At 51.0% G+C, this 46,283-nt stretch carries 67 protein-coding genes (1 of these 67 only partly in view); 10 read left to right on the top strand and 57 right to left on the bottom strand.

Features of this window, described 5'->3' with window-relative positions; translation table 11 throughout:
* Window positions 1-369: 369 nt before the first annotated feature.
* Window positions 370-924: a gamma carbonic anhydrase family protein gene (locus F3J38_RS24660; RefSeq protein WP_167143255.1), complete on the top strand. Its 555-nt coding sequence runs from the start codon at window positions 370-372 to the stop codon at window positions 922-924.
* Here F3J38_RS24660 and F3J38_RS24655 read toward each other — a convergent pair.
* From F3J38_RS24655 to dprA, 6 genes are read right to left on the bottom strand one after another with little or no spacing between them, the layout of a single operon-like run.
* The gene (locus tag F3J38_RS24655) at window positions 900-1,148 is read right to left on the bottom strand and encodes a DUF1488 family protein (RefSeq protein ID WP_167143253.1); all 249 of its coding nucleotides are present in this window, start codon (window positions 1,146-1,148) and stop codon (window positions 900-902) included. The genes F3J38_RS24660 and F3J38_RS24655 overlap by 25 nt on opposite strands.
* On the bottom strand, window positions 1,145-1,963 hold the full coding sequence (gene aroE / locus F3J38_RS24650) for a shikimate dehydrogenase (protein ID WP_167143250.1): 819 nt from the start codon (window positions 1,961-1,963) through the stop codon (window positions 1,145-1,147). The genes F3J38_RS24655 and aroE overlap by 4 nt, the downstream gene beginning before the upstream one ends.
* A 5-nt stretch (window positions 1,964-1,968) precedes the next feature.
* Window positions 1,969-2,544: an L-threonylcarbamoyladenylate synthase type 1 TsaC gene (gene tsaC / locus F3J38_RS24645; RefSeq protein ID WP_167143247.1), complete on the bottom strand. Its 576-nt coding sequence runs from the start codon at window positions 2,542-2,544 to the stop codon at window positions 1,969-1,971.
* A gap of 5 nt (window positions 2,545-2,549) precedes the next feature.
* Window positions 2,550-3,095, bottom strand: coding sequence for a DNA topoisomerase family protein (locus F3J38_RS24640; RefSeq protein ID WP_167143245.1), 546 nt, complete (start codon window positions 3,093-3,095; stop codon window positions 2,550-2,552).
* A 24-nt stretch (window positions 3,096-3,119) separates the two neighbouring features.
* Window positions 3,120-3,593 carry a DUF494 family protein Smg gene (smg, locus tag F3J38_RS24635; RefSeq protein WP_039330869.1) on the bottom strand — a complete coding sequence of 158 codons (474 nt, stop codon included), beginning with the start codon at window positions 3,591-3,593 and terminating at the stop codon, window positions 3,120-3,122.
* The gene (gene dprA / locus F3J38_RS24630) at window positions 3,565-4,689 is read right to left on the bottom strand and encodes a DNA-protecting protein DprA (protein WP_167143241.1); all 1,125 of its coding nucleotides are present in this window, start codon (window positions 4,687-4,689) and stop codon (window positions 3,565-3,567) included. The genes smg and dprA overlap by 29 nt, the downstream gene beginning before the upstream one ends.
* Window positions 4,690-4,803: 114 nt before the next feature.
* Between dprA and def the strand changes: the two genes are divergently transcribed.
* From def to mscL, 5 genes are all read left to right on the top strand, one after another.
* Complete coding sequence (gene def / locus F3J38_RS24625) at window positions 4,804-5,316, top strand: peptide deformylase (RefSeq protein WP_167143238.1); 513 nt, start codon at window positions 4,804-4,806, stop codon at window positions 5,314-5,316.
* A 21-nt stretch (window positions 5,317-5,337) separates the two neighbouring features.
* Window positions 5,338-6,282, top strand: coding sequence for a methionyl-tRNA formyltransferase (gene fmt / locus F3J38_RS24620; RefSeq protein ID WP_167143235.1), 945 nt, complete (start codon window positions 5,338-5,340; stop codon window positions 6,280-6,282).
* Window positions 6,283-6,325: 43 nt separating this feature from the next.
* Window positions 6,326-7,612 (top strand): 16S rRNA (cytosine(967)-C(5))-methyltransferase RsmB, encoded by a 1,287-nt coding sequence (gene rsmB / locus F3J38_RS24615; RefSeq protein ID WP_167143232.1) that lies wholly within the window; start codon window positions 6,326-6,328, stop codon window positions 7,610-7,612.
* 31 nt (window positions 7,613-7,643) lie between these two features.
* On the top strand, window positions 7,644-9,020 hold the full coding sequence (gene trkA / locus F3J38_RS24610; protein WP_167143229.1) for a Trk system potassium transporter TrkA: 1,377 nt from the start codon (window positions 7,644-7,646) through the stop codon (window positions 9,018-9,020).
* 111 nt (window positions 9,021-9,131) lie between these two features.
* Window positions 9,132-9,545 (top strand): large-conductance mechanosensitive channel protein MscL, encoded by a 414-nt coding sequence (gene mscL / locus F3J38_RS24605; protein ID WP_034830732.1) that lies wholly within the window; start codon window positions 9,132-9,134, stop codon window positions 9,543-9,545.
* Window positions 9,546-9,562: 17 nt separating this feature from the next.
* Here the strand turns inward: mscL and F3J38_RS24600 are convergent, their stop codons facing one another.
* The 42 genes from F3J38_RS24600 to fkpA form a co-directional block, all read right to left on the bottom strand.
* A complete protein-coding gene (locus F3J38_RS24600; protein ID WP_167143270.1) occupies window positions 9,563-9,781 on the bottom strand; it encodes an alternative ribosome-rescue factor A in 219 nt (72 codons plus the stop codon).
* A gap of 50 nt (window positions 9,782-9,831) precedes the next feature.
* Window positions 9,832-10,269 (bottom strand): Zn(2+)-responsive transcriptional regulator, encoded by a 438-nt coding sequence (zntR, locus tag F3J38_RS24595; protein ID WP_167143226.1) that lies wholly within the window; start codon window positions 10,267-10,269, stop codon window positions 9,832-9,834.
* A 1-nt stretch (window position 10,270) separates the two neighbouring features.
* Window positions 10,271-10,642, bottom strand: a complete 372-nt coding sequence (locus tag F3J38_RS24590; RefSeq protein WP_167143224.1) for a DnaJ family domain-containing protein — start codon at window positions 10,640-10,642, stop codon at window positions 10,271-10,273.
* A gap of 112 nt (window positions 10,643-10,754) precedes the next feature.
* Window positions 10,755-11,141, bottom strand: a complete 387-nt coding sequence (rplQ, locus tag F3J38_RS24585; protein WP_003850180.1) for a 50S ribosomal protein L17 — start codon at window positions 11,139-11,141, stop codon at window positions 10,755-10,757.
* 40 nt (window positions 11,142-11,181) lie between these two features.
* Window positions 11,182-12,171 (bottom strand): DNA-directed RNA polymerase subunit alpha, encoded by a 990-nt coding sequence (locus tag F3J38_RS24580; protein WP_007891688.1) that lies wholly within the window; start codon window positions 12,169-12,171, stop codon window positions 11,182-11,184.
* Between the two features lie 25 nt (window positions 12,172-12,196).
* Window positions 12,197-12,817 (bottom strand): 30S ribosomal protein S4, encoded by a 621-nt coding sequence (gene rpsD, locus F3J38_RS24575; RefSeq protein ID WP_167143220.1) that lies wholly within the window; start codon window positions 12,815-12,817, stop codon window positions 12,197-12,199.
* Window positions 12,818-12,848: 31 nt separating this feature from the next.
* Window positions 12,849-13,238 carry a 30S ribosomal protein S11 gene (gene rpsK, locus F3J38_RS24570; RefSeq protein ID WP_004160563.1) on the bottom strand — a complete coding sequence of 130 codons (390 nt, stop codon included), beginning with the start codon at window positions 13,236-13,238 and terminating at the stop codon, window positions 12,849-12,851.
* Between the two features lie 16 nt (window positions 13,239-13,254).
* Window positions 13,255-13,611, bottom strand: coding sequence for a 30S ribosomal protein S13 (rpsM, locus tag F3J38_RS24565; protein ID WP_039330880.1), 357 nt, complete (start codon window positions 13,609-13,611; stop codon window positions 13,255-13,257).
* A 146-nt stretch (window positions 13,612-13,757) separates the two neighbouring features.
* The gene (gene rpmJ, locus F3J38_RS24560; RefSeq protein WP_004160566.1) at window positions 13,758-13,874 is read right to left on the bottom strand and encodes a 50S ribosomal protein L36; all 117 of its coding nucleotides are present in this window, start codon (window positions 13,872-13,874) and stop codon (window positions 13,758-13,760) included.
* A gap of 32 nt (window positions 13,875-13,906) precedes the next feature.
* Window positions 13,907-15,238 (bottom strand): preprotein translocase subunit SecY, encoded by a 1,332-nt coding sequence (secY, locus tag F3J38_RS24555; RefSeq protein ID WP_167143217.1) that lies wholly within the window; start codon window positions 15,236-15,238, stop codon window positions 13,907-13,909.
* Between the two features lie 7 nt (window positions 15,239-15,245).
* A complete protein-coding gene (rplO, locus tag F3J38_RS24550; RefSeq protein WP_167143214.1) occupies window positions 15,246-15,680 on the bottom strand; it encodes a 50S ribosomal protein L15 in 435 nt (144 codons plus the stop codon).
* Window positions 15,681-15,683: 3 nt separating this feature from the next.
* Window positions 15,684-15,863 (bottom strand): 50S ribosomal protein L30, encoded by a 180-nt coding sequence (gene rpmD / locus F3J38_RS24545; protein ID WP_021186404.1) that lies wholly within the window; start codon window positions 15,861-15,863, stop codon window positions 15,684-15,686.
* A 5-nt stretch (window positions 15,864-15,868) separates the two neighbouring features.
* Window positions 15,869-16,369, bottom strand: a complete 501-nt coding sequence (rpsE, locus tag F3J38_RS24540) for a 30S ribosomal protein S5 (protein WP_007891679.1) — start codon at window positions 16,367-16,369, stop codon at window positions 15,869-15,871.
* Window positions 16,370-16,383: 14 nt separating this feature from the next.
* A complete protein-coding gene (gene rplR / locus F3J38_RS24535) occupies window positions 16,384-16,737 on the bottom strand; it encodes a 50S ribosomal protein L18 (RefSeq protein ID WP_008104733.1) in 354 nt (117 codons plus the stop codon).
* A gap of 9 nt (window positions 16,738-16,746) precedes the next feature.
* On the bottom strand, window positions 16,747-17,280 hold the full coding sequence (rplF, locus tag F3J38_RS24530) for a 50S ribosomal protein L6 (RefSeq protein ID WP_038644335.1): 534 nt from the start codon (window positions 17,278-17,280) through the stop codon (window positions 16,747-16,749).
* Window positions 17,281-17,292: 12 nt separating this feature from the next.
* A complete protein-coding gene (gene rpsH / locus F3J38_RS24525; protein WP_007891668.1) occupies window positions 17,293-17,685 on the bottom strand; it encodes a 30S ribosomal protein S8 in 393 nt (130 codons plus the stop codon).
* A gap of 32 nt (window positions 17,686-17,717) precedes the next feature.
* Complete coding sequence (gene rpsN, locus F3J38_RS24520) at window positions 17,718-18,023, bottom strand: 30S ribosomal protein S14 (RefSeq protein ID WP_006120592.1); 306 nt, start codon at window positions 18,021-18,023, stop codon at window positions 17,718-17,720.
* 14 nt (window positions 18,024-18,037) lie between these two features.
* Entirely contained in the window at window positions 18,038-18,577 is a 540-nt protein-coding gene (gene rplE / locus F3J38_RS24515) for a 50S ribosomal protein L5 (protein WP_013510763.1), read from the bottom strand.
* Window positions 18,578-18,591: 14 nt separating this feature from the next.
* The gene (gene rplX, locus F3J38_RS24510) at window positions 18,592-18,906 is read right to left on the bottom strand and encodes a 50S ribosomal protein L24 (protein ID WP_034830741.1); all 315 of its coding nucleotides are present in this window, start codon (window positions 18,904-18,906) and stop codon (window positions 18,592-18,594) included.
* Window positions 18,907-18,916: 10 nt separating this feature from the next.
* Window positions 18,917-19,288 (bottom strand): 50S ribosomal protein L14, encoded by a 372-nt coding sequence (gene rplN / locus F3J38_RS24505; protein WP_006120590.1) that lies wholly within the window; start codon window positions 19,286-19,288, stop codon window positions 18,917-18,919.
* Between the two features lie 169 nt (window positions 19,289-19,457).
* On the bottom strand, window positions 19,458-19,712 hold the full coding sequence (gene rpsQ / locus F3J38_RS24500; RefSeq protein WP_167143211.1) for a 30S ribosomal protein S17: 255 nt from the start codon (window positions 19,710-19,712) through the stop codon (window positions 19,458-19,460).
* Entirely contained in the window at window positions 19,712-19,900 is a 189-nt protein-coding gene (gene rpmC / locus F3J38_RS24495) for a 50S ribosomal protein L29 (RefSeq protein ID WP_167143208.1), read from the bottom strand. Before rpmC ends, rpsQ begins: the two co-directional genes overlap by 1 nt.
* Entirely contained in the window at window positions 19,900-20,310 is a 411-nt protein-coding gene (gene rplP, locus F3J38_RS24490) for a 50S ribosomal protein L16 (RefSeq protein ID WP_015962145.1), read from the bottom strand. The genes rpmC and rplP overlap by 1 nt, the downstream gene beginning before the upstream one ends.
* 12 nt (window positions 20,311-20,322) lie before the next feature.
* Window positions 20,323-21,021, bottom strand: a complete 699-nt coding sequence (rpsC, locus tag F3J38_RS24485) for a 30S ribosomal protein S3 (protein WP_034830744.1) — start codon at window positions 21,019-21,021, stop codon at window positions 20,323-20,325.
* 17 nt (window positions 21,022-21,038) lie between these two features.
* Window positions 21,039-21,371, bottom strand: coding sequence for a 50S ribosomal protein L22 (gene rplV, locus F3J38_RS24480; RefSeq protein WP_007891659.1), 333 nt, complete (start codon window positions 21,369-21,371; stop codon window positions 21,039-21,041).
* A 13-nt stretch (window positions 21,372-21,384) separates the two neighbouring features.
* Complete coding sequence (gene rpsS, locus F3J38_RS24475) at window positions 21,385-21,663, bottom strand: 30S ribosomal protein S19 (protein WP_001138115.1); 279 nt, start codon at window positions 21,661-21,663, stop codon at window positions 21,385-21,387.
* 16 nt (window positions 21,664-21,679) lie between these two features.
* On the bottom strand, window positions 21,680-22,501 hold the full coding sequence (gene rplB, locus F3J38_RS24470; protein ID WP_034830746.1) for a 50S ribosomal protein L2: 822 nt from the start codon (window positions 22,499-22,501) through the stop codon (window positions 21,680-21,682).
* A gap of 17 nt (window positions 22,502-22,518) precedes the next feature.
* Complete coding sequence (gene rplW / locus F3J38_RS24465) at window positions 22,519-22,821, bottom strand: 50S ribosomal protein L23 (protein WP_007891652.1); 303 nt, start codon at window positions 22,819-22,821, stop codon at window positions 22,519-22,521.
* The gene (gene rplD / locus F3J38_RS24460; RefSeq protein WP_034830751.1) at window positions 22,818-23,423 is read right to left on the bottom strand and encodes a 50S ribosomal protein L4; all 606 of its coding nucleotides are present in this window, start codon (window positions 23,421-23,423) and stop codon (window positions 22,818-22,820) included. The genes rplW and rplD overlap by 4 nt, the downstream gene beginning before the upstream one ends.
* A 10-nt stretch (window positions 23,424-23,433) precedes the next feature.
* On the bottom strand, window positions 23,434-24,060 hold the full coding sequence (gene rplC / locus F3J38_RS24455) for a 50S ribosomal protein L3 (protein ID WP_167143204.1): 627 nt from the start codon (window positions 24,058-24,060) through the stop codon (window positions 23,434-23,436).
* 32 nt (window positions 24,061-24,092) lie between these two features.
* A complete protein-coding gene (gene rpsJ / locus F3J38_RS24450; RefSeq protein WP_006120582.1) occupies window positions 24,093-24,404 on the bottom strand; it encodes a 30S ribosomal protein S10 in 312 nt (103 codons plus the stop codon).
* A gap of 323 nt (window positions 24,405-24,727) precedes the next feature.
* Window positions 24,728-25,210, bottom strand: a complete 483-nt coding sequence (bfr, locus tag F3J38_RS24445; RefSeq protein WP_034830757.1) for a bacterioferritin — start codon at window positions 25,208-25,210, stop codon at window positions 24,728-24,730.
* A 104-nt stretch (window positions 25,211-25,314) separates the two neighbouring features.
* Entirely contained in the window at window positions 25,315-25,509 is a 195-nt protein-coding gene (gene bfd / locus F3J38_RS24440; protein WP_039330903.1) for a bacterioferritin-associated ferredoxin, read from the bottom strand.
* 177 nt (window positions 25,510-25,686) lie between these two features.
* A complete protein-coding gene (tuf, locus tag F3J38_RS24435; RefSeq protein WP_034830763.1) occupies window positions 25,687-26,871 on the bottom strand; it encodes an elongation factor Tu in 1,185 nt (394 codons plus the stop codon).
* Between the two features lie 69 nt (window positions 26,872-26,940).
* Window positions 26,941-29,055: an elongation factor G gene (gene fusA / locus F3J38_RS24430; protein WP_167143200.1), complete on the bottom strand. Its 2,115-nt coding sequence runs from the start codon at window positions 29,053-29,055 to the stop codon at window positions 26,941-26,943.
* 93 nt (window positions 29,056-29,148) lie between these two features.
* Window positions 29,149-29,619, bottom strand: a complete 471-nt coding sequence (gene rpsG / locus F3J38_RS24425; protein WP_007886246.1) for a 30S ribosomal protein S7 — start codon at window positions 29,617-29,619, stop codon at window positions 29,149-29,151.
* Window positions 29,620-29,715: 96 nt separating this feature from the next.
* Entirely contained in the window at window positions 29,716-30,090 is a 375-nt protein-coding gene (gene rpsL / locus F3J38_RS24420) for a 30S ribosomal protein S12 (RefSeq protein WP_006120575.1), read from the bottom strand.
* Window positions 30,091-30,216: 126 nt separating this feature from the next.
* Window positions 30,217-30,504: a sulfurtransferase complex subunit TusB gene (gene tusB, locus F3J38_RS24415; protein ID WP_167143197.1), complete on the bottom strand. Its 288-nt coding sequence runs from the start codon at window positions 30,502-30,504 to the stop codon at window positions 30,217-30,219.
* 9 nt (window positions 30,505-30,513) lie between these two features.
* Window positions 30,514-30,873 (bottom strand): sulfurtransferase complex subunit TusC, encoded by a 360-nt coding sequence (tusC, locus tag F3J38_RS24410; RefSeq protein WP_167143194.1) that lies wholly within the window; start codon window positions 30,871-30,873, stop codon window positions 30,514-30,516.
* On the bottom strand, window positions 30,873-31,259 hold the full coding sequence (gene tusD, locus F3J38_RS24405) for a sulfurtransferase complex subunit TusD (RefSeq protein ID WP_167143191.1): 387 nt from the start codon (window positions 31,257-31,259) through the stop codon (window positions 30,873-30,875). The genes tusC and tusD overlap by 1 nt, the downstream gene beginning before the upstream one ends.
* A complete protein-coding gene (locus F3J38_RS24400; RefSeq protein WP_167143188.1) occupies window positions 31,259-31,981 on the bottom strand; it encodes a helix-turn-helix transcriptional regulator in 723 nt (240 codons plus the stop codon). Before F3J38_RS24400 ends, tusD begins: the two co-directional genes overlap by 1 nt.
* A gap of 172 nt (window positions 31,982-32,153) precedes the next feature.
* Window positions 32,154-32,984: an FKBP-type peptidyl-prolyl cis-trans isomerase gene (fkpA, locus tag F3J38_RS24395; RefSeq protein ID WP_167143185.1), complete on the bottom strand. Its 831-nt coding sequence runs from the start codon at window positions 32,982-32,984 to the stop codon at window positions 32,154-32,156.
* 279 nt (window positions 32,985-33,263) lie between these two features.
* Here fkpA and F3J38_RS24390 point away from each other — a divergent pair, with 279 nt between their 5' ends.
* Entirely contained in the window at window positions 33,264-33,482 is a 219-nt protein-coding gene (locus F3J38_RS24390; protein WP_167143267.1) for a SlyX family protein, read from the top strand.
* Between the two features lie 47 nt (window positions 33,483-33,529).
* Here the strand turns inward: F3J38_RS24390 and slyD are convergent, their stop codons facing one another.
* The 4 genes from slyD to kefG all read right to left on the bottom strand — a co-directional run bounded on the left by slyD (window position 33,530) and on the right by kefG (window position 36,872).
* Window positions 33,530-34,084 carry a peptidylprolyl isomerase gene (gene slyD, locus F3J38_RS24385; protein ID WP_034830781.1) on the bottom strand — a complete coding sequence of 185 codons (555 nt, stop codon included), beginning with the start codon at window positions 34,082-34,084 and terminating at the stop codon, window positions 33,530-33,532.
* Window positions 34,085-34,277: 193 nt separating this feature from the next.
* The gene (locus F3J38_RS24380) at window positions 34,278-34,472 is read right to left on the bottom strand and encodes a YheV family putative zinc ribbon protein (protein WP_084935957.1); all 195 of its coding nucleotides are present in this window, start codon (window positions 34,470-34,472) and stop codon (window positions 34,278-34,280) included.
* A 46-nt stretch (window positions 34,473-34,518) separates the two neighbouring features.
* Window positions 34,519-36,321, bottom strand: a complete 1,803-nt coding sequence (gene kefB / locus F3J38_RS24375) for a glutathione-regulated potassium-efflux system protein KefB (RefSeq protein ID WP_167143182.1) — start codon at window positions 36,319-36,321, stop codon at window positions 34,519-34,521.
* Window positions 36,321-36,872 (bottom strand): glutathione-regulated potassium-efflux system ancillary protein KefG, encoded by a 552-nt coding sequence (gene kefG, locus F3J38_RS24370; RefSeq protein WP_167143179.1) that lies wholly within the window; start codon window positions 36,870-36,872, stop codon window positions 36,321-36,323. Before kefG ends, kefB begins: the two co-directional genes overlap by 1 nt.
* Before the next feature lie 115 nt (window positions 36,873-36,987).
* On the opposite strand from kefG, the gene F3J38_RS24365 reads away from it, so the two are divergent.
* Entirely contained in the window at window positions 36,988-38,892 is a 1,905-nt protein-coding gene (locus tag F3J38_RS24365; RefSeq protein WP_167143176.1) for an ABC transporter ATP-binding protein, read from the top strand.
* Window positions 38,893-38,978: 86 nt separating this feature from the next.
* Here F3J38_RS24365 and tauD read toward each other — a convergent pair whose 3' ends face one another.
* Genes tauD through tauA form a run of 4 tightly spaced genes read right to left on the bottom strand, consistent with a single transcriptional unit; the run spans window position 38,979 to window position 42,397 of the window.
* The gene (gene tauD / locus F3J38_RS24360) at window positions 38,979-39,818 is read right to left on the bottom strand and encodes a taurine dioxygenase (RefSeq protein WP_167143173.1); all 840 of its coding nucleotides are present in this window, start codon (window positions 39,816-39,818) and stop codon (window positions 38,979-38,981) included.
* Complete coding sequence (gene tauC / locus F3J38_RS24355) at window positions 39,815-40,642, bottom strand: taurine ABC transporter permease TauC (RefSeq protein ID WP_167143170.1); 828 nt, start codon at window positions 40,640-40,642, stop codon at window positions 39,815-39,817. The genes tauD and tauC overlap by 4 nt, the downstream gene beginning before the upstream one ends.
* The gene (tauB, locus tag F3J38_RS24350) at window positions 40,639-41,406 is read right to left on the bottom strand and encodes a taurine ABC transporter ATP-binding subunit (RefSeq protein WP_167143167.1); all 768 of its coding nucleotides are present in this window, start codon (window positions 41,404-41,406) and stop codon (window positions 40,639-40,641) included. Before tauB ends, tauC begins: the two co-directional genes overlap by 4 nt.
* 10 nt (window positions 41,407-41,416) lie before the next feature.
* The gene (gene tauA, locus F3J38_RS24345) at window positions 41,417-42,397 is read right to left on the bottom strand and encodes a taurine ABC transporter substrate-binding protein (RefSeq protein WP_167143164.1); all 981 of its coding nucleotides are present in this window, start codon (window positions 42,395-42,397) and stop codon (window positions 41,417-41,419) included.
* Window positions 42,398-42,630: 233 nt separating this feature from the next.
* Between tauA and F3J38_RS24340 the strand changes: the two genes are divergently transcribed.
* On the top strand, window positions 42,631-43,611 hold the full coding sequence (locus F3J38_RS24340) for a LacI family DNA-binding transcriptional regulator (RefSeq protein WP_167143161.1): 981 nt from the start codon (window positions 42,631-42,633) through the stop codon (window positions 43,609-43,611).
* A 389-nt stretch (window positions 43,612-44,000) separates the two neighbouring features.
* On the opposite strand, the gene F3J38_RS24335 is transcribed toward F3J38_RS24340, so the two are convergent.
* The gene (locus F3J38_RS24335) at window positions 44,001-45,071 is read right to left on the bottom strand and encodes a glycosyltransferase family 9 protein (RefSeq protein ID WP_167143158.1); all 1,071 of its coding nucleotides are present in this window, start codon (window positions 45,069-45,071) and stop codon (window positions 44,001-44,003) included.
* 299 nt (window positions 45,072-45,370) lie between these two features.
* Here F3J38_RS24335 and msbA point away from each other — a divergent pair, with 299 nt between their 5' ends.
* Window positions 45,371-46,283, top strand: partial view of a lipid A ABC transporter ATP-binding protein/permease MsbA gene (msbA, locus tag F3J38_RS24330; RefSeq protein WP_167143155.1) — the 5' portion only. It continues 845 nt past the right edge of the window; the window shows 913 of its 1,758 coding nt (coding positions 1-913); it begins with the start codon at window positions 45,371-45,373; the stop codon falls past the right edge of the window.

Here is a 46,283-nt window from a genome sequence, read left to right as displayed (position 1 = left end):
CGAGTGCCCACACAGATTGTCTGATAAATTGTTAAAGAGCGGTGCAATCAGCGCCTTAAGCTGCTGTTGCGAGGTGGCGTATATTACGCTTTCCTCCTTCAGAGTCAAACACTTTTTTCAGCGTTTTTCTCCGGCGGGATGAATCACTTCACTCCCTGCTGAGCCGTCTGCGTTGCCGCTTTGCCGTCTCAGTGGATGCGCATTATAGGGATCCGGATTTTTTGCACAACCCCTTTTTTCGATCTTTTTAATCGACTGATGAGTTTTCAATCTTTTCGCTGAGATCGCGAGCGATCCGCTCAAAAATCATCTTGTTTGCCAGCCTTATAAGCCGCAGGCTAGGGGTAAAAGCGCAAAAGGAGAAAGATCATGTCTATAGCCCTACGACCCTATAAGAACCATTTTCCACAAATCGGCGATCGCGTAATGATCGATAGCAGTAGCGTAGTGGTGGGTGAAGTGCAGCTCGCCGACGATGTCAGCATCTGGCCACTGGTTGCTATCCGCGGTGATGTGAACAAAGTCGTGATAGGTAAAAGAAGCAATATTCAAGATGGCAGCGTATTGCATGTTACGCACAAATCCACCAGCAACCCAGAAGGCTATCCGTTGATCATTGGTGAAGACGTGACGGTGGGTCATAAAGCTATGCTGCATGGTTGCAGCATTGGCGATCGCGTATTGGTGGGAATGGGATCGATTTTGCTGGATGGCGTCATCGTAGAAGAAGATGTCATGATTGGTGCTGGCAGCCTGGTGCCACCCGGTAAACGACTGGAAAGCGGCTACCTCTATTTAGGCAGTCCAGTTAAGCAGGTCCGCCCGCTGAGCGAAGCCGAAATAGCAGGCCTGCTTTATTCTTCAAACAACTATGTTGGTTGGAAGAATGAATATCTCGCTCAGGAGAGCCAGAGCCAGCCTTGATCGTCGATCATATCTTTTCGGATCAACTGCTCTGCTTCCTCTTCTATATCCCAGCGATGGGCGCAAAATAGCGCCATCGCTTCTCCCGGTCCAAATCGGTCATTCAACGCTTCCGACTTGATGGCACAGGTTAATCCCATTCCCTGTATCACGACCGGAAAGACGATCGCTTGCCTGGCATCATCCCAGCTTTCACGATCGGGAAAGTGGATCGCCTGATTCACTGCTGCATCGACTGCTTTAACTTAGCAATAACCGGCGTGATCTCTGGCATGACACCATGCCACAGCTGAAATGCATGCGCCGCTTGTCCCACCAGCATACCTAAACCATCCGCCAACTGATGTGCACCGTACTGCTGGCACCATAGAAGGAAAGGCGTTAATCCCTGCTGATAAAACATGTCATAGCAACGGGTCTGTGGAGTGATCAACGTTTCAGGCAGCGGCGGTACTTTACCATCGACGCCACTAGAGGTGGCATTAATGATCAAATCAAATGCCTGGCCGGACAAATCAGCAAAACTGGCAGCCTGAATACCCCCGCTATGCTGAAATATCTCAGCAAGCTGCTCTGCGCGTTCCACGGTACGATTGACGACGACGATGGAACACCCTAAAGAAAGCAGCGGTAAAATCACACCGCGCGCTGCGCCACCCGCCCCTACTAATAAAATCCGATCGCCAGGACGGATCATTTTGAGTCGTTCCAGATCGCTCAATAGACCAATACCATCGGTGTTATCACCCACCACGGAACCATCGGCTCTTTTCTTTAAGGTATTTACCGCACCGGATAGTGCAGCACGCTCACTCAGTTCATCCGCAAACTCCCACGCCTGTTGCTTAAATGGCAACGTCACGTTCGCACCTTTTCCACCCGCAGCAAAAAATTCACTGAGTGACTGCGGGAACCCCTCTAAAGGAGCACAAATACGTCCATAGGTGTGATCGATGCCCGTCTGCTCTGCAAAAAGAGCATGGATAAACGGAGATTTACTGTGTGCAATCGGGTGACCAAAAACGGCGAAGTTTTCCATATCTATTATCCCTGACGAATAAGTTCGCCGCTGATAACGTCGCGAATCTCAGAAGGATTGATCCGCCCACCGGTTGCAGCATGCAAAACGGGGAATTGAGAACCGAACTGGTGTGCCACTTCTTCAGCATTGCGGCATGGCGGCTCACCCGACAGATTCGCGCTCGTCGATACCAAAGGTTTACCAAAGCCGCGGCACAGTGCTTGCACTTGCGGATGGTCGCTAACGCGAATCGCCAGCGAATCAAAACGCCCTGTCAACCAGCGAGGCGTGTGCGGTGTTGCCGGAACCACATAGGTTACCGGCCCAGGCCAGCTGGCAAACATACGCTCACGCTGCACCACCGTGAGTTCACGATCGGCAATATAAGGTTCCAGCTGCGCATAATCTGCGGCAATCAGGATCAGGCCTTTCTCGACCGGGCGTTGTTTCAGCGTCAGCAATGCCATCACCGCGCTTTCGCTGTCCGGATCGCATCCCAAACCAAAGACGGCTTCTGTTGGATAGGCGATAACCGCCTGCTGCTGAAGTTGCTCGATGCAATAATCGAGACTTCCTGGTAAATATTGATTCTGCTTCATAGTGGTTATTCGTCCTGGGCGATGGGCTTGCCACAGCGTTTGCTGGCGCAAAAGCGCTTCATGCCCTGTGCGGTTTTCTTTTCGATTAACAAAGGGAACTGGCAATGCGGACAGATACCTTCGATCGGGGTTGCATTAATCGCAAACTGGCAATCTGGATAGCGATCGCATGAATGAAAGGTTTTGCCGTAGCGAGAACGTCGCTGTACCAATTTACCGCTCTGACATTGCGGGCAGGCAATTGCGGTCTCATCGGGTTTGTCGATGGTTTCGGTATAATCACACTCTGGGTAATGACTGCATCCGATAAACATACCAAACCGTCCCTGACGCAACACTTTGTCGGCGCCGCACTCTGGACAAGCATGTCCTTCCAGTACTTTAACGACATGGCCATCAGCCTGGCTTTTCAGCGGGCGAATATAGTCACAGGTTGGATAATTGACACAGCCAAGGAAAGGGCCATGTTTGCCGGAACGAATCACTAATTCTGCCCCGCAAGCGGGGCAGGGATCGTGTTTACGCACGGTAAATAGTGCTGATTTACTCATATTTCAGAATGCATTAATCGCAAATTAATGCAGCATACCTTCATTGACGTCGAATAACAGTTCTTCCATCTGTTGGTACGCGTTTTCACATCCGGGGATGTTAAACAGCACCATCAGTACCACCCACTTGAGGTCTTCCAGATCGAACTCCAGGGTATCAAGGGCCATAACCCGTTCAATGACCATCTCGCGCGTTTCCATATTCAGCACCTGAACTTGCTCCAGGAACAGAATAAAACCGCGACATTCAGCATCTAAACGCTGGTTTTCCTCTTCCGTATAAATTCGCATGGAGAGAGGATCGGTAGCCAGTAACACTGGCGGAACCAGACCATCCTGATAATCCGCTAACCGTTCAAGCCAATTCAACGCATTGTAGATATCTTCACGATGGAAACCGGCATCGGTTAAATCATCGGTCAATTTATCCTGGTCAACGCGCATTTCGGCTTCGTTGTGGATATAGGTCTCAAACAAGTACATAAGTACGTCGAACATGGCATGCCCTCCTCAATCGGACATAGCCGCCGGGTACAGCTGCGATCCATCCTGCTAACTCCAGCTCGAGCAACTGAGCTGCGATAACTGGCACAGGTTGGCCGGCACGTTCAGCGACGACGTCAACAGGTGTAACCTCATTACCTACGTTAGCCAACACGCTAGCAAATGGCAATGGAACATCGTCACTGTCTTGTGAATATATTGTTTCTGCTGTGGTTAGCGGCAGCCAGTGCAGCGTGGAGTGCAAATCTTCAAGGATATTGTTGGGATGGGCGACCAGCAGCGCGCCTTGCTGAATCAACCAATGCGTTCCTTCACTGCCTTGATTTCCGAGCGCGCCCGGTAGCGCGTAGATATTACGGTTTTGTTCCAGAGCACAACGGGCTGTGACCAACGAACCACTTTTGAGTGAGGCTTCAACAACCAGCACCCCCTGGCTTAAGCCGCTGATAATACGATTTCTACGCGGGAAATTGACGGGGTGCGGAACCGTATCAAGAGGAAATTCGGACACCAAGGCGCCGCCGTAATCGATGATTTCTTGGGCCAATTTCTTGTGGCTTTTAGGGTAGATATGCTGCAAACCACTGCCTAATACCGCCACGGTTTTTCCCTGTGCTTCCAAAGCGGCACGATGCGCAATGCCATCGATACCCCGTGCCAGCCCACTGGTTATGGTCAACCCACTGAGCGAAAGCTGTTGTGCAAACCAGTGCCCCCAATCTTTACCGTAGTGTGAACAATGCCGACTGCCGACCACAGCCAGTTGCGGGGTGTGCAAAATGTCTACATTGCCTGCGACATAAAGCAGCACTGGACGTCGGCTAATTTCCATCAATTGAGCGGGATAATGCGAATCAATACAGGCTACTAAATAATGATGAGGATGACACAGCCACTGCTGTGTACGTTCCAGTTGCTGTGGAGAGAGCACGTTGAATTGCTGGCGCTGGATGTCGTTCAAACCATGCTGGTGCAGCAATTCATCATTTACTGGCATGTCGGTTTGCAAACTTTGCGCTAAATTCATCACGCGATTGGCACGCAGCCCTTTGACATTTGCCAGCCTGAGTATCCCTTCAACTCTCTCCATGCTGCACTCCTTTTCAGCCCGCTATCATGCGGTGCAATGCTGTCAATCAGGCATCAAAAAGTCTACAATATGAGGCAGTAATCTTTTCTTTAACGCATACAGATCTGGATATTTATGTCAGTTTTGCAGGTATTACATTTCCCTGATGATCGCCTTCGTAAAATCGCGGCACCCGTCGCGACGGTGAACGCCGACATCCAACGTATTGTCGACGACATGTTTGAAACCATGTACGCCGAAGAAGGCATTGGCCTGGCGGCCACTCAGGTCGATATTCATCAACGCATCATCGTTATTGATGTGTCCGAAAATCGTGACGAGCGTTTGGTGTTGATCAACCCAGAACTGCTGGATAAAGGCGGTGAGACCGGTATTGAAGAGGGATGCCTCTCCATTCCTGAACAGCGAGCTTTTGTGCCACGCGCTGAATGGGTCAAAGTTCGTGCGCAGGATCGTGACGGCAATACCTTTGAGCTGGAAAGCGATGGTTTACTGGCAATTTGTATCCAGCATGAAATCGATCACCTTGATGGCAAGCTGTTCATCGATTATCTGTCACCGCTGAAACGTCAGCGTATCAAACAGAAACTGGAAAAGCTGGCCCGCATGAATGCACGCGAAGCCTAAGCCCTAACAGAAGGTTAAACTGTGTCTGCACCGCTAAAAATCATCTTTGCCGGTACACCTGACTTCGCAGCGCGTCATCTTGACGCGCTGCTTGCTTCTGAGCATCAGGTCGTTGGCGTATTTACTCAGCCTGACCGCCCTGCGGGACGTGGCAATAAGCTCACCCCAAGCCCGGTAAAAGTTTTGGCACAGGCACATGATATTCCTGTGTTCCAGCCAAAATCATTGAAGCCGGAAGAAAACCAGCATCTGGTTGCCGATCTTCAGGCCGATATTATGGTGGTCGTGGCCTATGGTTTGATTCTTCCTAAATCGGTTCTTGATATGCCGCGTTTGGGTTGTATCAACGTACATGGGTCACTGTTGCCGCGCTGGCGTGGCGCTGCACCGATTCAACGCTCACTTTGGGCTGGAGACAGTGAAACAGGTGTGACCATCATGCAGATGGATGTGGGTTTGGATACCGGAGACATGCTGCATAAGCTTGCTTGCCCGATTACCGACGAAGATACCAGTGCCTCACTGTATGACAAACTGGCGCAACTCGGGCCACAGGGCATGCTGGTGACGCTGGATCTCCTTGCCAATGGCAAGGCACAACCCGAAGTCCAGAACGAAGAGCAGGTTTCTTACGCTGAGAAGCTTAGCAAGGAAGAGGGTCGTCTTGACTGGTCTCTTTCTGCCGCACAGCTGGAGCGCTGCATTCGCGCCTTTAATCCTTGGCCGATGAGCTATTTCCTGGTGGACGATCAGCCAGTTAAAGTGTGGCAAGCCAGTGTCTTACCACATCAGAACAAGCAACCAGGCGAAATTATCCAAGCGGATAAGCATGGCATTCAGGTTGCTACCGCTGATGGCGTATTGAATCTACTCTCGTTACAACCGGCTGGCAAAAAAGCCATGCCGGCACAAGATCTGCTCAATTCGCGTCGTGAATGGTTCACTTCGGGTACCATTCTGGCCTGATCCCCAGCTCGGTTTTCACCGGGCTTTTGTTTGATGAATGAATATGAAAAAAGCAACTAACCTGCGTAGCCTGGCCGCGCAACTGATTGAACGCGTGGTAGATAAAGGGGAATCGCTCAGCGCTATTCTTCCCGGTGCACAAAAAACACTGGCGGATAAAGACGGTGCCTTACTGCAAGAACTTTGCTTTGGTGTGATGCGCACGTTGCCTCAACTTGAAGCCTTAATCGGCAAGTTGATGGAGCGCCCGTTAACCGGTAAGCAGCGAGTTTTACACTACCTGATCATGGTTGGTTTATATCAGGTGCTGTACACCCGAGTTCCCGCTCACGCGGCGTTAGCTGAAACCGTTGCCGGTGCAGAAGTGCTAAAGCGCGCCAATCTAAAAGGTTTGATTAACGGCGTGCTACGTCAATTCCAACGCCAGCAAGAAACGTTAATTGCCGAAGTTGATCAAGGTTCTCAGCGTTATTGGCACCCAGGTTGGTTACTGAAACGTCTGCAAGCGGCATGGCCAGAACAATGGCAACAGATTGTAGAAGCGAATAATCAGCGCCCACCAATGTGGCTGCGTGTCAACCGACAGCACCATAGCCGTGAAGCATGGCTGGCGCTGCTGCAAGCTGAAGAAAAAGCCGCTTTCACCGGAGACGCGCCTGATGCACTCCGCCTGGAATCACCTGCACTGGTCAGCCAGCTACCTGGATTCGATCACGGCTGGGTAACCGTTCAGGATCTTTCAGCACAGCGCTGCGCCCTGCTGCTTGAACCGCAGGACAATGAAAGCATCCTCGATCTCTGTGCTGCGCCGGGTGGGAAAACCACACATATTCTGGAAATCGCGCCCAAGGCAAATGTGTTGGCGGTGGATATCGATGAACAACGACTTTCTCGTGTCCATGAAAACCTGCAGCGTTTAGGTATGCAGGCAGAAGTGCGCCAGGGTGATGGCCGCAAACCGGAAGAATGGTGCGGTGAGCAGCAGTTTGATCGTATTTTGCTGGATGCTCCCTGTTCTGCAACCGGCGTCATCCGTCGCCATCCTGATATTAAATGGCTGCGCCGCGATCGTGATATCGCTGAATTAGCCAGCCTACAGCGTGAAATTCTACAAGCCGTTTGGCCACGTCTGAAATCAGGCGGTACGATGATCTACGCAACCTGCTCGATTCTACCGGAAGAAAACCATCAACAGATTGCGGCCTTCCTGGCAGAGCACGATGATGCCATTGCTGAGAAACTCCCGCAGGGTGAAATCAACGGCTGGCAGGTTTTCCCGAGCGTTGATGACGGTGATGGCTTCTTTTACGCTAAGTTAATGAAAAAATAGTGCGACGCATTCTGACAAGAGCAACTCAACGATGAAAATTATTATCCTCGGTGCTGGGCAAGTTGGCGGCACTCTCGCAGAAAACCTGGTGGGTGAAAATAACGACATCACTGTTGTCGATACGGATGCAACACGCTTGCGGGCACTGCAGGATAAATTCGATCTGCGCGTGGTACATGGTCATGGTTCTCATCCGCGTGTGCTGCGTGAAGCGGGCGCCGAAGATGCCGATATGCTGGTCGCTGTCACCAACTCTGACGAAACCAACATGATTGCCTGTCAGATTGCTTACTCGCTATTTAATACGCCAAACCGTATCGCACGCATTCGCGCTGCTGAATATCTACGTGATGCGGAAAAATTGTTTGTTCCTGAAGCCGTGCCCATTGACCATTTAATTTCACCCGAACAGTTGGTTATCGACAATATTTACCGCCTGATTCAGTACCCAGGTGCTTTACAGGTGGTGAACTTTGCCGAAGGAAAAGTCAGCCTTGCAGTGGTGAAGGCTTATTACGGCGGGCCACTTGTCGGCAATCCACTATCCATTCTGCGCGAACATATGCCGCATATTGATACGCGAGTTGCGGCTATTTTTCGTCAAGACCGCCCTATTCGCCCACAAGGTTCGACAATTGTGGAAGCAGGCGACGAGGTCTTCTTTATCGCGGCGAGTCAGCACATTCGCGCGGTAATGAGCGAAATGCAGCGTCTGGAAAAGCCTTATAAGCGCATCATGTTGGTAGGCGGCGGTAACATTGGTTTTGGATTGGCACAACGTTTGGAAAAACAGTACAGCGTGAAGCTGATTGAGCGCAATCAACAGCGTGCAGCGGAACTGGCTGAACGTCTGCACGATACCATCGTGTTTTATGGCGATGCCTCTGATCAGGAGTTGCTGGCTGAAGAGCACGTGGATCAAGTCGATCTTTTCATTGCCGTCACCAACGACGATGAAGCCAATATTATGTCCGCGATGCTTGCCAAGAAAATGGGCGCCAAAAAAGTCATGGTATTGATCCAACGCCGTGCTTATGTCGATCTGGTACAGGGTAGCGTGATCGACATAGCGATCTCTCCGCAACAAGCCACAATATCCGCCCTGCTTAGCCACGTGCGTAAAGCCGATATAGTCGGTGTATCATCATTACGCCGCGGTATTGCCGAGGCCATTGAAGCTATTGCACACGGTGAAGAAACCACTTCGCGCGTGGTAGGACGTTTGATTGAAGATATAAAACTGCCGCCAGGAACGATTATTGGCGCGGTGGTGCGCGGTGATGATGTCATTATCGCTAACGATAATGTGCGTATCGAACAGGGCGATCATGTGATTATGTTCCTGACAGATAAGAAATTTGTTCCAGACGTTGAGCGCCTGTTCCAGCCGAGTCCTTTCTTCCTCTAAATCATCGCGGGCCATTGCCCGCCGTGATAATTCTGCATAATCCGCTGTGTTAATGGCAATTGCACAAAGGTTTGTTAGACTTTAGCCATTGGCCAAGGTAAGGAGATAACAATGAGTTTATTCAAAGAGTTTCGTGATTTTGCAATGCGCGGGAACGTGGTTGATCTGGCGGTCGGTGTCATTATTGGTGCCGCTTTCGGTAAGATTGTTTCATCACTGGTTGCTAATATCATCATGCCACCGCTGGGTTTGCTGATTGGCGGCGTCGATTTTAAACAATTCAAATGGGTCCTAAAGCCAGCTGAAGGTGATGTACCTGCCGTCGTCATGGAATACGGTAACTTTATTCAGACTATTTTTGATTTCGTCATCGTAGCCTTCGCGATTTTCATGGCGATTAAATTGATGAACAAACTGTATCAGAAGAAAGAAGTAGAAAAACCCGCGCCAAAACCTACCAATGAAGAAGTGCTGCTCACTGAAATTCGTGATCTGCTAAAACAACAGAACAGCGATAAATTGTGATAAAAAAGCCGCCATGCTCAGGCGGCTTTTTTGTCTGTAATGCAGAAGGCCAGTGATAAACTTTTCTGCTTATCACTGGCCTCCCAGTTTCCACCCTTCGCATGTTTGTCTTTACGTCGGTAGCTGCCTTTCCCTTTCTGATTCTGTTCAACGCGCTGACGAAACAGCGGGTCATGCAACAGTGCCTCAAGGGCGTTATTGTTAATCTTTCCTTTACAGTGTTGATAGCGGCTCATCATGTCCTCCGGTTAATAATGGCGAAACTATAGGCTTTTCAGTGCGAAATTCAATCCTTGCTACAACAAATTTCCGCATGTGGCTCTTCACCCTTTTCCAGTGCTTCAAGAATTGAGCAACAGGCGCTACTGTGCAGATCGCCACAGCAGGTCTCGGCTAATCGCTGCAAGGAACGCTGAATGGTTTGTAGTTCAGCGATCATGCCATTCACTTCATCCAGGCGCTTAGCCACAATGGCCTTGGATTCCTGGCAAGTATGATGTTCAGGATCGATACGGATCGAGAGAAGCCCACGGATCGATTCCAAGCTGAAACCGAGTTGCCGCCCATAGCGAATAAAGCGTAGGCGCTGCAGATCTTCATCACCATAAAGACGAAAACCCCCTTGGGTACGAATATCATGATCCATCATCTGCTGTTTTTCATAAAAGCGGATGGTGTCAGGTGTGACGTCGGCGAGTTTAGCCAGCTGGCCGATTTTATACATGTTACTTCTCCTGCTGCAGATGCTGGCCAATGGAATCAGCATATTCACCGTGCAAAAAGTCAGTGCTCATACCAGCCTGTCGCAATTTCATCTCCAGCAATGCCAGCTTTTTATTTAATTCACTAGCATGCCGTTCGGCCGGGTCTAACTGACGAAGAAGGTCATTGAGTTCCAGTGCTTCGCGTCGCAGTTCCAATTCAGGTGGCAAAAAACCGGAATTCTTCAATAAACGATAAGCCGTTCGCAGCTCAGGCGGTATACCGCTGTCATCGTCCAGCTTTAAAGGCGCACCTTCACCAGGCAGATTGCTTAGCTCGCCTTTCTCCTGAGCGGCACGAATGTGCTGTTCTACTAATTGATCGATCAGCCACATGATGAACTCCTGCTATGAATCACAGCGTTCAGAATAGCGAATGGGGGAGAAATGGGAAGAAATGACAGGTAATAAAAAACCCGCCGAAGCGGGTTTTCTACGTTGCAACAGATTACTCTGCAGCAGCTTCTGCTTGAGCTTCTGGACGATCAACCAGCTCGATGTAAGCCATCGGAGCGTTGTCACCAGCACGGAAGCCACACTTCAAAATGCGAGTGTAACCACCGGCACGGCTCGCGAAACGCGGGCCCAGCTCGTTAAACAGTTTTGCCACGATCTCGTTATCACGAGTGCGGGCGAATGCCAGACGACGATTAGCTACGCTGTCGGTCTTGGCAAGAGTAATCAGCGGCTCAACTACGCGACGCAGTTCTTTGGCTTTCGGCAGAGTCGTTTTGATGATCTCGTGACGAACCAGAGAACCGGCCATGTTGCGGAACATAGCCTGACGATGGCTGCTGTTGCGGTTCAGTTGACGACCACTCTTACGATGGCGCATGACCTTATCCTTCTCAGTGAAACCTTAACCTGTGATCTGATTATTCATCAGCAATGCTTGCTGGTGGCCAGTTTTCCAGGCGCATGCCCAGAGACAAACCACGTGAAGCGAGCACATCTTTAATCTCAGTAAGAGATTTTTTACCAAGGTTAGGCGTTTTAAGCAGCTCAACCTCGGTACGCTGTACCAGATCACCGATGTAGTGGATAGCTTCTGCCTTAAGGCAGTTAGCAGAGCGGACAGTCAATTCCAGATCGTCAACAGGGCGCAGCAGGATCGGATCGAATTCTGGTTTCTCTTCTTTCACTTCCGGCTGACGTACATCACGTAAGTCAACGAAAGCTTCCAGTTGTTCTGCCAGGATGGTTGCCGCACGACGAATCGCCTCTTCAGGATCGATTGTACCGTTGGTTTCCATTTCGATGACCAGCTTGTCCAGGTCGGTGCGCTGTTCTACACGCGCTGCTTCAACATTGTAGGCGATACGGTCTACAGGGCTGTAGCAAGCGTCAACCAACAGACGGCCGATTGGGCGCTCATCTTCTTCCGAATGAATTCGGGCAGAAGCCGGCACATAACCACGACCACGCTGAACTTTGATACGCATACTAATAGATGCATTCTCATCGGTCAGATGGCAGATCACATGCTGCGGCTTGACGATTTCGACATCACCGTCGTGGGTGATATCGGCTGCAGTCACAGGGCCAATGCCAGATTTATTCAAGGTGAGGATGACTTCATCTTTACCCTGAACTCTTACCGCCAGCCCTTTCAGATTGAGCAGGATTTCCAGGATATCTTCCTGTACGCCCTCTTTGGTGGAGTACTCGTGGAGCACGCCATCGATCTCAACCTCGGTCACCGCGCAACCCGGCATGGAAGAAAGCAGAATACGGCGCAGTGCGTTGCCAAGAGTATGGCCAAAGCCACGCTCTAATGGCTCAAGGGTCACCTTGGCGTGCGTCGAACTCACTTGCTCGATATCTACCAGGCGCGGTTTTAGAAACTCTGTCACAGAACCCTGCATTGTGTCCTCTCTTTGGTACTAAGCTTTACTTAGAGTAAAGCTCGACGATCAGGTGTTCGTTAATGTCCGCAGACAGATCAGTACGTTCAGGAATACGCTTGAACACACCTTCCATCTTGGTCGCATCAACTTCCAGCCAGGTTGGCTTTTCACGCTGCTCAGCCAGCTCCAGAGCGGCCTTCACGCGAGATTGCTGTTTGGCTTTCTTACGGATGCTAACGACATCATTCGGAGATACCTGATAAGAAGCGATGTTAACAACGCGACCGTTTACCAGGATAGATTTATGGCTAACCAGCTGACGTGCTTCTGCACGAGTGGCGCCAAAGCCCATACGGTAAACAACGTTATCCAGACGACCTTCCAGCAGAGCCAACAGGTTTTCACCGGTGTTGCCTTTCAGACGTGCTGCTTCTTTATAATAGTTACGGAACTGACGCTCCAGCACGCCGTACATACGACGAACTTTCTGCTTCTCACGTAACTGGCCGCCGTAGTCAGACAGACGCGGTTTACGCGCACCGTGCTGGCCAGGTGGTTGTTCAATTTTGCACTTGGTATCGATCGCGCGAACGCCAGACTTAAGGAATAAGTCGGTGCCCTCACGACGGCTCAGCTTGAGCTTAGGACCCAAATATCTTGCCATTTTCTTTCTCCAACTAACCTAAAAACGGGCGTTAAACGCGACGTTTTTTCGGCGGACGACAACCGTTGTGAGGGATTGGAGTCACATCAGTAATATTAGTGATGCGGAAACCAGCAGCGTTCAGAGCACGAATTGTTGATTCGCGGCCTGGACCTGGACCCTTAACCATAACTTCCAGATTCTTAATACCGTAATCTTTCACTGCTTCTGCACAGCGCTCTGCAGCTACCTGAGCAGCAAACGGAGTAGATTTACGTGAACCGCGGAAACCGGAACCACCGGCGGTTGCCCAACCCAGTGCGTTACCCTGACGATCAGTAATGGTAACGATGGTGTTGTTAAAAGATGCATGGACATGAGCCACGCCATCTGAGACTTGCTTTCTTACACGCTTGCGTGCACGAACTGGTGCCTTTGCCATTATTTACTCACCCCGATTATTTCTTGATCGGTTTACGCGGACCCTTACGGGTACGTGCATTGGTCTTAGTACGCTGACCGCGAACTGGCAGACCACGACGATGGCGTAAACCACGATAGCAACCAAGGTCCATAAGACGCTTGATGCTCAGGGTGATTTCACGGCGCAGATCACCTTCAACAACGAATTTACCAACTGCTTCACGCAGCTGTTCAATTTGTTCTTCAGACAGCTCTCTGATCTTAACATCTTCGGCGATACCCGTTGAAGCGCAGATGGCTTTAGAACGAGTTTTGCCGATTCCGAAAATCGAAGTTAATGCGATTACGGTATGTTTCTGATCAGGAATGTTAATGCCTGCTATACGGGCCACTATGCACTCCTATAATTAAATAAATGCGTCCCATGCTGAAAAGCCCGTTTTCAGGATACTCAAATGGTAACGCATCGACATACAAAAGATTGGCTGGCTAATCTAGCCAGCTCAACCCGACTTTGCAAGAAAAATATGTGACAATATCAGCCTTGGCGCTGTTTATGCTTTGGCTCGGCGCTGCAAATCACACGTACGACACCGTCGCGGCGGATGATTTTGCAGTTACGACATAATTTCTTGACGGAAGCACGAACTTTCATTTTTACTCTCCGTAACTTCTCAAGCGCCTGAATTAACGACCGTAGCCTTTCAGGTTAGCTTTCTTCAATGCAGACTCATACTGACTCGACATCATCAGAGTTTGCACTTGAGCCATAAAGTCCATGATGACAACCACTACGATAAGCAGCGATGTGCCGCCAAAGTAGAAGGGAACCTTCATGGCATCACGCATGAACTCCGGGATCAGGCAGATAAAGGTAATATACAGTGCGCCGATTAAGGTCAGACGTGTCATTACTTTATCGATGTACTTCGCCGTTTGCTCTCCCGGACGAATTCCCGGTACGAATGCACCAGACTTCTTCAGGTTATCTGCTGTTTCACGTGGGTTGAAAACCAACGCCGTGTAGAAGAAACAGAAGAAGATGATTGCAGTCGCATAGAGTAGCACATAAAGCGGCTGTCCTGGTTGCAAATACAGCGAAATTGTTGTCAGCCAGTTCCAACCGGTACCGCCCCCGAACCATGACGCGATGGTCGCTGGGAACAGAATAATGCTGGAAGCAAAAATAGCTGGGATTACGCCCGCCATGTTCACTTTCAACGGTAAATGTGTGCTCTGTGCAGCATATACACGACGACCTTGCTGACGTTTAGCGTAGTTGACCACAATGCGGCGCTGGCCACGCTCAACGAAAATAACAAAGAACGTCACTGCAAATACAAGAACTGCAACCAACAGCAACAGAAGGAAGTGCAGGTCACCTTGCCGCGCTTGCTCGATGGTATGGCCAATGGCCGGCGGGAGACCCGCAACAATACCTGCGAAGATAATGATCGAGATACCGTTACCGATACCTCGTTCAGTAATCTGTTCGCCCAGCCACATCAGGAACATGGTTCCAGTGACCAGACTTACAACAGCGGTAAAGTAGAATGCGAAACCTGGATTTAACACCAAGCCTTGCATTCCAGGCATATTCGGCAAACCGGTAGCAATACCGATCGACTGGAATACAGCCAGAACCAGGGTGCCATAGCGAGTGTACTGGCTAATCTTACGACGACCAGCTTCACCCTCTTTCTTAATCTCGGCCAACGCTGGATGAACCACCGTCAGCAGCTGGATAATAATAGAGGCCGAAATATACGGCATAATACCCAGTGCGAAGATTGAGGCACGACTGAGAGCACCACCAGAGAACATGTTAAACATTTCAATGATGGTGCCACGCTGTTGCTCAAGCAGTTTGGCAAGTACAGTGGCATCGATACCGGGGATTGGAATAAAAGAGCCAATACGGAAGACAATCAGTGCACCGATTACAAACAACAGTCTGCGCTTCAGTTCACCAAAGCCACCTTTGGCACTTTGAAAATCTAATCCCGGTTGCTTTGCCATCTGCTACTTATTCCTCGATTTTACCGCCAGCAGCTTCGATTGCAGCACGAGCACCTTTGGTGACACGCAGACCGCGAACCGTTACCGGTGCAGAAACTTCACCAGACAGAATCACTTTCGCGAATTCAATCTGAACACCGATGATGTTGGCTGCTTTCAGAGTATTCAGGTCAACAATACCGCCTTCAACTTTCGCCAGGTCAGACAGACGAACTTCTGTAGTGACCATTGCTTTGCGAGAGGTGAAACCGAATTTCGGCAGACGACGGTACAGAGGCATCTGACCACCCTCGAAACCGCGACGTACGCCACCGCCAGAACGAGAGTTCTGACCTTTGTGACCACGACCACCGGTTTTACCGAGGCCAGAACCGATACCACGACCCAGACGCTTAGAAGCGTGTTTAGACCCTTCGGCCGGAGACAGAGTGTTTAAGCGCATCTCTTACTCCTCCACTTTCAGCATGTAGGAAATCGCGTTAACCATACCGCGTACAGCAGGCGTGTCTTCACGCTCAACGGTATGACCAATACGACGCAGACCCAAGCCAACCAGAGTGGCTTTGTGCTTAGGCAGGCGGCCGATTGAACTGCGGGTTTGTGTAATTTTAATAGTCTTAGCCATCGTGATTACCCCAGAATTTCTTCAACGGATTTACCACGCTTGGCAGCGACCATTTCTGGAGAATTCATATTGCCCAGGCCATCGATAGTTGCACGAACCACGTTAATCGGGTTAGTAGAACCATACGCTTTAGCCAGAACGTTATGTACTCCAGCGACTTCTAAGACGGCGCGCATTGCACCACCGGCGATGATACCGGTACCTTCAGAAGCCGGCTGCATGAACACACGAGAACCCGTGTGAGCACCTTTAACAGGGTGCTGCAGGGTGCCGTGAGTCAGCGCGACGTTAATCATGTTGCGACGGGCTTTTTCCATCGCTTTCTGGATCGCTGCTGGAACTTCACGCGCTTTACCGTAACCAAAACCAACGCGGCCGTTACCATCACCCACTACAGTCAGTGCGGTGAAGGAGAAAATACGACCACCTTTTACAGTTTTAGATACACGGTTTACCGCGATCAGTTTTTCCTGCAGTTCGCCAGCTTGTTTCTCGATGTTTGACATCTTAGACCTCTACCTTAGAACTGAAGGCCAGCTTCACGGGCAGCATCTGCCAGTGCCTGGACACGACCATGATATTGGAACCCGGAACGGTCGAAAGAAACATTAGTAATGCCTTTCTCGACAGCGCGCTCAGCCAGAGCTTTACCTACGGCTGCAGCAGCGTCTTTGTTACCGGTGTACTTCAGTTGTTCGGCAATAGCTTTTTCTACAGTAGAAGCAGCAACCAGAACTTCGGAACCGTTCGGGGCGATCACCTGTGCGTAAATATGACGCGGGGTACGATGTACCACCAGGCGAGTAGCACCCAGCTCTTTAAGCTTGCGACGTGCACGGGTCGCACGACGGATACGAGCAGATTTCTTATCCATAGTGTTACCTTACTTCTTCTTAGCCTCTTTGGTACGCACGACTTCGTCGGCGTAACGAACACCCTTGCCTTTGTAAGGCTCAGGACGACGGTAGGCGCGCAGATCCGCTGCAACCTGACCAATCAGCTGTTTATCAGCGCCTTTCAGCACGATCTCAGTCTGAGTTGGACATTCAGCAGTGATGCCGGCCGGCAGTGCATGGTCAACAGGGTGAGAGAAGCCCAGGGCCAGACTCACAGAGTTGCCTTTAACAGCTGCACGATAACCAACACCAACCAGTTGCAGCTTCTTGGTGAAGCCTTCGGTAACACCGATAACCATGCCGTTCAGCAGCGCACGAGCAGTACCTGCCTGTGCCCAAGCGTCCGAGAAGCCTTCGCGTGGAGCGAAAGTCAGGGCGTTGTCTGCATGCTTAACTTCTACAGCACTGTTGATAGTACGAGTCAGCTCGCCGTTTTTGCCTTTGATCGAAATTTCCTGACCGTTGAGTTTTACCTCTACGCCCGCAGGAACAACGACAGGTGCTTTTGCAACACGAGACATTTTATCCTCCGATTACGCTACGTAGCAGATAATTTCGCCACCAAGACCAGCTTGGCGCGCTGCACGATCAGTCATGACACCTTTAGAGGTAGAAATTACAGCGATGCCCAGACCAGCCATTACTTTTGGCAGCTCATCTTTTTTCTTATAGATGCGCAGACCTGGACGGCTAACACGCTGAATGCTTTCTACAACAGCCTTGCCCTGGAAATACTTTAAAGTAACTTCCAGCTCAGACTTGATGTCGCCTTCGATTTTAAAATCTTCAATGTAGCCTTCTTCCTTCAGCACGTTGGCAATTGCCACTTTCAGCTTGGAGGAAGGCATAGAGACCGCAACTTTGTTCGCGGCCTGACCGTTACGGATACGGGTCAGCATATCCGCGATCGGATCTTGCATGCTCATCTGTGTTACTCCCGTGATTCAAATGGTGACAATTACCAGCTAGCCTTTTTCAGACCCGGGATTTCACCGCGCATTGCGGCTTCACGGACCTTGATACGGCTCAACCCAAACTTCCGCAGGAAACCGTGCGGACGACCTGTCTGACGGCAGCGGTTACGCTGACGGGAAGGGCTGGAATCACGCGGCAGACTCTGCAGCTTGAGAACGGCATCCCAACGATCTTCGTCGGATGCGTTCACATCAGAAATGATCGCTTTCAGTTCTGCGCGCTTAGCGAAGAACTTGTCTGCTAATTTCACACGCTTTACTTCGCGTGCTTTCATCGATTGCTTAGCCATTAAGTAACCCTACCTTACTTGCGGAACGGGAAGTCAAAGGCAGCCAGCAGAGCACGGCCTTCATCATCAGATTTCGCAGTAGTGGTAATGGTAATATCCAAACCACGAACGCGATCGACTTTGTCATAATCGATTTCTGGGAAGATGATCTGCTCACGAACGCCCATGCTGTAGTTACCACGACCATCGAAAGACTTAGCAGACAAGCCGCGGAAGTCACGAATACGTGGAACAGCAATAGTGATCAGGCGCTCAAAGAACTCCCACATGCGCTCGCCGCGCAGAGTTACTTTACAGCCGATCGGATAGCCCTGACGGATTTTGAAGCCTGCAACTGATTTGCGTGCTTTGGTGATCAACGGTTTTTGACCGGAGATTGCTGCCAGGTCAGCTGCTGCGTTATCCAGCAGTTTCTTGTCAGCGATCGCTTCACCAACACCCATGTTCAGGGTGATCTTCTCGACCCGAGGGACTTGCATGACAGAATTGTAGCCGAACTCAGTCATGAGTTTCTGGACTACTTCGTCTTTGTAGTAATCATGCAGTTTCGCCATCGTACTACTCCAAATTACTTGATAGTTTCGCTATTAGACTTGAAGAAACGGACTTTTTTGCCTTCTTCGAATCTAAAGCCTACACGGTCAGCCTTGCCGGTTGCCGCATTGAAGATTGCAACGTTAGAAACCTGAATAGCAGCTTCTTTTTCAACGATGCCGCCTGGTTGGTTCAGAGCCGGAACAGGCTTCTGATGTTTCTTAACCAGGTTGATACCTTCAACGATGACCTTACCAGAAGTCAGGACATTCTTTACTTTACCGCGCTTACCTTTATCTTTACCGGTAATCACGATAACTTCGTCGTTACGACGGATTTTCGCTGCCATTGCTCGCTCCTTAGAGTACTTCTGGTGCCAGAGAGATAATTTTCATGAACTTTTCAGTACGAAGTTCACGAGTTACCGGCCCAAAAATACGCGTACCGATAGGCTGCTCGCTGTTATTGTTTAAAATAACGCATGCATTACCATCGAAGCGAATGACAGAACCGTCCGGGCGACGAACACCCTTCCTGGTGCGCACCACTACCGCCTTCAGGACATCACCTTTCTTAACTTTACCACGTGGAATTGCTTCCTTGATGGTAACTTTAATGATGTCGCCGACGCCTGCGTAGCGACGGTGCGAGCCACCCAGAACCTTGATACACATTACGCGACGTGCACCGGAGTTGTCGGCGACGTTCAGCATAGTCTGTTCTTGGATCATTTTAGTGCTCCGCTAATGTCAACTACTACTTCGGGACCCAAACCTCAGGTCGTTAAAAAGCCCCATAATTGAGGGCGCGGCATTATAACACCGGTTCTCGCAGATGGGTAGAAAAAATGAACGGCTCAGACGAGCCGTTCATTTTATTTTTTAGAGGAAACGGATTCTATTACAGAACCGCTTTCTCTACAACGCGAACCAGAGCCCAAGACTTAGTCTTAGAAACTGGACGGGTTTCGCGGATTTCTACCACGTCACCAATCCCACACTCGTTGTTCTCGTCATGGATGTGCAGCTTAGTCGTACGCTTGATGAATTTACCGTAGATCGGGTGTTTCACGACACGTTCGATAGCAACAACTGCAGATTTCTGCATTTTGTCACTAATAACACGACCCTGCAGAGTACGGATTTTATCGGTCATTACGCCGCCTTCTCAGTCAGTAAAGTCTTAACACGTGCAACATCACGGCGCACTTGCTTCAGCAGATGGGTCTGCTGCAGCTGGCCAGATGCTGCTTGCATGCGCAGGTTAAACTGCTCACGCAACAGGTTAAGCAATTCAGCGTTCAGCTCTTCAACGCTTTTTTCACGCAGCTCATTTGCTTTCATTACATCACCGTCTTAGTAACAAAGGTGGTTTTGATAGGCAGTTTTGCTGCTGCCAGCTTGAAGGCTTCACGGGCCAGCTCTTCCGAAACGCCGTCCATTTCATACAGGACTTTACCCGGTTGAATCAGGGCAACCCAATACTCCACGTTACCCTTACCTTTACCCATACGCACTTCAAGCGGCTTCTCGGTGATCGGTTTGTCCGGGAATACACGGATCCAGATCTTACCTTGACGCTTAACTGCACGGGTCATAGCACGACGTGCTGCTTCGATCTGACGAGCAGTCAGACGACCACGGCCAACAGCTTTCAGACCGAAAGTACCGAAGCTGACATCCGTACCCTGCGCCAGACCACGGTTGCGGCCTTTGTGCACTTTACGGAATTTCGTACGCTTTGGTTGTAACATCAGCGACTCTCCTTACTTACGGCCTTTACGCTGCTGCTTTTTAGGTTGAGCAGCCGGTTCCGGTTGTTCAACAGCAGCCATACCACCCAGGATCTCGCCTTTGAAGATCCATACCTTAACGCCGATTACACCATAAGTGGTGTGCGCTTCAGAGGTGTTGTAGTCAATGTCTGCACGCAGAGTGTGCAGTGGCACGCGACCTTCACGGTACCATTCGGTACGTGCGATCTCGGCTCCGCCCAAACGGCCGCTAACTTCAACTTTAATACCCTTCGCGCCCAGACGCATTGCGTTCTGAACAGCACGCTTCATCGCACGACGGAACATCACACGACGCTCCAGCTGTGAAGTGATGCTATCAGCAACCAATTTAGCGTCCAGTTCCGGCTTACGGACTTCGGCGATATTGATCTGTGCAGGAACGCCAGCGATTTTCGCGACGACCGTGCGCAGTTTTTCTACGTCTTCACCTTTCTTACCGATAACGATACCCGGGCGAGCGGTGTGAATGGTCACACGGATGCTCTTAGCCGGACGCTCGATAACGATACGAGATACAGACGCTTTAGCCAGTTCCTTAGTCAGGAACTGACGTACTTTAAAATCGCTGTCCAGGTTGTCAGCGAATTCTTTGGTGTTCGCAAACCAGGTAGAGTTCCATGGTTTTACAATACCCAGGCGAATACCATTAGGATGTACTTTCTGACCCATTGCTAGTCTCCAGAGTCTCAGCGATCGGACACAACCACAGTAATGTGGCTGGTGCGCTTCAGGATGCGATCTGCACGACCTTTCGCACGCGGCATAATGCGCTTCATGCTTGGGCCTTCGTCTACGAAGATTTTCGCGACTTTCAGATCGTCGATATCAGCGCCATCGTTGTGTTCGGCGTTCGCAATGGCAGATTCCAGGACTTTCTTAACCAACACAGCAGCTTTCTTGTTGGTGTAGGTCAGAATATCCAGAGCCTGCGACACTTTCTTACCGCGAATCAGGTCAGCAACAAGGCGGACCTTCTGAGCAGAAGAACGAGCATGGCGATGTTGAGCAATAGTTTCCATCTCTTCCTCCTACTTATTTCTTCTTGGCTTTCTTATCTGCAGCATGGCCGCGATAAGTACGTGTCGGTGCAAATTCACCCAGTTTGTGGCCGACCATTTCGTCGGAAACAAAGACAGGAACGTGCTGACGACCATTATGGACAGCGATGGTCAAACCGATCATGTTAGGGAAGATCGTTGAACGACGGGACCAAGTGCGCAGGGGCTTCTTGTCACCGCTTTCCACCGCTTTCTCTACCTTCTTCAGCAAGTGCAGGTCAATAAAAGGACCTTTCTTGAGAGAACGTGGCATGGCTTATCCTCTAAAATTATTTGCTACGGCGACGTACGATAAATTTATCAGTACGCTTGTTGCTACGGGTCTTCTTACCTTTGGTCTGAACGCCCCACGGAGTTACCGGGTGCTTACCAAAGTTACGACCTTCACCACCACCGTGCGGGTGATCGACTGGGTTCATCGCAGTACCGCGAACGGTAGGACGAACACCACGCCAACGGGTTGCACCAGCTTTACCCAGAACGCGCAGCATGTGCTCAGCGTTACCGACTTCGCCCAGGGTTGCGCGGCAGTCGATTTCGACTTTACGCATTTCGCCTGAACGCAGACGCAGGGTTACGTAGGAACCATCACGCGCAACGATCTGCACGTAAGTACCAGCTGAGCGAGCAATCTGACCGCCTTTGCCTGGTTTCATTTCTACGTTGTGAACGGTAGAACCGACTGGGATGTTACGCATTGGCAGGGTGTTACCTGCTTTAATCGCAGCATCAACGCCAGATTGAACCTGATCACCAGCTTTCAGGCCTTTAGGGGCCAGGATGTAACGGCGCTCGCCATCTTTGTACAGAACCAGTGCGATGTTTGCAGAACGGTTCGGATCGTACTCAAGACGCTCAACAACTGCTGGGATACCATCTTTGTTGCGTTTGAAGTCAACAATACGGTAAGCCTGCTTGTGACCACCACCGATATGACGGGTAGTGATACGACCATTGTTGTTACGACCACCGGATTTGCTGTTTTTTTCTAACAGCGGAGCAAAAGGTTTGCCCTTGTGCAGCTCTGGGTTCACCACTTTAACTACGTGACGACGACCCGGAGATGTCGGTTTACATTTAACAACTGCCATTGTCTTTCTCCTCCGACTTACTCAGCGCCGCCGACGAAGTCCAGATTCTGGCCTTCCTTCAGGGTGACGTAAGCTTTTTTCCAGTCGCTACGACGACCGATACGCTGTCCGTGACGCTTAACTTTACCCTTAACAACCAGGGTGTTTACGTCTTTAACTTCAACTTCGAACAGCTTCTCAACAGCAGCAACGATCTCTGCTTTGGTCGCGTCTTTAGCAACTTTGAGAACGATGGTATTGGTTTTTTCCATCGCAGTAGATGCTTTTTCAGATACGTGCGGTGCACGCACTACTTTCAGCAGACGTTCTTCACGGATCATGCCAGCATCTCCTCAACTTGCTTAACTGCTTCCGCAGTCATAACGACTTTGTCGAAGGCGATCAGGCTAACTGGGTCGATACCTGCTGCATCACGCACGTCAACCTTGTACAGGTTACGCGCAGCCAGGAACAGATTCTCATCCAGTTCGCCGGTGATGATCAGCACGTCTTCCAGCGCCATGTCTTTCAGTTTCTGTGCCAGCAGCTTAGTTTTAGGCGCTTCTACAGAGAACGTCTCGACAACGATCAGACGGTCCTGACGTACCAGTTCGGACAGGATGCTTTTCAGCGCGCCGCGGTACATCTTCTTATTAACTTTTTGACTGTGGTCCTGTGGACGCGCAGCGAAGGTCACGCCACCTGAACGCCAGATCGGGCTCTTAACAGAACCTGAACGCGCACGGCCGGTACCTTTCTGACGCCAAGGCTTTTTGCCTGAACCAGTTACTTCAGCACGAGTCTTCTGCGCACGAGTACCCTGACGAGCACCAGCAGCATAAGCAACAACAACCTGGTGAACCAGCGCTTCGTTGAAGTCACGACCGAAGGTAGTTTCGGAAACAGTCAGCGCGCTCTGCGCGTCTTTCAGTACTAATTCCATTGCTATCCCCTTACGCCTTCACAGCTGGTTTAACAATCAGGTCGCTGCCGGTTGCACCCGGAACAGCACCTTTGACCAGCAGCAGGTTGCGCTCAGCGTCAACACGTACCACTTCCAGGCTCTGAACGGTTACGCGCTCATTACCCAGTTGACCAGCCATTTTCTTGCCTTTGAACACTTTGCCCGGAGTCTGGTTCTGACCGATAGAACCCGGAACGCGGTGAGACAAGGAGTTACCGTGTGTAGCGTCCTGGGTACGGAAGTTCCAGCGCTTAACGGTACCTGCGAAACCTTTACCTTTAGAGGTACCGGTAACGTCTACTTTTTTAACTTCAGCGAAAATTTCAACACTGATGCTCTGGCCTACTGAGTACTCTTCACCTTCGGTGCGGAATTCCCACAGACCACGGCCAGCTTCAACGCCAGCTTTAGCAAAATGACCTGCTTCCGGCTTGCTCACACGGTTTGCTTTTTTAGCACCGGTGGTCACCTGGATAGCTTGGTAACCATCGTTTTCCAGGCCTTTGACCTGAGTAACGCGGTTTGCTTCAACTTCGATTACGGTTACTGGGATTGAAACGCCATCTTCAGTGAAGATACGAGTCATGCCCACTTTTTTACCGACTAAACCAATCATTGTATCAACCTCTCAATCGCTCGATGACCTGATTAACCCAGGCTGATCTGCACGTCAACACCGGCAGCCAGGTCCAGACGCATCAGTGCATCAACGGTTTTTTCAGTTGGCTCAACGATGTCTACCAGACGCTTGTGAGTGCGGATTTCGTACTGATCACGCGCGTCTTTGTTGACGTGCGGAGAGATCAGAACGGTAAAACGCTCTTTGCGAGTTGGCAGCGGGATCGGACCACGTACCTGCGCACCAGTGCGCTTGGCAGTCTCAACGATTTCCGCGGTTGATTGATCGATCAGGCGATGATCAAACGCTTTAAGACGGATACGGATTCTTTGGTTCGACATGAGACCAAGGCTCCAAACATTTTATAAACGAAAAGAATTACTACCCACATCCATTACGATTGATGGAGGAGTGTAATCGTTCAGCATATAACTCCCCAATCGGGAGTATTGTCAGGTGATACATAGCTTGCTATCACCTGCGATTCTGCTCGAATCGCGCCATACCAATATCGGCAGGCCCGCGCATTATACGCAAATCAGTTCAGGAAGCAACCCGTGATGCGTTTTTAACCACATCAATTGCGGACTAAATGCGGAAAAGCCTGTATGGGGCTCAATATTACCCTCTACAGGCTCTGTGACATTGCTACAACGAAGGAGTTTTAGTCTGTGCTCTCTTCTTTTAATTGCGCCTGCAGGTAATTCTGCAAACCGAGTTTTTGAATCAGGTCGAGTTCTGTTTCCAGCCAGTCAATGTGATGCTCTTCCTCGCCCAGAATCTCAATCATCATGTCGCGGCTCACGTAGTCATGCACCTTGTCGGCATAAGCAATCGCTTCACGTAAATCCTTCGCCCCTTCCAACTCCAGCGTCAGATCGGATTGCAGCATTTCTGGCACATCTTCACCAATACGCAACCGGCCCAGATCCTGCAAATTTGGAATCCCTTCCAGAAAAAGAATGCGTTCGATGTATTTGTCCGCATGCTTCATTTCATCAATGGATTCGTGATACTCGACATCGTTGAGGCGAATAAGCCCCCAGTTTTTGAACATACGTGCATGAAGAAAGTACTGATTGATCGCAACCAGTTCATTCCCCAGCAGTTTATTGAGATGAGTTATGATTTTACTGTCGCCCTTCATTTTGCTTCCTCCGCTTCCAGGTAAATAGATCGTAGATGCGGATAAAAAGAAGTCAAAAAAACAGGACAGTTTTTGTGGTTATTGCCAGCAGATATCGAGATGGCTTAAGCAATCTCTTTGTATAAAGGCACCTTCTGCAACTCATCATCCATAATCTCGCGTGCAACACGAATACACTTACCGCACTGTTTTCCGATAGGAACCAGTTGACGTAAATGCTGAATGGATTTGGGCTGATAGCGACGCACTACTTCACGGAGGGTTTTGTCACTCACGGCATTACACAGACAGACGTACATTTACTGCGACTCCAGTACAAATTCTGATCAAAGTGTAAATGAGAATGGTTTTTATTTCAAACGTAGCTTTTGTGTGGGATTGGCTTGAATGGCGAATTTCAGACAAAAAAAAAGAGCACCGAAGTGCTCTTCTTTCGTGCTGCGGCGGCTACCTAGGCAGCCACCGACATTCCGCGATTAAGCCAGAACTTCAGCAACAACGCCCGCACCAACAGTACGGCCGCCTTCACGGATTGCGAAACGCAGACCCTGGTCCATCGCGATTGGGTGGATCAGCTCAACGGTCATTTTCACGTTGTCGCCTGGCATTACCATCTCAACGCCTTCTGGCAGTTCAACGTTACCGGTCACGTCAGTGGTACGGAAGTAGAACTGTGGACGGTAGCCTTTGAAGAACGGAGTATGACGGCCGCCTTCGTCTTTAGACAGTACGTATACTTCTGATACGAACTTGGTGTGTGGCTTGATGGTGCCTGGCTTAGCCAGTACCTGACCACGCTGGATGTCTTCACGCTTGATACCGCGCAGCAGAACACCACAGTTTTCACCCGCCTGACCCTGGTCCAGCAGCTTACGGAACATTTCAACGCCAGTACAGGTAGACTTAACAGTCGCCTTGATACCAACGATTTCTACTTCGTCGCCCACTTTAACGATACCGCGCTCAACACGACCGGTTACAACAGTACCACGGCCTGAGATTGAGAATACGTCTTCGATTGGCAGCAGGAACGGCAGGTCGATTGCACGTACTGGCTCTGGGATGTAGTTATCCAGGTGACCAGCCAGCTCAATGATCTTCTCTTCCCACTCAGCAACACCGTTCAGTGCCTGCAGAGCAGAACCGCGTACGATTGGAGTATCGTCGCCTGGGAAGTCGTATGCTGACAGCAGATCACGAACTTCCATCTCTACCAGTTCCAGCAGCTCTTCGTCATCAACCATGTCGCACTTGTTCAGGAACACGATGATGTAAGGAACGCCAACCTGACGACCCAGCAGGATGTGCTCACGGGTCTGTGGCATTGGGCCATCAGTCGCAGCAACAACCAGGATCGCGCCGTCCATCTGCGCAGCACCGGTGATCATGTTTTTCACATAGTCGGCGTGGCCTGGGCAGTCAACGTGTGCGTAGTGACGGGTCGGGGTTTCATATTCAACGTGTGAAGTGTTGATGGTGATACCACGAGCTTTCTCTTCTGGCGCGTTATCGATCTGATCGAACGCTTTAGCAGAGCCGCCGTAGGTTTTAGCCAGAACGGTGGTGATTGCTGCAGTCAGAGTGGTTTTACCATGGTCAACGTGACCGATGGTGCCGACGTTTACGTGCAGTTTGTTACGCTGAAATTGCTCTTTCGCCATGGCGATAATTCCTTACGTTATGCCTTCATCATTGATGAAGGCATCAGTTCACAATTTTTAAACCGTAGCTTATTTGCTACGAGCTTCAATAACGGCCTGAGCGACGTTGTTCGGCGCATCATCGTACTTCAGGAACTCCATGGAGTAAGAAGCACGGCCTTTAGTCAGAGAACGCAGCTGAGTTGCATATCCGAACATTTCAGACAGTGGAACTTCAGCATGGATCTGAACGCCAGTAGCGTTAGATTCCTGTCCTTTGAGCATACCACGACGACGGCTAAGGTCACCGATAACGTCACCGGTGTTCTCTTCCGGAGTCTCTACTTCAACCTTCATGATTGGCTCAAGCAGAACGGGCTGCGCTTTCTTAAAGCCATCTTTGAAGGCCAAAGAAGCGGCCAGTTTAAACGCCAGCTCAGAGGAGTCAACGTCATGGTAAGAACCGAAGTGCAGACGAACACCCAGATCTACTACCGGATAACCGGCCAGTGGACCAGATTTCAGCTGCTCCTGGATACCTTTATCAACCGCAGGGATGTATTCAGTTGGAATCACACCACCTTTGATGTCGTTGACGAATTCGTAACCTTTAGGGTTAGAACCCGGCTCCAGTGGGTACATGTCGATAACAACATGACCGTACTGACCACGACCACCAGACTGCTTGGCGTGTTTACCTTCAACATCGGTGATTTTAGCGCGAATCGCTTCGCGATAAGCAACCTGTGGTTTACCGACGTTCGCTTCAACGTTGAACTCACGCTTCATACGGTCAACGATGATGTCGAGGTGCAGCTCACCCATACCCGCGATGATGGTCTGGTTAGATTCTTCATCAGTCCATACGCGGAAAGATGGATCCTCTTTTGCCAGACGCCCCAGAGCCAGACCCATTTTTTCTTGGTCAGCTTTGGTTTTCGGCTCAACGGCGATAGAGATTACTGGCTCTGGGAATTCCATGCGCTCAAGGATGATGACGTTATCTGGGTCACACAGGGTGTCACCAGTGGTCACATCTTTCAGGCCGATCGCAGCTGCGATATCACCCGCACGAACTTCTTTGATCTCTTCACGTTTGTTAGCGTGCATCTGAACGATACGGCCCAGACGCTCACGGTTTGACTTAACCGGGTTGAACACGGTGTCACCAGTGTTAACAACACCAGAGTAAACGCGGAAGAAGGTCAAGTTACCCACAAACGGGTCAGTAGCGATTTTGAACGCCAGTGCAGCAAACGGCTCGTTGTCGTCAGAGTGACGAACAGCCGGCGTGTCTTTACCGTCGTCCAGCATACCGTTGATCGCGGTAACGTCAGTCGGTGCTGGCAGATATTCAACAACTGCATCCAGCATCGCCTGAACACCTTTGTTCTTAAATGCAGAACCACAGGTTACCAGGATGATTTCGTTGTTCAGAACACGCTTACGCAGAGATGTTTTGATCTCTTCTTCAGTCAGTTCTTCACCACCGAAGAATTTCTCCATCAGCTCGTCAGAGCCTTCAGCAGCGGCTTCAACCAGCTTCGCACGCCATTCTTCAGCCAGTTCCTGCATATCAGCTGGGATATCTTCGTAGACGAAGGTTACACCTTGGTCTTCGTCGTTCCAGTTGATTGCTTTCATTTTCACCAGGTCAACAACACCGGTGAATTTCTCTTCTGCGCCGATAGCCAGCTGCAGAGGAACTGGAGTTGCGCCCAGACGAACTTCCATCTGGTTAACAACTTTCAGGAAGTTAGCACCCATGCGGTCCATTTTGTTAACGAACGCGATGCGTGGAACTTTATATTTGTTAGCCTGACGCCATACGGTCTCAGACTGTGGCTGAACGCCACCAACTGCACAGTAAACCATTACCGCGCCATCAAGAACACGCATAGAACGTTCTACTTCGATGGTGAAGTCAACGTGTCCTGGGGTGTCGATGATGTTTACGTGGTGTGGTTCGAACTGCTTAGCCATACCAGACCAGTAACAGGTGGTCGCAGCGGAAGTGATGGTAATACCACGTTCCTGTTCCTGCTCCATCCAGTCCATGGTTGCTGCGCCGTCATGTACTTCACCGATTTTGTGGTTTACACCGGTGTAGAACAGAACGCGTTCAGTAGTGGTAGTCTTACCGGCGTCGATGTGCGCACTGATACCGATGTTACGGTAGCGAGCAATGGGTGTTTTACGAGCCATTTTATTCCTCGGTTTTTCGGACGTTCAAAATTAGTCGACCCCAGCGGGTTAGCCTTGTGGGCGCCCGCTGGTTTAACAATAACTACGCAACTGTTACCAGCGGTAGTGTGCGAACGCCTTGTTGGCTTCAGCCATACGGTGAACGTCTTCACGTTTCTTAACTGCAGTACCTTTGTTCTCTGCAGCATCAGAAAGTTCGTTCGCCAGGCGGAGAGCCATAGATTTATCACCGCGTTTACGAGCAGCTTCTACGATCCAACGCATTGCCAGAGCATTACGACGAACCGGACGGACTTCAACTGGAACCTGGTAGGTTGAACCACCAACGCGACGTGACTTAACTTCTACAGTCGGACGTACGTTTTCGAGTGCAACTTCGAAAGCTTCCAGACCATCTTTACCAGCACGTTGAGCCAGGGTATCAAGTGCGGTATAGACGATAGATTCAGCAGTAGATTTTTTACCATCTACCATCAGGATATTTACAAACTTAGCCAGCAGTTCTGATCCGAACTTAGGATCCGGCAGAATTTTACGCTGACCAATGACGCGACGACGTGGCATGGAATTACTCCGTTGTTAATTCAGGATTGTCCAAAACTCTATGAGTTTATTTTGACATTAAAGTGAAAATGTTTGGCCTTACTTAACGGAGAACCATTAAGCCTTTGGCTTCTTCACGCCGTACTTGGAGCGTGACTGCTTACGATCTTTAACACCTGAGCAGTCAAGCGCACCACGAACGGTGTGGTAACGCACACCTGGCAAGTCTTTAACACGACCGCCACGGATCAGGATCACTGAGTGTTCCTGCAGGTTATGACCTTCACCGCCGATGTAGGAGGTAACTTCAAAACCGTTAGTCAAACGCACACGGCAAACTTTACGCAGTGCTGAGTTTGGTTTTTTAGGGGTAGTGGTGTACACACGAGTACAAACACCACGTTTCTGCGGGCAAGCTTCCAGCGCAGGCACGTTGCTCTTTGCAACTTTGCGTACGCGTGGTTTGCGAACCAGCTGGTTAACTGTTGCCATTAAATAGCTCCTGGGATTTAGCTTTTTGCTTCGTAAACACGTAATAAATCGCCTCGTATTACTACGAGGAGGCAGAATTTTAGGGCTGTGTCAAAAGGGTGTCAAGAAATAACCAGGTTTTCGCTGTTACCAGGCCACTTGTTGTTGGTGTTTGATCGTCAAGGCAACGAACCCAGTATAGTCCAGAGCCGGCACTTTGGTTGAAATTTGCCCAACCAGACCGCGAGCCACCACATCCGCCTCCAGTACCCAAAGGCTGGCAGGTGACGCCGATAACTTGATTAACATCTGGCTATCCTCGAGCGCGGCCGTCACGCCATCTTGTAACAACAACACATCATCACCCTCCTGCAAGAGCAGCAGCAGGCTTTCCATATCGCATTGCCAGGGGGATTGCAGCAGCGTGTAGAGCATGGTCAATTCTCAGAAACGGATGATTCGGTGATAAGTAGCCAGTTTTTCGCGTAGCGTCGCAGCATCCAGCACCTCAGCTTCCAGCACGCGGTTTGCCATGAGACTCTGCCCGCGCGCCAGCAGTGATTCCTGGCAGACAAAACATTGATCGATATCGTAGAGCTCAAGCACACCGAAGGTGGCGATGTAGTTACGTGCCAGAATCGTTTCCGGCTGCTGTTCGCGATGGAGTTGCAGCACGCCATCGCCGATAAAGAACAAAGCGATATCTTCGCTGAGCGCGCCGGTGGCCAGCACCGCATCCAGCCCTTCCCTGCCCGCGCTACTCCCATGTGGTGCCTGAGTGAAGAGAAAAGCCACGCGATTCATTAGAATTGCACCAGACGATCGCAGGTCAGCGCGGCTTCTGCCAGCGCACCTAAGCCACTCAGTTCGAAGCCGGGCTGCAAATTACTGCCTGCCAGTTGCAAGCGAGCAGCTTCATGCGCATCCGTCACGCCACGGCGTAAAGCAGCAGCCACGCAGATATTCAGCGCAGCGCCACTCTCTTCACGTAGTTGCTGCCATGCGCGCACCACATCCACTTCATCGCTGGCTGGTGCACTCAGCTGGTTGGCATTCATCACACCTTCCCGATAGAAGAAAACGCTCTCCAACTGATGGCCCTCTTTGATCAGCGTATGCGCAAACAGCAGCGCACTACTGGCATGCTGCGTGCCGTATGCCGGCCCCGTCACCAGCAAGGTGTAACGCATTAGCGATCCTGCCCCTGGAAATCGCCGCTTTTGAATTGGCGAATATAGAGATAAACCGTGTGCTTCGAAATGTTCAGGCGATCGGCGACTTGGTTGATGGCGTCTTTAATATCGAAGATGCCCTTCTCATACAGATTGAGCACAATCTGGCGATTCTTAGCGTTGTTAGAAACGTTGCGATCGTTACTCACTTCCTCAATGGTAAATTCCAGCGTTTGCATCACCAGATCTTCTACCGAGCTGGCAAAGTTGACGTTGGAGTCAACCTGCTGCGTTTCTGGCGGCAAGAAAGTCGACATAATCTGCGAGAACGGCACATCAAGGTTCATGTTGATGCACAGCAGGCCGATAACACGCTGCTGGCGATTGCGAATCGCAATGGTCATGGATTTCATCAACACGCCGCTTTTGGCACGCGTGAAATAGGCGCGGGAAACATTACTGTCTGCGCCATGCATATCGTGCAGCATACGCAGCGCTAAATCGGTAATCGGAGAACCCACTTTACGGCCGGTATGTTCACCATTGGCGATGCGCACCGCAGAGCATTTCAAATCATCCAGTGAATGCAGCACGATTTCGCAATGCGAGCCGATCAGCATCGCCAGACCATCAACGACCGCTTCGTAAGATTTGAGGATATCGTAGTCTGCTTGCTCGAACGGACGTTGCTCCAGTAAATCGAAGTCAGTCAGTTCACCGGGATTGAATGGATTAGACATCGAAGACATTACCCTAAGTGGCTGGAGCCTGTCTCGACAGCGTAGGGGCAGACTCATATTGTGATAGTTGTGCAGGCGCTAGTCTGGCAAATGTCGGGGTGTTTAGCCAGAGCTTTGTCAGGGGATAGAAATGAAACCGCCGCCCGGAGGCGGCGGTGTAAGAAAGGACAGATTACTGCGCTTTCTTATCAGCGGCGGCTGGAGCCTGCGCTTTCTCATCCGCTTTTGGTGCGGGTTTGATATCCAGCAGCTCAACATCGAAGACCAGCGTGGAGTTAGCCGGAATACCCGGAACGCCATTTTTGCCGTAAGCCAAGTTTGGTGGGATCACCAGCTTGATCTTACCGCCTTTCTTCACGTGCTTCAGACCTTCAGTCCAACCTGGGATAACACCATCCAGACGGAATGACAGCGGCTCGCCACGGGTGTAAGAGTTGTCGAACTCGGTACCGTCGATCAGCGTACCTTTATAGTTCACGACAACCGTGTCGCTATCTTTCGGTGCATCACCGGTGCCTTCTTTCTCAACCTGATACAGCAAGCCAGATTCAGTCTTCTTCACGCCTTTTTCTTTAGCGAATTTGTCAGCGTATGCAGCACCCTTGTCAGAGTTCTCTTTCGCATCTTTTTCCATCTTCGCTTGTGCAGCGCCTTTCACGCGGCCTTCAAAGGCTTGCAGCGTCTGCTCGATCTCTTGGTCAGAGAGCTTGCTCTTGCCACCAAATGCATCCTGAACACCCGCGATCAGCTGGTCTTTGTCCAGTTTGATGCCGAGTTTCTCTTGTTCCTTCAGAGAATTGTCCATGTAGCGACCCAGAGAGGCGCCCAGCGCATAGGCTGATTGCTGGTCTTCATTTTTGAAGGCAGCATTCTTCGGTGCCTGTGGTGCAGCCTGAGCGGCATCCGTTGGCGCTGCGGTGGTTTCTGCGGCCATAGCCAGCGGTGCATTTAACGCGACGGCCATGGTGGTAGCTAACAATGTGACTTTAAACAGTGAATTCATCCTTTCTCCAAAACCGAAGCGTCAAAACCTCGGGAATCATTGCGGACAGTGGCCCACACTATAACTTTACGTGGCAGCGGCGAACACTCCCACAACGTAATTACCCGCTTAACATCCGACCTTTTTTGCATCAGGAAGTTTCACCAGAGATGAAGGCATTAGCGCTGTTTTCAACCGCAGGAGCCCGTAAAGGTTAAAAATCGGGTGATTCTGGCGCCAAAGGCCGTAGAATCTCGCCCGATACGCGCCAGGCGCAGCACCGTAACAGGAGAAGAGATGATGCAACATGAAGAGTGGGAACAACGCCTTGAGGCGCTGGAGAGCAAGCTGGCTTTTCAGGAGCACACTATCGATCAGCTCAATCACACGGTGGTCCAGCACGAGTTGGAGATGAGTAGAATGCGTGAGCAGGTGCGCTTGTTAGTGGACAAGGTGAAAGCGGCAACACCTTCCTTGATCGCTTCGCAGTCCGAAGAGACGCCTCCTCCGCATTATTAAAAGAAAAAGGCCACCCAAAGGTGGCCTCTTGCACATCAACATCGAACTTAGTGGCTGCAGCCGCAACCACCGGTACCGCAGCCGCCTTGGCCGTGGTCGTGACCATGGTCGTGGTCATGATCGTGATGATGGCCATCTGCACCATGTACGTGGCCGTGTGCGATTTCTTCTTCCGTTGCTTCACGGATCGCCACTACTTCCACATTGAAGTTCAGGTTCTGACCCGCCAGCATGTGGTTACCATCAACCACAACGTGCTCGTCTTCCACTTCGGTGATTTCAACTGGCACAGGACCCTGATCGGTCTCTGCCAGGAAACGCATACCAACCTGCAGTTCATCCACGCCCATGAACACATCTTTAGGAACGCGCTGAACCAGATTGTCATCGTACTGACCGTAAGCGTCGTTTGCTGGGATATGCACATCAAACTTATCGCCTACAGCATGATTTTCCAGCGCTTTTTCCAGACCAGAAATCAGGGAACCATGACCGTGCAGATAGTCCAACGGTGCACTCACCGGTGACTCGTCAACCAACACACCGTCTTCGGTACGAACCTGATACGCCAGGCTCACCACCAGGTCTTTTGCTACTTTCATGATATCTCCTAACCGTTGAGAACTGAGATCCCGTCTCATTGGTCTATTTTGCGTGCAATAACCAACCAGAAAGGTTCAAGACTGAGGATGCCAACAAATGTGTTGCTGCATACTGCTCAGCGTTAATGGCGCCGATTGTAGCGGAATTCAATCCCGCTGTAAGTTTAAGCTTAAAAAAAGCTGCGCCATTACGCTACTCAGGATGAAAAATGCCGATGACTTGCTCATTGTTGCGCACCTTATCGCGAACTTGCTTATCCGCTTCACGCATCTGATGGCCGCACTGCACGCACTCTACCACCTCGACATTGTTTTCACGCCACAGTGCCAGCGTGTCTTTTTCCTGACATTGCGGACATACCGCACCGGCAATAAAACGTTTACGCATACTCTTTCCTGCCCGTTGTTAAGAAACGGATATGTTAAGTGTAGTCCTACTCATCATCCCAGCCGTCAATCTGGCGTTTTTCATGCTGCATTTCGCGCTGGAAGATGTCCTCCAGCTCGCGACGCGCTTCACGCACGCGTGAAACCTGCGCACTGTCATCATGACTGGGCACCAGTTCACGCAGCATGCGCATATCGAGGCGACGGAAATGCTGCTGCGCGCGCTGTGCCTGATGCGGATGCATTCCCAATGAGATCAGCGTCTTGCGCCCTAACTCCAGCGCACTGGAGAAGGTTTCACGTGAGAACAACGTCACGCCAGCCTGCAACAACTCATGCGCTTCTACACGTCCCCGCGCACGCGCCAGAATTTCCAACTGCGGGAAGTGCTGCTGGCAAAGGTGAACGATGGACATCGAATCTTCTGGATCATTGCAGGTAATCACAATGGATTGTGCATTCTCCGCACCGGCAGCACGTAGTAACTCGAGCTCAGTGGCATCACCGTAGTAAACCTTATAGCCATACTTGCGCATCAGACTTACAGCAGAGATATCCCGCTCCAGCACCGTAATACGCTTGTTATTCGCCATAAGCAAGCGGCCCACGACCTGACCAAAGCGACCAAAACCAACCACAATCACCTGCGGCTGGTCGTCCTCAACAAAGGGTTTTTCACTGCTGTCATCGGGCTCGTTGAACCGACGGGCGAGAATTTTATCCACGCCCTGCATCAGCAGCGGTGTGGTCATCATCGACAGCGTCACCGTGACCAACAGCAGCGGGAGTTGATCGCCACTAAATAGTTTGGCGGAAGACGCGGCGGAGAAGAGTACAAAGGCGAATTCCCCTCCCTGGCTCAACACACCCGCAAACTGCAGTCGTTCAGAGCTTCGTAACCCGTAAATGCGGCCCAGCACATACAGCACCAGCGTTTTCACCGCCACCAGAATCACCACGCCAAGCACAATCTCAACGATGTGGGTGTAAAGCACTCCCAGATTCAGCGCCATGCCAACGGAGATGAAGAACAGCCCCAGCAGCAAGCCTTTAAAGGGCTCAATCGCCACTTCCAGCTCATGGCGGTATTCGCTTTCCGCCAGCAGGATACCGGCGATAAAGGTGCCCAACGCCATCGACAGTCCCAGCGCATCCATAAATAACGCTGAGCCGAGTACCAGTAATAATGAGGCAGCGGTAAAGACTTCACGTACGCCAGATGCGGCGATAAAGCGGAAAATCGGGCGCAGCAAATAACGGCCGCCCACCAACATCCCGGCGAAGGCCAGCACCTTCATCCCCACTTTCAGCCAGTCAACATGGCCGCTATCGCCCCCTGCCAGCAGCGGCACGAGAGCCAAGGCAGGGATCACCGCCAAGTCCTGGAACAGCAGTACCGAAAAGCCGAGTTGCCCCGCTTCACTGCGGTTCATGCCCTTGTCACGCATCAGCTGCAATGCCATCGCGGTGGAGGACATGGCTAAGCCAATACCGCCAATCACCGCTGCCTGCCAGCTAAAATCGGTGAGCCACAGCAGCACACCGAGAATCGCAGCTGAGACCAGCACCTGCGCGGCACCGACACCAAAAATGGAGCGACGTAGCGCCCAAAGCTTGGCCGGGTTCAGTTCAAGGCCGATGATGAACATCAGGAACACGACGCCGAGTTCAGAGAAGTGCAGAATCTCGTCAACGTCGCTGATAAACCCTAATCCCCACGGGCCGATGGCAATACCGGCTAGCAAATACCCCAGCACCGCGCCAATACCAAGGCGCGCGGCAATGGGCACGATCAGCACCGCCGCGACCAGATAAATGACCCCAGCCGTCAGTAATGTTTGTCCTTCCATCACACCACTCCCTGCGGCAACGGTGAAGAGAGCCAGTCGCGATAGGCATGCGCATAGTTACGCATCACCTCTGGCGTCTGGCGACGTGCCCAGTAGATCACCATTGGCGTCATCCAGTGCATGCGGCACATCTGCGCCGTCAACTCAAACGGACGCATAATGTCGCTCATGGGATAGCGATTCAGCCCACTGTGGTGATAAGCCGTTTCCGGCTCTCCAGTGGTGACCACGCTACGCCAGTATTTACCCTCAAGCGCATTGCCATCGGTACCGCTGGCAAATCCGCGCGATAACACGCGGTCCAGCCACTCTTTCAGTAAAGCCGGACAGCTGTAGGTATAAAGCGGATGCTGGAATACCACGATTTGATGTTCACGTAGCAGTTGTTGCTCATGGTGAATATCAATAAAAAAATCCGGATAGTGGGCGTATAAATCGTGCACCGTGACGTGGTCCAGTTCCATAGCCGACTGCAGCAAAACCCGATTAGCAATCGAATCCTGTGTTTCCGGATGGGCGTAAAGCAGCAAAATTTTAGGTGGCTGCGACATCGTTCCCCTCCAAGGCGTCGTCACAGCAGAGGAATTCCGCTACCATGCTCGACGCAACTAACCATTATCGAATTATGTTGCCAATAAATTAACATATTCTGACGATACGGCGCTTATGATTGTATTTTCCTCATTACAAATCCGCCGCGGCACCAATGTGCTGCTGGATAACGCAACAGCCACCATTAATCCCGGCCAAAAAGTCGGTCTGGTGGGCAAAAACGGCTGCGGTAAATCCACGCTGCTGTCACTACTGAAGGGTGAAATCAGCAGTGATGCGGGTAACTTCACCTTCCCCAGCAGTTGGGCATTGGCATGGGTGAATCAGGAAACCCCTGCGCTGAGCAAAGCCGCCCTAGAATATGTTATTGATGGCGACCGCGAATATCGTCAGCTTGAATCCGAATTAGCAGACGCCAACGCAAAAGATGACGGCAACGCCATTGCGCTGCTGCACGGCAAGTTGGATGCGATCCAAGCGTGGAGCATACACGCTCGCGCGTCCAGCCTGCTGCACGGATTGGGCTTTAGCCAGGAACAGTTAATGCGGCCGGTGAGCGACTTCTCCGGTGGCTGGCGTATGCGCCTTAACCTTGCGCAAGCGCTGGTGTGCCGATCCGATCTGCTGCTGCTTGATGAACCGACTAACCACCTCGATCTTGACGCCGTTATCTGGCTTGAGCGCTGGTTGAAAAGCTATGAAGGCACGCTGATCCTGATCTCGCATGACCGAGACTTCCTTGATCCGGTGGTGGATAAGATTATCCATATCGAACAGCAAACGATGTTCGAATACACCGGCAACTACAGCTCGTTCGAGCGCCAGCGTGTCGCCAAACTGGCGCAGCAGCAGGCGCTGTTCCAGAGCCAGCAGGAAAAAGTCCAGCACCTACAGAAATACATCGATCGCTTCCGCGCCCAGGCCACCAAGGCTAAACAGGCGCAGAGCCGTATTAAGATGTTGGAGCGCATGGAGTTAATTGCGCCGGCCCACGTCGATAACCCGTTCAGCTTCAGCTTCCGTGCGCCAGAAAGCCTGCCGAATCCCTTGCTGAAAATGGAGAAAGTCACGGCGGGTTACGGCGAACGCATCATTCTTGATGCTATCAAGCTCAACCTGGTGCCCGGTTCGCGCATCGGCCTGTTAGGCCGTAACGGTGCGGGTAAATCAACGCTGATCAAACTGCTGGCGGGTGAGATTGAAGCGCTGGATGGCAAAGTCGGCCTGGCAAAAGGCATCAAACTCGGTTACTTCGCTCAGCATCAACTCGAATATCTGCGCGCCGATGAATCGCCGTTGCAGCATCTGGCCCGCATCGCACCACAAACGCTGGAACAACAGCTGCGTGATTATCTCGGTGGCTTCGGCTTCCAGGGGGACAAAGTCAGTGAAATCACCGAGCGCTTCTCGGGCGGTGAAAAAGCGCGACTGGTGCTGGCGCTGATCGTCTGGCAACGTCCAAACTTGCTGCTGCTCGATGAACCGACCAACCACCTTGATCTCGACATGCGTCAGGCACTGACCGAAGCGTTAATTGATTTTGAAGGCGCGCTGGTGGTGGTTTCGCATGACCGTCACTTACTGCGATCCACCACCGACGATCTCTATCTGGTGCATGACCGCAAAGTCGACGTGTTTGAAGGCGATCTTGATGATTACCAGCAGTGGTTAAGCGATCTGCAAAAGCAGCAAGCCCAGCAGGATGCCGCGCCGAAGCAGGATAACGCCAATAGCGCCCAGTCTCGTAAAGATCAGAAACGCCGTGATGCCGAACTGCGTGCGCAGACCCAGCCGCTGCGTAAAGAGATCGAGAAGCTAGAAAAGCAGATGGCGAAATGGCAGAGCCAACTGAGCGAAGCGGAAGCGATGCTGTCAGACAGTGCAATTTACGATCAAAGCCGTAAGGCCGACTTAACCTCGGCGCTGCAACGTCAGGCTGAGAGCAAATCGGCGCTAGAAGACGTTGAAATGGCCTGGCTGGATGCGCAAGAACAGCTGGAGCAGATGCTGGCGAGTTAACGGTCCACATAAATGCTGCCCCCTACATGTTAAGTGACTGCTGTAGGGGCGGCATTCATGCCGACCTGGCTCACTGCCGCACGCATCTAAAAAGGAACATCTCCTAGCACTGTCGCCCGATGCATCACCCTGCGTGCCGGATAATAATCCGCATTGGCATAATGCTGCGTCACGCGGTTATCCCAGATCGCAACATCATTCGGCTGCCAGCGCCAGCGCACCTGAAACTCCGGTTTCGCCGTATGCCAGAACAGGAAATTCAGCAGTGCTTCACTCTCCTTCTCACTCAATCCTAATAAACGCGTCGTGAAGCCTTCATTCACAAACAGCGCCTTGCGCCCACTCACCGGGTGCGTGCGAATGACGGGATGTTGCACCGGCGGATGCTTCGCCACAGCCTGTTGCCAGCGTTGATGTTCCTCTTCAGTCTTGCGGTATTTGTATTCCTGGAATGACTTCTTGAAATCGTGTTCTGCCTGCAAGCCACTCAGCAATTGCTTAAAGGGCTCTGACAGGGCTTCATAAGCCGCAATCCCCGTGGACCACAGCGTATCACCACCGCTTTCCGGCAACAGCTTTGATGCCAGAATCGCTATCGCTGGCGGCGTTTCGATAAAGGTCACATCGGTGTGCCAGTTATCGTTATCCGGCGGATTGTCCTGATGGGTATCCAGCACGATAATCTCATCCACTCCTTCCGCGTGCGGATACACCGGATGGATATGCAGATCGCCGAAGCGAATCGCCAATGCGCGCTGCTGTTCCGGCGTGATCACCTGATTACGCAGGAACAACACCTGATGGCGTAACAAGCCATGATAAAGCTGCTCAAACTGCGCGTCGCTTAACGGGCGGCTGAGATCGAGGTCGCTGACCTGCGCACCGATATACGGGCCCAGCGCGGTAAAGGTGACACGTTCGTTCATTGCTGTTCTCCATTCCAGGGCGTTAATCGGCGCTGCAAAGCGCGCAGACCCAGTTCTAAGCTAAAAGCGATCAAGGCAATCACGGCGATTCCGGCTAGTACCACATCGGTGGCAAGGAACTCGCCCGCTGACTGCACCATGAATCCCAGTCCGCGTGTGGCGGCAATCAGTTCGGCAGCCACCAGCGTTGACCAGCCGACGCCGAGACCAATGCGCAAACCGGTGAGAATTTCCGGCAAAGCGCCCGGTAAGATGACAAAGCGCAGCAGCTGCCAGCGCGACGCGCCCAATGCCTGTGCCGCGCGAATCCGTACCTGCTGAGCATTCTTCACACCCGCCAACGTCGAGAGCGTTACCGGTGCGAAGATCGCCAGATAAATCAGTAATATTTTTGAGGTCTCACCGATACCGAACCAAATCACCATCAGCGGCAAATAGGCGAGCGGTGGCACTGGGCGGTAGAGTTCAATCAGCGGGTCGAGCAGCCCACGAATCGCCGGGCTCAGCCCCATAGCAATCCCCACCGGGATACCAATCAGCGCCGCGAAGAACAACGCCACCAACATGCGCGTCAGGCTAGCGCCCAAGTGCTGCCATAACGTGGCATCCATAAAGCCTTGCGGGCTGGCGATCAGCAGTAACTTTTTTAGCACCTGCTGTGGTGGCGGCAAGAACAGCGGCGCAACCAAATTGAGCGCCGTCACGCCCCACCACACCAGTAGCAACACCCCGACACTCAGCAGGCTAAGTGAGAACTGCGGTGAAAACGGCCAGCGCAGTGCGCGGCGACGGGTTTGCGTTTTCTCATCAATAACCGCACTCATACAAACGCCTCCCGCTGAGAAAAGACCTGATTCAGCACATATTCGCGGCGCTCGATAAAGGCCGGATCGGATTTAATACTGCGGCACGGCTCACCGGCGGCGAATCGTTGGCCAAAATCGAGTTTGATACGCTCCACCACACGACCAGGTCCTGGTGACAGCAGCACCAGTTCGCTGGCGAGAAACACCGCTTCTTCAATATCGTGAGTGATGAGCAAAATCTGTTTGCCGGTATCACGCCACAACGTCAGCAGCAGGGTTTGCATTTGCTCACGGGTGAAGGCATCCAGCGCACCAAAGGGCTCATCTAACAGCAGCAGCTGAGGGTCAGCAGCCAGCGCACGCGCAATGCCCACACGCTGACGTTGACCCCCAGAGAGCTGCCAGATAAAACGCTTTTCGGCTCCTTCCAGTCCCACTTTGCGGATCAAACGACGCGCAATCGCATGACGTTCTGCCTTCGCCATCCCCGTCAGTTGCAAACCAAACGCCACGTTGTCGATCACGTTGCGCCACGGCAGTAAGCCTTCGTTTTGGAACACCACGCCACGCTCAGCGCCAGGTCCGTTGACGGCCTTGCCATCCAGCGTGATGCTGCCTGATTCCAACGGCAGGAAACCGGCGATTAAATTCAGCAATGTGGTTTTGCCACAGCCAGAGGGCCCCAGCACCACCAGCAGGTCGCGTTGTTCCAGTTGCAGATTGATATCCTGCAGCGCGGGTTGTCCGGCGTAACGTGCATTCAGGTTGGTGATGCTGAGCATAGCGCCTCCGTTATTTCGCTAAAGGTGCAACAAATTGCGTGGTGACAAAGCTGCTGTAATCGTTAGCCGTATCCGGCACTTTGCCCTGCTCTTTCAGGAAGTGCGCGGTATCAACAATCGCTTTGTTGACTGGCTTACCCAGCTGTTCCACCTGCTGCTGTGCGGTCAGGTAGGTATTGCCTTTGACCAGCACCGGCACATCGCTTTCCGGTACGCCACTCAGGCGCGCCAGTTTGCTGAGATTGTCGGGTTGTTTCAGCCACTGTTCTGGATTAGCAATGTAGGCTTGCTGCGCCTCAATCGCGCTGCGCGCAAAGGCCGTGACGATTTCGGGATGCTGCTGGGCGAAATCTTTACGCACTACCCACACATCCAGTGTCGGTGAACCCCATTTGCCCACCTGTGAGGAGTCGGTCAGCACCGTGCCGTCTTTTTCCAGCTCGTTAACCGCTGGTGACCAGACGTACGCGCCGTCGATATCACCGCGTTTCCACGCCGCAATAATGGCAGGCGGTTGCAGATTCACTAACTGCACCTGCGACGGCTTGATGCCCCAATGCTTGAGCGCTGACAGCAGGCTGTAATGGGTGGTGGAGATGAAGGGCACGGCGATGCGTTTGCCAATCAGATCCTTGGGACGGGTGATGGATTTTTTGACCACCAGCGCTTCGGAGTTGCCAAGTTGTGATGCCAGTAAGAAGGCTTCGATGGGCAGTTGCTGTGTTGCCGCCACTGCTAACGGGCTGGAGCCGATATTACCGATTTGCACATCACCTGAAGCCAATGCACGCAGTACGCTGGCACCGCTATCAAACTTGCGCCAGTCCACCGTCGCGCCACTCTCTTTGGCAAAGGTGTTGTCAGCCTGCGCCACTTTGGCCGGTTCCGCCGAGGTTTGATATGCCACGGTGACGTTGACCGCCTGTGCCTGAAATGCCATCAGGGCCAATGCTGCCGCCACTGCCGTTATTGTTTTTTTTACTGCCATCATCGTTCACCCCAATGTTATGTCGTGAAGGCAGTTTCTCCAGCGGCTGTAATTTCATAAAGGAATTAAAAATTATCCCTAATGAAAATCTGTTCTTAGATCATCATCGGGCAAAGGTATGCAAAATGCGCAAATGCAAAGAAGTCGTAAAGACGGAAATATGTCACGCGCTCACATCCTGACTGTGTTATTGATAGAACTCTGATTTTTTATCCCGATTGGCGGTACTGAAATCCATGTCGATTGAGAAGGTTGCGCGCCTCGCTGGCGTATCCAAAGCCACGGTATCCAGGGTGTTGAATCAACATCCGGGCGTGCGACCGGACACGCGTGAAAAGGTATTGGCAGCCATCGAACACTGCGACTATCAGCCCAACTTACTGGCGCGTCAGTTACGCACTGCACAAAGCCATATGTTGCTGGTGTTAATTTCAGACATCACCAATCCCTTTTGCTCACGCGTGGTGCAAGGCATTGAAGCTGAAGCCGAAGCACAGGGTTACCATATCCTGTTATGCAATTCGGCCTCACAGCTGCCGCGCGAAGCGGCCTATCTGGCGCTGCTGAGCGGCAAAGTGGTAGATGGTGTGATCACGATGGATGCGGCCGCTTGCCTGCAGGAGCTGCAAGGCCTCATCGGTGACGCGCCATGGGTGCAGTGCGCAGAGTACGATCCGGCCATACCTGCTTCCAGCGTCACGATCAACAACCAAGAAGCGGCTTACGAAACCGTGCGCTATCTGGCCAACAAAGGCCGCCGCCGTATTGCCTTGGTAAACTGTGATATGCGCTATCTCTACTCTCATCAACGCGAGCGTGGCTATCGTGAAGCGTTGGAACAGCTCGAACTTAACTGGGGAGCAGTAGCTTACGCAGAAAATATTTCGTGTGAGGCAGGAAGCGCTGCGCTGCGTGAATTGCTGGTACAGCCGGAGCGGCCCGATGCGGTGTTTGCGGTATCGGATGTGCTGGCAGTCGGCGTGATCCACGCGGCGCTGGAAGCTGGACTGCGCATACCCGAAGATCTCGCGGTCGTGGGATTCGATGGTATTCCGTTCACCAGCAGCCTCAATCCTCCGCTAACCACCATCGAACAGCCAATGAATCGGCTGGGTGAACGCAGCGTTCAGCTACTACTGAACCGTATTCGCCAGCCGCACAGTGAAGTGGTACGTGAGGTGCTGCCGTGGAAGCGCATCGAGCGTGCCTCCAGTTAGGCCCATCTCTTGGAAAATGGTCTTCTACACAGTGAAGAAATTTGCCTTAGTGTTTTACAACATCGATATCATTTTCGTCTGGTGATATCTCATTTTCTATTTTCACTTACAAGCCCATCGATAATAGTCATCTGTTACAGATTAAATAATCTGTCACTGGCATCACTGTATTTCAACCCATTTATTCAAGTGCTTTTTCTGTTATTCGCCTTGATTATAATATCCATAATGCGATCATCATTTAGCATTTATCAATCAAACATTTCCAATGTCTTAATAAGCCATTCAATAAAAAAGCGTTCATCGCCCTGTCATTCTAAACACCCTTAACATAAGCAAGCTAAAAGTGCGCCTGTTATTTAATCAGGCAGCATGGCTGCCTGATTTCATCACTGATAGAATCTGGTTGATAAGAGTTCAGCTTCAATCATCGGGAAGAGTTGGCTAATTGGGCTTTTCCCAATGTGATCTTCTTCTACAATGACCTGCTTGCCCAAAGGATAGTTGGGAGCCCAAATTTTATACCCTGGCAAACCGGTATCTTTCAATTTTCGCTTATTATAAACCGATATAAGCGGACGATTCAGCGCATTAGCAATGTGAACAATGGAGGTATCAGTGCTGACCACGAGACGTGACAACCTGACTATTTCAATTGCAGTATTTATTGTGCTTTCTGGAACAGTAACTGCACCAAACGCATTGTAATGCTGTACTTTACTGGCCTGACCGACAATCACAACTTTAATTTTCGGATTAAGAGACCGGATAAAGTTAATGAGTGAAACCACCTGTTCCTCTAAGAAATCTTTGTCCTGCGCACCGGAATAAGGATTCACAGATACGATAATATCCTCAGGAGAAAAACTTATCGCGTCTTTAACTTTTCTCTGCTCATGGTTACATTGCCCGAGTTGATACTTAAATTCACCCTCGTGAATATTAAATAACCCCAGCACTAAATTATGGCGTTTTGTAATATGCTGTTCGGCGTCAAGATAGTTAAAGCACAGATTATAAATACCTGGAAGATTTTTATTAAACCCAACATGATGGCTACGTCTCATCCGCCATGCCAGTTTTAAGCGCTCATAATCCTGGACATCATCAAAATCAATGATTACATCAAAATTTTGAGCACTTAGACCATCTAAAGACATCCGATTTTTGTACAGGATAACCTGGTCCAGATAATCGCATTTATTCAGCATCTGAGCACATACAGGCCCGGTTAAAACTGATACCCGGTAACCCTGTTCAGCAAGTAAGAAAGCCGTACCGGTTGTAACAACCATATCTCCGATTTTATCGTCGAGACGAAGTAGCAGTATGTTACGAACATTTTTAGGATCGAAATGATTATGCCTACGCTGAGTCCGAAGAAAAGAATGTAGCGTTGTTTTTTTTATCTTCCTGAATAATGCATTTTTACTTCTGTTGATGGTTTTCAGAAACTGCATGAATATTTCCATTTAAAAAAAAGATCAGACCACTGTGGCTTCCCTGAGAAAAAAGCGGTTCTGAACCCTAGACATAATGCCTCTATGCTAACGCTTTTCCTGACGTAAAAAAATCTTTCTTATGAAACCGGACGTCGAGTGAAAAAAACAAAGCTTTTGGCTTCAATGAGGCCTAAAGATAAGCCTCTTTCTTAACTCATCCACTTAGGTTACTCAGCGCATGAAAATTATGCTGGACTTGTGCTGGCAGCATGTATAAAACGCCCGCATGACTTATATCAGCAGCCGGAATCTAATACGTGAATCAAAATAGTGATTTCTCAACGCGGGCAACGTTCCGCAGGCTTATCCCCTACATATCACCCCATAAGAGGGGTTTGTATGCCGCATGCTTAGCGCTTATCGTTAACGCCGCAACCGACGCGGGTCTGCTTTCGTTGCTTAAGCCTTTAATGAATGGTGTGGGCTTTGGGAGTGTGGCGCCTGATTCGCTGCGCTGGCTGCCTTTGGCTGTCATCGCACTCGTTACAATACGTGGGTTATCCGGATATGCATCAGATTACTGTATGGCGTGGGTATCGGGCCGTGTTGTTATGTCTATGCGACGTCAGATCTTCAACCATTTGATGGGGATGCCTGTCAGATTCCATAATAGCAATTCGTCCGGCAGTCTTCTGACCAAGATTACCTATGACTCAGAACGCGTTGCCTCTGCTTCCTCTGATACGCTCATCTCTCTCGTTCGAAATACCGCTTCAATAATCAGCCTGATGGTACTTATGGTCTGGAACAGCTGGCAACTATCACTCGTACTTTTAATCGCGGCTCCGGTCATTGCACTGAGCGTCAAAGCTGTGTCTGGCCGATTCCGCCGCATCAGCCGGGATTTGCAGAATTCGATGGGTAGCGTTGCCGTCAGTACAGAACAGATGCTCAGGAATCACCGTGAAGTACGTATGTTTGGCGGCCAGACTGTTGAACGTAAACGCTTTGCTGACACAAGTGATGAGATGCGTAAGCATGGACTAAAGATGGTTTCTGTTGCTGCACTTTCCGAACCCTTCATACAAGTCATCGCTTCGCTGGCTCTGGCTGCAATTCTTTACGCAGCGAGTTTTCCCTCGGTACTTGAGACGCTTTCTGCTGGATCGGTAACCGTCGTTTTCTCCGCCATGTTTATGATAATGCGACCGCTGAAATCTCTAACAAGTC

Origin of the sequence: Candidatus Pantoea formicae (assembly GCF_011752625.1) — a bacterium.
In the GTDB taxonomy this organism is placed as follows: domain Bacteria; phylum Pseudomonadota; class Gammaproteobacteria; order Enterobacterales; family Enterobacteriaceae; genus Pantoea; species Pantoea formicae.
Note: the sequence above shows the minus strand (reverse complement) of the source record. Positions and strands in the feature narration are given on the sequence as shown.

Coding starts and splice junctions, on each gene's coding strand:
- tusC (WP_167143194.1), bottom strand. CDS start 30,873: ATGAATCGCGTGGCTTTTCTCTTCACTCAGGCACCACATGGGAGTAGC.
- F3J38_RS24335 (WP_167143158.1), bottom strand. CDS start 45,071: ATGCAGTTTCTGAAAACCATCAACAGAAGTAAAAATGCATTATTCAGG.
- F3J38_RS24640 (WP_167143245.1), bottom strand. CDS start 3,095: ATGAGTAAATCAGCACTATTTACCGTGCGTAAACACGATCCCTGCCCC.
- tauD (WP_167143173.1), bottom strand. CDS start 39,818: ATGAACGAACGTGTCACCTTTACCGCGCTGGGCCCGTATATCGGTGCG.
- slyD (WP_034830781.1), bottom strand. CDS start 34,084: ATGAAAGTAGCAAAAGACCTGGTGGTGAGCCTGGCGTATCAGGTTCGT.
- rpsE (WP_007891679.1), bottom strand. CDS start 16,369: ATGTCAAACATCGAGAAACAAGCTGGCGAACTGCAGGAAAAACTGATC.
- rsmB (WP_167143232.1), top strand. CDS start 6,326: ATGAAAAAAGCAACTAACCTGCGTAGCCTGGCCGCGCAACTGATTGAA.
- tusB (WP_167143197.1), bottom strand. CDS start 30,504: ATGCTCTACACGCTGCTGCAATCCCCCTGGCAATGCGATATGGAAAGC.
- fkpA (WP_167143185.1), bottom strand. CDS start 32,984: ATGAATTCACTGTTTAAAGTCACATTGTTAGCTACCACCATGGCCGTC.
- rpsC (WP_034830744.1), bottom strand. CDS start 21,021: ATGGGTCAGAAAGTACATCCTAATGGTATTCGCCTGGGTATTGTAAAA.
- rpsQ (WP_167143211.1), bottom strand. CDS start 19,712: ATGACCGATAAAATCCGTACTCTGCAGGGTCGTGTTATTAGTGACAAA.
- smg (WP_039330869.1), bottom strand. CDS start 3,593: ATGTTCGACGTACTTATGTACTTGTTTGAGACCTATATCCACAACGAA.
- rpsJ (WP_006120582.1), bottom strand. CDS start 24,404: ATGTCGAACCAAAGAATCCGTATCCGTCTTAAAGCGTTTGATCATCGC.
- rpsG (WP_007886246.1), bottom strand. CDS start 29,619: ATGCCACGTCGTCGCGTCATTGGTCAGCGTAAAATTCTGCCGGATCCT.
- rplV (WP_007891659.1), bottom strand. CDS start 21,371: ATGGAAACTATTGCTCAACATCGCCATGCTCGTTCTTCTGCTCAGAAG.
- rplX (WP_034830741.1), bottom strand. CDS start 18,906: ATGGCAGCGAAAATCCGTCGTAACGACGAAGTTATCGTGATTACCGGT.
- F3J38_RS24580 (WP_007891688.1), bottom strand. CDS start 12,171: ATGCAGGGTTCTGTGACAGAGTTTCTAAAACCGCGCCTGGTAGATATC.
- zntR (WP_167143226.1), bottom strand. CDS start 10,269: ATGTATAAAATCGGCCAGCTGGCTAAACTCGCCGACGTCACACCTGAC.
- fusA (WP_167143200.1), bottom strand. CDS start 29,055: ATGGCTCGTAAAACACCCATTGCTCGCTACCGTAACATCGGTATCAGT.
- bfd (WP_039330903.1), bottom strand. CDS start 25,509: ATGTACGTCTGTCTGTGTAATGCCGTGAGTGACAAAACCCTCCGTGAA.
- rplC (WP_167143204.1), bottom strand. CDS start 24,060: ATGATTGGTTTAGTCGGTAAAAAAGTGGGCATGACTCGTATCTTCACT.
- F3J38_RS24660 (WP_167143255.1), top strand. CDS start 370: ATGTCTATAGCCCTACGACCCTATAAGAACCATTTTCCACAAATCGGC.
- rplB (WP_034830746.1), bottom strand. CDS start 22,501: ATGGCAGTTGTTAAATGTAAACCGACATCTCCGGGTCGTCGTCACGTA.
- rpsD (WP_167143220.1), bottom strand. CDS start 12,817: ATGGCAAGATATTTGGGTCCTAAGCTCAAGCTGAGCCGTCGTGAGGGC.
- rplR (WP_008104733.1), bottom strand. CDS start 16,737: ATGGATAAGAAATCTGCTCGTATCCGTCGTGCGACCCGTGCACGTCGC.
- bfr (WP_034830757.1), bottom strand. CDS start 25,210: ATGAAGGGCGACAGTAAAATCATAACTCATCTCAATAAACTGCTGGGG.
- rpsL (WP_006120575.1), bottom strand. CDS start 30,090: ATGGCAACAGTTAACCAGCTGGTTCGCAAACCACGCGTACGCAAAGTT.
- F3J38_RS24590 (WP_167143224.1), bottom strand. CDS start 10,642: ATGTGGCTGATCGATCAATTAGTAGAACAGCACATTCGTGCCGCTCAG.
- kefB (WP_167143182.1), bottom strand. CDS start 36,321: ATGGAAGGACAAACATTACTGACGGCTGGGGTCATTTATCTGGTCGCG.
- tauC (WP_167143170.1), bottom strand. CDS start 40,642: ATGAGTGCGGTTATTGATGAGAAAACGCAAACCCGTCGCCGCGCACTG.
- trkA (WP_167143229.1), top strand. CDS start 7,644: ATGAAAATTATTATCCTCGGTGCTGGGCAAGTTGGCGGCACTCTCGCA.
- rpsN (WP_006120592.1), bottom strand. CDS start 18,023: ATGGCTAAGCAATCGATGAAAGCACGCGAAGTAAAGCGTGTGAAATTA.
- tuf (WP_034830763.1), bottom strand. CDS start 26,871: ATGGCGAAAGAGCAATTTCAGCGTAACAAACTGCACGTAAACGTCGGC.
- F3J38_RS24365 (WP_167143176.1), top strand. CDS start 36,988: ATGATTGTATTTTCCTCATTACAAATCCGCCGCGGCACCAATGTGCTG.
- rplN (WP_006120590.1), bottom strand. CDS start 19,288: ATGATCCAAGAACAGACTATGCTGAACGTCGCCGACAACTCCGGTGCA.
- rpsK (WP_004160563.1), bottom strand. CDS start 13,238: ATGGCAAAGGCACCAGTTCGTGCACGCAAGCGTGTAAGAAAGCAAGTC.
- tauB (WP_167143167.1), bottom strand. CDS start 41,406: ATGCTCAGCATCACCAACCTGAATGCACGTTACGCCGGACAACCCGCG.
- F3J38_RS24400 (WP_167143188.1), bottom strand. CDS start 31,981: ATGTCTAATCCATTCAATCCCGGTGAACTGACTGACTTCGATTTACTG.
- F3J38_RS24380 (WP_084935957.1), bottom strand. CDS start 34,472: ATGCGTAAACGTTTTATTGCCGGTGCGGTATGTCCGCAATGTCAGGAA.
- rplF (WP_038644335.1), bottom strand. CDS start 17,280: ATGTCTCGTGTTGCAAAAGCACCTGTCGTTGTTCCTGCGGGCGTAGAG.
- rpmJ (WP_004160566.1), bottom strand. CDS start 13,874: ATGAAAGTTCGTGCTTCCGTCAAGAAATTATGTCGTAACTGCAAAATC.
- rplP (WP_015962145.1), bottom strand. CDS start 20,310: ATGTTACAACCAAAGCGTACGAAATTCCGTAAAGTGCACAAAGGCCGC.
- F3J38_RS24340 (WP_167143161.1), top strand. CDS start 42,631: ATGTCGATTGAGAAGGTTGCGCGCCTCGCTGGCGTATCCAAAGCCACG.
- rpmC (WP_167143208.1), bottom strand. CDS start 19,900: ATGAAAGCAAATGAGCTGCGTGAAAAAAGCGTTGAAGAGCTGAACGCT.
- rpsH (WP_007891668.1), bottom strand. CDS start 17,685: ATGAGCATGCAAGATCCGATCGCGGATATGCTGACCCGTATCCGTAAC.
- F3J38_RS24390 (WP_167143267.1), top strand. CDS start 33,264: ATGCAACATGAAGAGTGGGAACAACGCCTTGAGGCGCTGGAGAGCAAG.
- secY (WP_167143217.1), bottom strand. CDS start 15,238: ATGGCAAAGCAACCGGGATTAGATTTTCAAAGTGCCAAAGGTGGCTTT.
- tusD (WP_167143191.1), bottom strand. CDS start 31,259: ATGCGTTACACCTTGCTGGTGACGGGGCCGGCATACGGCACGCAGCAT.
- rpmD (WP_021186404.1), bottom strand. CDS start 15,863: ATGGCTAAGACTATTAAAATTACACAAACCCGCAGTTCAATCGGCCGC.
- tauA (WP_167143164.1), bottom strand. CDS start 42,397: ATGATGGCAGTAAAAAAAACAATAACGGCAGTGGCGGCAGCATTGGCC.
- rplE (WP_013510763.1), bottom strand. CDS start 18,577: ATGGCGAAACTGCATGATTACTACAAAGACGAAGTAGTCCAGAAACTC.
- rpsS (WP_001138115.1), bottom strand. CDS start 21,663: ATGCCACGTTCTCTCAAGAAAGGTCCTTTTATTGACCTGCACTTGCTG.
- mscL (WP_034830732.1), top strand. CDS start 9,132: ATGAGTTTATTCAAAGAGTTTCGTGATTTTGCAATGCGCGGGAACGTG.
- kefG (WP_167143179.1), bottom strand. CDS start 36,872: ATGTCGCAGCCACCTAAAATTTTGCTGCTTTACGCCCATCCGGAAACA.
- rplD (WP_034830751.1), bottom strand. CDS start 23,423: ATGGAATTAGTACTGAAAGACGCGCAGAGCGCGCTGACTGTTTCCGAA.
- def (WP_167143238.1), top strand. CDS start 4,804: ATGTCAGTTTTGCAGGTATTACATTTCCCTGATGATCGCCTTCGTAAA.
- dprA (WP_167143241.1), bottom strand. CDS start 4,689: ATGGAGAGAGTTGAAGGGATACTCAGGCTGGCAAATGTCAAAGGGCTG.
- aroE (WP_167143250.1), bottom strand. CDS start 1,963: ATGGAAAACTTCGCCGTTTTTGGTCACCCGATTGCACACAGTAAATCT.
- rplO (WP_167143214.1), bottom strand. CDS start 15,680: ATGCGCTTAAACACTCTGTCTCCGGCCGAAGGGTCTAAACACGCTTCT.
- tsaC (WP_167143247.1), bottom strand. CDS start 2,544: ATGAAGCAGAATCAATATTTACCAGGAAGTCTCGATTATTGCATCGAG.
- rplW (WP_007891652.1), bottom strand. CDS start 22,821: ATGATCCGTGAAGAACGTCTGCTGAAAGTAGTGCGTGCACCGCACGTA.
- rplQ (WP_003850180.1), bottom strand. CDS start 11,141: ATGCGCCATCGTAAGAGTGGTCGTCAACTGAACCGCAACAGCAGCCAT.
- F3J38_RS24600 (WP_167143270.1), bottom strand. CDS start 9,781: ATGAGCCGCTATCAACACTGTAAAGGAAAGATTAACAATAACGCCCTT.